Origin of the sequence: Ornithinibacillus bavariensis (assembly GCF_018333235.1) — a bacterium.
In the GTDB taxonomy this organism is placed as follows: domain Bacteria; phylum Bacillota; class Bacilli; order Bacillales; family Amphibacillaceae; genus Ornithinibacillus; species Ornithinibacillus bavariensis.
Genome location: NZ_BORP01000005.1, coordinates 115,343 through 173,013 on the forward strand (window position 1 = coordinate 115,343; position 57,671 = coordinate 173,013).

Genomic DNA, 57,671 nt, shown 5'->3' on the forward strand with positions numbered 1-57,671 from the left:
ATCGAATGAAATCTTTCCTTGTTCAACCAAGATTGCTATTGCCATGCTTGTAAACATTTTATTCATCGAAGCTAAGTTAAATCTTGTATCAATTGAATTTAAATTTCCCTTTTCTTTATTTGCAAATCCGCATGCCTGTTTATATAAAATTTTCTCCCGATCTCCGAATAATACTGCACCTGAAAATCTATTTTTTGATACTAAATTTTCTACTATATTACCTAATGCAGCAATGATAGTTTGTTTGCTCTCTGTGCTTGTCTTCAATTGAATTCTTCCCCCCTGTTTTTTAAGTTCAGTTTTATCTTTTTTATAATCTAGGATCAACAGGGTCCGATTCCAACGCTAACGTCCCAAGCACACATTCATGGATTCTCTCAATCGATTCCCCATGAACAAAACGCTTTATCCCCTCAATGCCCAATGAAAATTCTTTTAATGCCAGCTTTTGTTTCTTATCAACGTTTCTTTTCTTTAATCTTTCAAGGTTTTTGGGCAATAAATAATCCATACCATAAATGATATGTAGATATCTCCGTCCCCGAACCTTTATTGCCGGCTGAATTAGCTTCCCGTTCGATTTTGCAATGAAAAATTCTGGCTTAATAACTATTCCTTCATGACCATCAGCTGTCATGGACTCCCACCATTTTATGACTTCTTCCTCACTCTCCAAATCATCAATTACCATATACTCGGTTTCAACAAAAACATCCACCATCTTTGCGAATTCCCGGTTCATCTCCATATGCCAGGTATGGGGCTTATCGAAAAATGTCTTGTCTCTATGAGCTAACACATGAAATGGAGCAATTTGAATCTGATTAATTCCTTCTATATTCCAGCAATACTTTTGAAATATCTCTTTAAATTCTAGTGCATTTTCAAGTTTAGCATCATACTCTGAAAGCCATTGCTTTAATTCTACGTTTATCTTTACAGCTTCTTGAAGTTTATTAGTAATAATGGATCTGTCCAAAATGGCATTTTCAGAGACATGTACATATTGATTACGAATAAGTTCTTTTGCCTTTAAGTTCCACGGCATTATTTCTGCATCCAACAGCACATAATCTGTATCAAATTTAGTAAAATAATTATAAGATAGAAGTCCTTCATTGATTCGAAGTAATATTTCCTTTTCTAGCCCGATATCAAAGAATCTTCTACCAGTTCTTGTATAGATAACCCCTAAAGTTTCATGTCCGATATACTTTTGACCAGCACTTTTATCCTTAAATAACAGGAGAATTCCCCTACTACCCATATGCTTCTTCTCTGCTACCATACGCTGTATTCCCTTATCCCGATAATAGGCTATTGCCTCCTTTGGGTGTTCCAAGTAATTATCTAAGATAGAAGGCTTAGGTGTTGGACTCATAGTAGGCGGAATATAGATAAGCTCTTCTATTGGAACAGTAAAATGAGAAACCGTGTCAATTGAAGGGATAACATGTTCTTTTGGTATATGAACCTCACCTAGGTGCTCAGTTGATACGGTGTAGCCATTTAAGAATTTTGCAATGTTCGGAGGATCTAGTCTTTTTTGCTCCCATTCTTTTAATGGATTATTATCCCCCTTAGAATAGTCCATTACTGCTTTTACGGATACAAATTCCTTTTCTGGGTACCTATAAGCGGTCAGCTCTCCACCGAAAACAACCCCTTGATCAATATTGATTGTATTATTATTTATTATAGGTTTTGGTCTAGGATCATGCCCCCATAAGATTAATGCACTTGTATGATGATGAACTGTCCAGTCCTTCCTCACTGGCTTTCCATTGTTATCTAATCCTTCCGAATCCCCAAAACGGCAATAATCACTAACCTCATAGGATTGTTTACCAACAAATTCGTCTTTTATACCTGCATGTGTACATACAACAGTTGGCACGGAATTTTTTGCTAAGATATAATGGGAAGGCGCTTCAAATAATAATTGTTTTATTGCATGCTTTAATTTTATCGTTTGCTCCTCACCATAGTGCCTTTCATATTGCACAAATTCTTCTTGAACTAGTTCATCACCATGGTTAAGGGTGACATTCCGTCCATCTAACCATCTCGCTATTTTCCATCCATGATTACTATCAATCATATAAGCATGACCTTCGTTTACATGACGTAAGAAAAATTGCATCGTTTTTAGTGACTCTGGTCCTCGACTCATAATATCCCCAAGGGATAGAAACTTTCTTCCTTCTGGATGAATGTATAAGTCCTCCGCATTTCTTTCATAGCCTAGCTTATTTAATAGTTGAATCAATTCATTATAGCAACCATGAATATCACCAATAACATCAATGCCATTACTAGCATCCAGTTCAAGAGGGTTTTTGTTCCTTCTAATTAATCTAATGTCCTGCAAATTTTGGATAAAATAAGTCGCTAAGTAGCCTTCCTTTTTAATCAAGCTTCTTTCTCTCTTAAACACTTGATATTGTTGTTTCACCCTGCGTTTTCCTCTTGGTTTTTCCCGCATCTCATCCCGTTCTAATAAAACGCTTAGGTCCAAATCAAATACAATGGAAACGATTGGTACATGGTGATTTCTAGCTAATGCAATATATCGTTTTCTATCATCTGTATATAAATGGGTGGCATCGATAAATGTTAATTTATTTAACTTACATCTTTTTTCAATGAGTGTATCCATAAGGGAAAAGGCTTCAGCAGAGATTTGTTGGTACTCCTCAAAGATTCGATCTGCCTCATCCTTTGGTCGATGGTTCCAGTCTAGAAATTCAACGTCACTTACTAATATTCGAAAGTAATCCGAGCTTACTACCTCAGAAGGTTGAATTTGCCCACTATCTATCATTTTTTTCAGGAATGTTGTTTTTCCACTATTAGAAGGACCAATCAATAATACAATTCCAGAAAAAGGCAAGAAAACATTCACTATTGTCCCTCCTTTCTTATAAATAAGCACATTTGAGTTGGGAATCCATATTTAACATGTTCATCCCCTATACCATCAAATGCTACCTCATAATTACTAGTTTTTTGACTATAACACCATTCGAAAAATTCCTGTCTTGTCCATTCAAATCGATGGTCCGGATGTCGATATGCTTCATCCATTTCATACACCTGGTTATATTCCTTGTTTGGCGTTGTGATGATGAGCAATTTTGGCTGATATTCACTTAGAATTGTTTGCATTACTTTCGGTAAACGAAATTCATCAATATGTTCAATAACTTCGCATAAAATCATGATATCCTTGGATTTCAGTCTTTCATCATAGTAAAATAAAGAACCTATAATTGGGGTTGGCACTATAAAATTATCGCTTTGCTTTATTGCATCGAACCGCTTCAATGCTTTAAGCATGGCTGATTCGGATGGTTCTACAGCTAATATCTCCCGCACACCATTTATAAGCCCCAGCTGTAAAGCTAGATTACCTTCACCTGAGCCAAAATCAACAATTGTTTCTTTCATTCTTGATCTACTAATGTAATCGATGATTTTTTTATATCGAAGCTCATTTAAGCGTAATTCTTTTTGCTGTTCTTTGAACAGATTATTGTTATTCTCTTCCAACTCGCTATACAGTTCCTTAAAACGAAGTGCCCTACGCAAAATGAAATCTCTTAAAGGATGTGTATGTAACCACCCTTCCCCATATCGTTCAACTTTTTCGGTTTCTTTTTCGTCGATGTAATAATGCTTATAATTATCCAGGACCGGAATTAATACAAAAAGCTGCCTTAAACCATTTTGTAATGTTGTTGATCCCTTTAATGAAATATAGCGAGCAGAGCTTCTTTCTTTTAATTTAACCTGATAATCAGTCTCTCCATAGCTTATTTTCACTTCGTAGCCTAGCGGTTGAAAAATGTCTATGATTTCATGATCTAGTAAATCCGTAGCAAGAGGACCAAAACTAAACTCAAATAAAAAGGGGTGTTCAACCCAGGACGCGTACGATTCCTTTGGTTTTCCATTAAGTGCTGTACCTAATGCAGACCGTAGTAAAGAACAAAAAATACTACTAACTACAAACTCTCTATCATTAATATAAGAAGTGATATCGTAGTTTTTAGCCCTGTTCCGAGAGAGTTCAATTGGATCAGGTGTTACAAAAAAGGTTACTTCCATTATTTCATCTGAAAATTTATTATAGAACATCCGAATGAAGTGACCGTTTTGACTTCTTTCATATATATTATTGGGATTTTTAGCAAGTAGATAGGAAATCACTTCAACATTTTCACCTGTAGCTTGAATGGTTAATTGCACCGTAACACCTCTTTCATAATTTTAATTTATTGATAATTTTATACAATCATACCATACGGAGTTGATCGAGATACGTTAGGGATTAGGGAAATCTAATTCCCTAATCCCATCCACAATTCCATAAGTGATTCTAGTTCATTCGTTAAGTCTTGCTTTCGATTATATAGTCTATGAAGCTCCTCGTATTCTATATGTTCATCTGCCATCACTTCGTCTACCTCTTTTATTTCACCCTCTAGACTATGAATCTTTGCTAAAAGCTCCGGTTCATTATCTTCTTTTTTTGAGTATTTAGGAGTAACTTTTTGTTGCTTTACCTTTTCCCTTTTTGTGACTTCTTCCTCCTCAATGCTTGATTTCTGTTTCTCTCTCCGATAATCATCATAATTCCCTAGATAACTTTTTAGTGAATAATTCTCTATGACTATTATTCTTTCTCCCATTCTGTTGATGAAGTATCTATCATGGGAGATAAAGAAAATGGTACCTTTAAAATCCTCTAATGCCGCTTCAAGCGTTTCGATGGAATCAATATCCAGATGGTTAGTCGGCTCATCCAATATTAATAGGTTAATATCCTGATATAACAGTATAGCAAGCCTCAACCTAATTCGTTCCCCACCAGATAACTGTTTTACCTTTTTAAAGACACTTGCTTTATAGAACATAAATTTTGCAAGGTATTCCCTCGCCTTTCCCTCGAGTATAGAGATATTTTCTCTAAAGCACTCAAGTACCGTATGTTCTTCATTATTAAACGTGATATTCTGAGGTAGGTATGCTGCCTTTACACTTGCACCTAATTCCAGCTGCCCACTATCTGGCTGTTCTTCCCCGAGTAGCATTTTTAGAAAAGTTGTCTTTCCACTGCCGTTAGGACCAATCAACCCTACCCTTTCACCGTAATAGACCATTAAATTAGCATCTTTCAAAATCGGCCTATCGCCAAAGCTTTTAGATAGATTAAAAGCCTTTATTGTTTCATTTCCAGACCTCTCCGTGTCTTTAAAATGCAATTTCATCGTTCTTTTTTCCGATACTGGGTTATTGATTCGTTCCATTTTATCGAGCCTTTTTTGCATACTCGCTGCTCTTCTAAAGAACTTATTATTATCCGCTCTCATTGCCCAATCTCTTAAACTAAGAATTGCCTTTTCCATATTGTTTATCTTTTTCTGTTGCTCCCTATATTGCTCATACAGAATACGCATATTTTCTTCTTTTTGACTAACAAAAGCAGAGTAGTTACCATGATAAGAAGTTGATTCCATATTCTCAAATTCAACAATTTTGGTTACGACATTATCGAGGAAATACCTATCATGTGAAACAATAATGACTATCCCTTTATAGCTCTTCAGGAAGCCCTCCAGCCATTCAACAGAATCCATATCCAAATGGTTAGTCGGCTCATCTAGCAGTAGAATATCTGGGTGATGAATTAATAATTTTCCAAGAATCACCGTAGTTTTTTCACCACCACTTAACAAATCGAAGTCCTTTTCTAAGAACGCTTCAGAAAAATTAAGCCCTGTGCAAACCTTGCTCATTTTTTCCTCTCGTTCATAGCCACCCTTAACTTCGAATGAATGAACGAAATCACTATATTTTTTCAGGGCCTTTTCTAACTCCGAACCTTCTAGGGTTTTCATTTTTTCCTCTAACTCACGCATTTGTCCTTCGATTGTATCAACTTCCTCAAATGCCATATTTAAAATATCAATTACCTTCAAGCCTTTTGGGTACTGTGGTGATTGTTCCAAATATGCCTTAGTCGCTCCCCCTGGAATATGAATTAATCCCTCATCATAGCCGAAGCTTGAGGTTTGCGGGTAACCGGGATAATAGTCCATTGGGAGGATACCAGCAATAACCTTCAAAATCGTACTCTTACCACTCCCATTGGCTCCAACAATACCAATCTTCTCCCCTTCAAAGGCTTCAAAGGTAATATTTTTCACCACAAGTGTTGCATCCATATATTTTTTTATTCCATGTACCTTAAGTTCTAACATCATAATTCCTTCCTTCATCCATTTTCTCATGACGCTATTTACGGACTGGGAAAAAGAAGATTTATACAATTATTCCATTAAAAAAGACTGTAAGAAGTTAGTTGCTTCTTACAGTCTCCTATAAACGTTGAATATAATTTGAATAGAGATGATCCTAACAAATATAAAAGTAAATTTTGCTAAAATCTTCTACAACTGGGTATTTCGAAAAGTCAGAAAACCCAATTCATCATTATTTTCATATAGGTAAAGTAAGTAAGCCTTCTAATTGCCAACATTCCATAAAGAGCATGTCAAATAAACCTAATATTAAGGTTATTGAATCTCATTACAAAATCGTATTAATTTATTTACATAAATTAACTTAGCAATTAGTCGGTTCCATGGTACTTACTTTCCCTCCTCAAAATTTTCTTTATTATCTCATTTGTTTAGAACTATGTAAATAGTTTTTTATAAGCACATAAGAACTATTACTATAAAGGAGTTCCATCACTCGTCGTAGAGGTGCTTTCGAAAAGCACACAACGTAAGGATCTTATTAAGAAGCTTGATTTGTATATGTCCTGTTGGGTGGAAGAATACTGGATTGTTAATCCAGATAATATGGAGGTAACAATCTATCATTTTGAAGAAAATAATATTAGTAGTAGTTCTACCTATAAGAACGGTGAGACTGCGAAATCTTTTATATTTGATGGACTAGGTGCTGAAATTAGTAGAGTCTTTAAGAGGTAATGAAACTTTATGAACCATATAAGAAAATGCCCGATTCGTAATTTATTCGGGCATTTTTCTTTGGTTTGTTATAATGTGTAAGATAGGAACTAGAACAAGGAACCTGTCCCCAGTTACCATTTACTTTATATAAGCATTACTAACTAGGATATCTTTTATTTCATCTGTTGGAATAACAAATTCCACAGTTCCCATATAACCTGGTGCTACTTCATAATCATTAAAGGAAACAACCAATTTATGTTCTGCATTAATATAGAAGTTTTGCTCTTTGTTAATTTCAGTAAATCCTTCTCCAAGTTCTTCCTCTGATGCAATGAAATAAGACTTAGCCTCATCTTCCTTCATTTGTTGCTTCATCTGTTTTATGATATTTTCACTAATGACAGCAATATAAGAATCATCCTTGAAGAGGCTTGGAAGTGTTACTAACAATTGATTTTCTTTATCAATTGTATCGTACTTGATAGTTGTTTTGGATGATGCTGCTGTTTCTTGAACATAGCGACCTACAGTGAGTAGTTGGTCCGTATCAGTCTTAACCACGAATCCACTATCAACACGTAAATGTCCATCCACTCCAAACGCTTTTTGTCCTTTCATTTCATCCATGAATTTTGTGTATAGTTCCTGACTTTCCATCAAATACTTTTCATTCAATGTTTGCTCTAATTCCTTATTTTCCAGCTTATCAATTGCAGGAACCTTTATATCAGCCTGATAATTTCCTTCGTCAACAGTAAATTCTGTAAATGTAAGGACATCAACAATACTACCTACTACCGGTATACTCTCCAACGATTTAGCAAATGCAGGACTTATATTGATACTTGATGTAAAAATGACCGCTGCAGCGGCAACTCCAGCAACCCATTTAAATCCAGAGTTCTTAGATTTCCTTTTCTGTAATGCTTTTTTAACAACTTCATCAAGTTCTGTAGGAATTGGAATATCTTCATATTTCTCTTTTAATTGTTTCATTTTATTATTATCCATTATGTCTTACCTCCTCTAAGTGTAGGTCATTCATCTGATCCCTTAGAATTTTTAAGGCTTTATATAATCGAGTTTTAGCGGTATTAATATTTAATTCTAATATTTCCGCTACATCTTCAATCTTTAAATCTTCAAAGTATCGAAGGACAACAACACTTCGATATTGAATCGGCAAGCTATTTAGCGCCTGTTCTAAATCCATATCATGATAATGATCTTCATGACTAGGGGAATGTAATTGAATCGTAGTATCATCAAGAACCGTGACTTTCTTTCTGCGACGAAGAAAATCTAATGAAGTATTGACAACAATTCGATAGAACCAACTTTTAACAGCCTGAATATCCTTTAAAGTACCAGCTGTAATTGCTTTCTGAATTGAATCTTGTACAATATCAAGTGCATCATCACGGTTCTGAACATAGCTGTATGCAAGCCGATAAAAGCTTTCTTTGTTTTGCATTACATACTCAGCAATGATTTTTTCTTGTTTAGGCTGCCTATTAAACACATGACACATCTCCTTGTTTTTCTCGTTAGCTAACGGAGTTTCATAGTATAGACGTACGGGGTGTTAAGAAAAGTTTTAGATATTTATTTTTTTGTAGATTTATCATAATGAAGGGTTAAAAGCGTTCAGAATAGGAGATTTGTCTATAACCCCTTTGAATAATCCCCCTATTTTTCCAGAGGTTAAAACATTAAAAAATCTCAAGCCTATTTGGGCATGAGACAATCATACAATAAAAGTTATATAAAACTAAAATATTATATTTTCTTATAAAACGAAACACTCCATCCTTTATGAAACCTATTATAAACTTCATAGAATCGAAGAAACCCTAAAAATAAGGGTTTCTTTATACAGAAAGGCTCACTACTTCGATTACTAAGGACGAAGTAAGCCTTTGTGACTGTATTTACTTACCATTTTGCATCAACCGGAAGATCTTCCTCATTTATAAATTCCCAGCTCTCCGTATACTTTCCTTTGGCCAGCACCTTCAAATAAATACCTTGTTCCAAATCTGTACTGGAAGTAAACATTACCTTTCTCTTTTGACCATCCTCGGTATACCCTGTCAAATTGTATTTAAACCGACCGTTATCCGGTTTAGAAGGTTCATTTACTTCGACGTAAACATATTCTTTCTCATAAAGAGGGTTAAAGCGATCAAGATCCTCTTTAAACACGAAATACACTCCTGTTAAAATAATGATGACTACAATAGCCCTTAATAGTACCTTTTTCATAAAGCATCCTCTCCTTTTTGACTATAGCATCTGGCTTTTAACTATCTTCCGGTAGTAACGAAGTGTTAATACAGCAAATATAAAATAAATCAAGGCGTACATTCCCATTGCGGTTATTGTCGGTACGGTGATACTAGAAATTACTAGGATAGAAGCGGCCTTAACAGCAAACCACGAATGCAGTAATCCAATCAACAGCGGGATAAAGAAAACAAATGCTTGCTTACGAGCAATACCTTTCATAATCATGTTTACATCAAATCCGAGCTGTCGAAGAGTCTTGAAGCTTTGTTTCTCTTGCTCCGCTTCTGTCATTTGCTTGAAGTATAAGATGCTGCCAGTTGCAATGAGAAAGGCAAGACCGAGAAAAGCTGATATAAAAATAAGTAGACCGAACTTTTGAAGCGAGTTTTGATATTCCGAATAAAAATCAGGCATGAAGCTGTCTTTTGGTACATACTTTTCGTAAATAGACGAAGCCTGCTCACGTTCCTGTTTATTAGGAATCAAAAAGGTGTCAAAACGGATTTCTTCAAAGTACTCTGTTTGCTCTCTAATCTCATCTATCGTAGTTTCCGAAGCCAAGAGCTGTAATCCATAAACATTGTAATTAATAATATTTTCCAAAATCATGCTACTTATCGGGTAAATATCCGGTTTTCCCTGAAGCTCCAACCACATATCTTGATTAGAACTTTCCGTGTTCACATCCATAAAGGCTTCAATATTCGCTCTTGCATTGTAAAAGATAACTTCTCCGTTAGACGGCACTTTTAAAACTTTGCCTGTTTGAATAAGCTGCTCCGCTGGAAGCCATAACAAATCACGGGTTACCCCATCATTTTCAGTCTGAGAGCCATGTATACTGCCTTTTATTCGTAAAGCTTCCACCTGTCCATGTTGGAAATCAATTCCTTCCTGTTCGAGTTCCAATCGGAAAGCCTCCGCTTCCTGCTCCCTATTCTCAATTAAAAAATCATATGGCATTTGGAGACGTGTGTCTTGTTCCACTGTATAGTACAGTGAATAAGCAATGGAAACTAGCGTTATTGCCATTGCTGATAGCACCGTAATTAAGGTAAGTGAGCTGGCGTTTGACCGCATACGGTGCATTAGCGGTGCAAGCGACAGACTGTTGTACAGACCAAGCAGACCATTTTTTCGTTTACGGAACCAATAAATGCCCCAGCTAATTGTAACTCGAAAGACCAAGTAAGTACCTGCTATTGTCGTTGAAAGAACCAACAGCATATTTAAGAATAACTGGTCATTCAACATGTGCCCTGATAATTGATAGCCGAATCCAATAAGGCTTATACCAAGCAATGCCATGACAGTAGCTAAAAAAGGCCGAGGTTTATTGGGATGCTCCTGTTGCTTGTCTGCTTGAAACAAGTCAAGTAGCGTTGTTCGATAAATGGACAACAGTACTTGTATAGAAGTAAAAACAATAATAATTAGAAATACTAGCACCGTCATGAAAATGGCCTTCGCATTGATACTTATTCCCAAGACACCCTCCAATCCAAGCAATTTCATTAAAATTAGAAGAAACAGTCTAGATAATAAAGCCCCACAAACAATTCCAATCAATAGGGCACCCAAGCCTAGCAATGTATTCTCGATAATCAGATATCGAGCAACCCAACCTTTAGAAAGACCAATAAGCTGATACAGCCCAATTTCACGGCTTCTTCGCTTCAGAAAAATACGATTAGCATAAACCGTAAAAATACTGACAATGACAATAAGCAAAATACCTGCCACTTGAAAAGCGGTGAAGAAATCCACGCTCTCACTTGCCATTTCCTGAACTGCATGATCGTGCTGAAGTGATGAAAATATATAATACAAGCTTGTACTAAAAATGAGAGCAAAAAAATATAAGTAATAATGTTTTATATTTTTACGCATGCTACGAAAAGCTAAATCAACGACTGTCAACATTATCCCCTCCCAATACCGCCTGCACATCTAAGATTTCCTTAAAAAAGGCATGTCTTGACTTATCACCGCGGTAGAGTTCGGAATAAAGCCTTCCATCTTTCAAAAACACGACACGGTTACAGTAGCTGGATGCGACCGGGTCATGTGTCACCATGATAATTGTGACATTTCGCTGTTGATTAATTTTCTCCATCGTATCCAACAACGATGAAGCCGATTTAGAATCTAGTGCTCCAGTAGGCTCATCAGCAAATACAATGGAAGGTAAATGGATCAATGCCCTTCCTGCCGCAGTCCGCTGTTTTTGTCCCCCAGAGACTTCATGTGGATATTTATCTGCTAATTCTTTAATACCCAATACTTCCGCAATCTCAGTAAACTCTTTTTCTGCTTGATGCTTGCTCATTTTATGAAGGGATATCGGTAAAAGAATGTTCTCCTTGATTGTCAATGTATCTAGAAGATTGTAATCCTGAAAGATAAAGCCCAAATTCTTTCTACGAAATGCAGAAAGTGCGGAATCTTTCAAAGAAGAGATGTCCACATTTTCAACTAAAATGGCACCGTCCGTACATCGGTCGATAGTAGCCAATACATTAAGCAAAGTCGTCTTTCCCGAACCAGAAGGTCCCATAATCCCAACGAATTCTTTACGAGTTACATGCAAATCTATTCCCTTTAGCACATGTTGCGAACTGCTTCTGGAGCCATATGTTTTGTGAACATTCCGTGCAAGCAACACTGTTTCATTGACATTTAAATCGTTCATCATTAAACCTCCTTGTTCATCAATAACCCCATTTTACGCTAGTTCATACCTCTTGTCGTAAGTTTCATATGATAAAATTGCCACTTTAAATGACAATTTTGTCATGTTAGTCGTAATCAATAGGCAACAAAAAACAGACAGGAGAAAGTCCTGACTGTTGCATATGTTCGTTTCATTATAAATGTTGTGAGGAACTGTATCGTTTCTCACAGAGTTTTTGGAAATTACTGCTTACCTTAGAGCTTAATTTCATTTAATTACGGTCAAAAAAGTAGAGGAATCCAGGGCATAAATCGATTAGCATGCATTAAAATTGAAAAACCGAAGTGATTTCTAGCCCTCCTTTTAGTTCTAATAAAGTATATTGTTCACTATTTGGATTTCACCAAATGCTCATGGAACACTATAGGTTATTGCTTCTTCGGATGGTTTCAAATGTATTGGGGTCAGAAAAGGTTATTTGCATTACCGTTCCCCCACTTTTGCTGGATTTTGCTTTTAATGTAATTCCCAGCTTATCGGCAACCGTTTTTGCAAGATATAAGCCAAGACCAGTTGCAGCGTTTTGTATTCGACCATTTTCTCCCGTAAAGCCCTTGTCAAAAATACGGGGCAGATCATGCGGCTGTATGCCAGGTCCCTCATCCTGAAGATCCAATGTTACGTTGCCTCTTTCACTCACATTTGTCTTAATCACAATAGTCCCACCCACTGGACTATACTTAATTGCGTTAGTCAACAGTTGACGGAGGATGAAGCGGCACCATTTCACATCCGTAACAACTGTCACATTAGTACCTTCAATGTTGACCGCAAGATTTTTCTCCAAACACCAAGAAGCCAAATCTTGCACTTCTTCTGTAGCAAGTCGTTGTAAGGAAGCTTCCTCTAGCCGATAATCTGATTCCAATGTAGGCAATCGTGTCATATACAATTGCCGGTCAAGCAATAAGTGAATTTTTAGCCATTCTACTTCAATTTGACGAATGGCAGAGTCACTGCGGCGGGCGTCCAGGACTAGTTTCATTGCTGTGAGCGGGGTTTTTACTTCATGGATCCACGAAGCCATATAATCATCTTCAATCAGTCTTGCCTCATTAAATTTAGAAACCTGACGTTTGTATTGTAAATCCACAGCACGTAAAAATTCGTAAGTGATTTCATCCAATCTGTTCTCAGGTTCGGGCAGGTTTTCTATCCAATCTAAAGGGAGGTCTTTACTTAATAAATCAAGTGATGTGGTGAATTTCATTTCTTTCTTGTAACGCCATAAAAAAAATAAGCAAAACGTGATTAAAAATAACGCATTTAAATATAGAATAGAACTTGCCTCCACCGTGATTCCTTTATCAAGCATAATCAATATATTGGTCACACCGAGCAAGGCTACAAAAAGAAAAATCCAACTCTTTCTTAGTACGATGTATCGGATAAACATGGGAGTCCTCCTATAAAGAAATAGCCATATAACCTAATCCTTTTTTGGTAACAATAGCCTCGGACAATCCAATTTCCTCCAGCTTTTGTCGCAATCGAGTAATGTTAGCAGTAAGTGTATTGTCATTTACGAACTGTTCATCTTCCCAAAGCTTTCGCATCAAATCATGGCGTGAAATAATTTTATTGTTAGATTCAACGAGGAGTGTCAGCATAAAAAATTCGTTCTTTGTCAGATCCACTTCTTTACCTTCCCTACGGATTACTCCTCGTTTGATATCAATCAAAGCTCCATTCCATTCAACAATATTTGGCTTGTCTTTTCCATAAGCATAAGTCCGTCGAAGAATGGCCTGAATTTTACTATAAAGAACCTCCGTATGAAACGGCTTTTGAACATAATCGTCTGCTCCCATGTTCATCGCCATCACCATATCCATTGGATGATCTCGCGATGATAAAAAGATAATTGGAACTTCAGATACAGCCCGAATCTCCCGGCACCAATAAAAACCATCATACTTAGGAAGAACCACATCCATGATTACAAGCTGGGGCTGTTGTTCTGTAAACGAGCGCATGACTTCATCAAAATTATCAGGTCTTGTAACCTTAAATGACCAGGATTCCAAACCTGTCTTCAAAGCGGCAAACAAAGCGTCGTCATCTTCAACGACAAATATATTCATCTCCATTTGAGTTAACCTCCTGATAAAAATCTACAAGGTGAATTATTTCACATTATATCAAACTATCGAATCAAATTCATATTGTCAGTAAATGGTCAAATAGAGGCATACCACTTATTAAGCACGTTTTCTTTCGAGCACCCGACAGCCAAAAATAATAGGACAGAGGGGTTACTCTCCCTGTCCTATTATTTTTGTTGATTTTCCTAGAAACGCTTATTTTGTGTCGTCTTTCAATGCCCCCTCACCATAAACCATGACCTCAACTATTTTTCCCGTCTTTTCATTCAGGATTTCTTGAATGTATTTTTATCCCTATCTTCTAAAATGCTTGTGAAAGTGTTATCTAATGATTTCTAAATCGTTACACGTTGTAGCAACGAATAGCACTCCAAATGGCTCGAGTGGTGAACGCAGATATAGATAAATGCAGTAGTGTTTATCTTAGTTTATTTTATAAGATTTTTTTTACATAGACTTGTAGTAATTTTACATACCGGACCATGAGTGCATAAAAAATGTGCATCATCATTGTTCCGAAATACTTTATACAACCATGCGACATACACCTTTATATCTTAATAACAAACCTGTTCAAGAAACCTATACATCAAAAGCACCTGTTTCGCTTAACATCATTATGTTTTTAATTCAATATTTTGTCTGACAGTTGCATCCTTTATAAAAAGGGATGTATCATATCGTCTGCATTGATGATGGTTAGAATAGTGATTAACGCAAGAAATACAACAGGCGTCATCGTATTGCCGATTGAATCTTTGACTCTAATATGCGCAAGGACTGCCACCAGCATCGTAATTCCGAGCCAAATACCACCCCATGCAATCACTCCTTCAATCCAATACCCTGTAATAAGCACAGCAGCTCCAACTAACTGTACCATTCCTGTGACTACACGAAACCAGTCAGGTAGCTTTAGATTATTGAAAATGCCAACCCAGTATTTAACCCCTATTACTTTTGAAAAGCCTGAAAAAACATAGTATAACACCAGCAAACTTTGAAGAACAATTGAAAATATGATCATGTGCAATTCCTCCCTTTTATTTGTATCAATATTTTATTACTGACTAAATGGTAAGTTATAATTTTACATGTGTCAAGTGTAATTTTACAAAAGTTAAATTATACTTGACTTTTTTTCAGTAAGTGATAAGCTGGTGTTATTAGATTTTGCATGGAGGGTATCTTGATGGGTAAAATACGTAATGCAGAACGGACACAAAAGAATATTCTAGAAGCTGCGAGAAATGAGTTTTTCAATAAGGGATTTAAGGGAGCACGTATCGAATCGATAGCAGAGAATGCGGGTGTGAAAAAACAGTTAATTTATCATTACTACAAGGGTAAAAAGGAATTATATGAAGCCGTTTTGGCAAATTTGGCAACAAGTGGTCCGGAATGGGCAACCCGAGTTCCAGATAATCCGCAACATATTGCCGAGCATCGATACAATGTAAATAGTAAGGAGAGAGCGGACTTTATTAAGTTTACAGCTTGGCAGGCGCTTGAGTCACAAGCAGATCAAACTTCTTGGAATAAAAGCGGGGAACTTGCACTTCAATCCTATGTAGCGTACTGGAAAGAACAAAAGGATAAAGGAGTTTTGCCACCTGACCTCGAACCAGAACTTTTGGCACTGGCAATCACCGCTTTAACAACGTATCCCATTATCTTCAGTGATATTGCTAAGATATTTACCGGAAGCGATGAATCCGATCCTGAATTTCAAAGAAGATGGTCAGAATTTCTTACCAATCTTAGTGGACATATTATTAAAAATTAGAAAAGCTCACATTCACTCATACCTTTGCGAAAGTGTTAGTTTTTATTAAACTGAGTTCGTCAAAATATAACTACATTGAATACATTACCTCGCTATAGCTGTGTATTAATTTTTTCATAATGTAGTTCCCTTACCTCACGATTATGGAAGGCAATATTTATACTAACGACAATCGGTTCTGTTTAAATTTTATAATCAAAAAAACCTTCCATTTAAGGAAGGTTTTTCACACTTACATCTCATTAATTTTTTCTAACTAGCAACGCAACACACTCCACATGCATCGTATGCGGAAATAAGTCCACTGGCTGAACCTCAACAAGCTCATAACCAAATGGCTCAAGCTCCTTAATATCCACTGCAAATGTATCTGGATTACAGGATACATAAACAATACGTTCAGGCTTCGCACGCCCAATTCTTCGCATTACCTTTCCACCTGCACCAGAACGTGGCGGATCAAGAAGTAATAGCTCAGGTATTCCAAAGCTCTCTAACACTTCATCAATTCCTCGTCTTGCATCTTTTGCTAGGAAATACGTGTTATTAAGTCCATTATCCTTGGCATTTCGTTTTGCAGATTCAATCGACGTCTCCACGATTTCAATTCCTGCTAGCTTATCTACTTGACTAGCAAAAGGAAGAGAGAAGGTACCTACACCACAGAATAAATCAATCATTTTCTCATTTATCTTTGGCTTGCCCATTTCAAGAGCTAATTCTACTAGCTTCTGAGCTTGCGTAGGATTCGTTTGGAAGAATGTATCAAACCAAATACGATAACGGTATCCGAGCATTTCATCATAAATAAAATCACGACCTGCTAGTACATGAGTCTCCTCAGCCTGTGTACGGTCAGCCCAGTCTCTGTTCTCTAACCATAGTAAGCTTTTCACCTTAGGGAATTTCTCTGTTATCCGTGCTACCAAATCTTTTGTCGCAGTCTCTAACTCCCCATTAGGTGCTTCCGTAGCGAAAAGCCCTAGCATAATCTCTCCTGTTGCAAATGATTGGCGAACCATTAAATGACGAAGTAAGCCTTCATGATTATCCTTATCATAGCCAGATAACTCATGGGCCTTTGCCCAATCAGCAACCTCCATCGTTCCTTCTACCATTTCTTCACCCGCTATTAAACAAGTTTCTAGGGAAATGATTTTCCGGAAGTTTCCTAGTTCATGTAAACCAAGGGAGCCGTCCTTGGCAAAGGTAAACTCCATTTTATTTCGATAATGCCATGGGTTGTCCATTCCAATTGTGTCATGTACTAAATTTGGATCAAATCCTTGTTCTTCTAATACCTTCTTTACATGGTCCGTCTTTTCGTTTAGTTGGCCAGTATACTTCCAGTGCTGCCATACACAACCACCACAACGGTCAAAATGTGGGCATGGTGGGTCTACTCGTTCCACATGCGCCTCTACAATTTCTTCTGGCATTACTCGGGTTCTTTTCCTTTCAGGTTGTCCAACCGTTACACGGACCTTTTCTCCAGGTAACGTTTGGGGAATGGTTAATTTCAGCTTTCTAGGATTGACCTCCCCAATATCACGCCAAACAACGGCACGTCCAGATCCTTTTTTATCTAAATCACGAATTTCTGCGATATATGTTTCACTTTGTGTTGTTGTCAAGATTGATTCCTCCTCTCATAGGTTCTCTCTATATGAAGCTTATAACATACAATCTTAACATATTTGGTTCCTTGCATACTTCCTTATTATAGCGGAACATAGGATGATTGGGAACAACCTTTGTTACTTCCCTTTAAGGACTAGGTTAATATGCAGGGCTACTTTTGATAAGCAACTACTCCATCGCCACAATTAAATCGGAAAGATTATTACATTTCTAGAGTCAAAAGTGAAATAATATATTTGTAGGATACTATCGTTTTAGGAACGGAGGTATTACTTATGGAAAACGAAAAAGCAGATAGATTACGTATAATGCTTCAGGAATCCTTACAACCCGTGATTGACCGTTTAGAGCGATTGGAAAAAGAAATTCATGAATTAAAGGAACAGAAAAAAAGTAATAAATAAATGTTAAAAGCCGACGAATTAACGATTCATCGGCTTTTGTTATCGGTTATTTAATTTTGCTTTGCCTCACTATTCCTATTACAATCGGAATTCCCGCCCCTATTATTAATAAAGGCAGAGACCATACTCCAAAACCATTGCCCCACTCAAGTGCTATAGAAATAGATTCAAATGTAATAAAAGAAAAAACAATTAAACAGATATTCTTTAATTGATTCATCATTTTTCGGCTATTTAAGTAGAATTGTTCCGCATTTTCCTCAGTTAATCTCTTCGGATAATTATGAATTTCAGGATATTTTTCAAGGGCCTGCATCATAATTAGTAAGAATGCCCCGATTATCGGTAGTATTAGCAATTCCAATTTAGAACCCCAACGATCCACTTCACCGAGTGCATTATAATGGGCAGGTACTTCTTGAGGAAGCTTGCTCCAAATAACAATTAATAAGATAATGGAGCCAATATAGCAAGAATAGCCTACTATATCCCAAAACCATTCGGATTTTGTTTTTGTAATTGTTAATTTTGGTCTATCTGTCACTTTGCCAAGTTCCCCTTTATTATCTATACTATTTTCGTTCTATAGTTCATTAGTTTATTTACGAAATACCCTCGTAAAAGGTTTCAGGAATAGGCTAATTTACTATGAAAAGTCGGGAATTCCTAATCTATCTTGCGTTTAAAATACCGAGATATTCTTTCCATGGTCCAACATCGATTTTATATCGGGTTGCCATGACCCTTACAATCTGTGCAATATGGGTTAAATCATGAACAACCCAAGTAGAAATTAATTCTCTTACTTTAACCTCTCCAAATGCAGGATGAAAACCTCTTAATTCAAATTGTTCTTCCTTCGTGAATAGTTCCCTAAGTTTATTGATATTTTGTTGTCTCAGATCTTGAAACTCTAATAACTTTTCTTGAATGGACGAAGAGGTCTCGTTTAAATGTGAGAAACGATCAAAAGCGGGAAAAGGAATCTCTTTTCCTTCATGAAGAATATGTTCCAATCGCTGAATCCAGTTAGTCTTTTCAGCTTCAATTAGATGCCCTACCACTTCGTAAGCATTCCAGGTTCCGTCTCCTTCATTACAAAACAACCAGCTATCTGTCAAACCAGATAATAAATTTGCCAATGTCTGTGGTGTTCTTTCTAAAATTTCAATAGAACCATGTAAGGTGAACTCCATGTTATTTCCCCTTCCAAATATTTTATCTACTAATTATATGTTATTTCTCTGATAGGTAATTACTATTTCCATAATAGAGGTTTAATATATGTAAGGTGATAATGTATTGCATATTGCAGGAATGTATTACTATTCCTTATTTTTGGCTGCCATGTACTCTAAAAATGTATTTACCCTTTCCTTCTTATTTTTAGAACTAACCATATATACTTTTCTACTTGGAATATTCTCTTTAGGATTAAACTTCACCCGGGATATAAGACCATCCTTTTCATAGTCCCTAATAATACTCTCTAGCATGAATCCAATTCCTTCTCCATTTAGTATTAATCTTAATGCAATACCAGCATGATCAACCCTATAACGCATTGTTTCATGTTTTCCAACTTCTTCCTCAAACCACTCGGAGAAATCTGTACCCCAGTTATAATGGATGAACGGAATATCCTTTAAATCTTTAGATTCCAGTAGCCCTAAACTTCCTACAAAATGTGTTTCCCCAACTAAACATATAGATTCCTCTCTTATCATCTCCACATTAAATATAGGAGGATGAAGTGGATTATATACAAATCCCACATCAATTAACCCATATCTAATTTTTTCGATTATATCTTCCGAATGGCCTGTAATAAGACGTAATGAAGTATGCGGATTACTAGCTTGATATTGGTTTATTTGTTCAAAAATTGATGTTTCCCAAAGCGAGTTCATCCCACCTATTACCAAACTATGCGTAAATTTCGATTGAATTCGAGTAGTCTTAACACCCTCATTCATAATTTCTAATGTTTTTATTACATAAGTTAAGAAATTTTTCCCTGCGTCTGTTATTTCAACATTTCTAGTCTTTCGTAAAAAAAGTGTCTCACCAATTTCCTCCTCCAACGATTTAATTCTTGTCGTAACAGTAGATTGAACAACATTCATCTCTTCTGCTGTCCGTGTGAAATTTTTACTATTAGCAAGCGAAACAAATGTCTTCAACTGTTCAAAATCCATTTAACCACCTCATTAATTCAATTAATAAATTAAAGTAATGTAAATAATTCATTTTTAAAATTAGTTTCTCTTCATTACTATGAATTATAGGAGGGATTGGATGACCAAGCAAACTTATATTCTCGCTTTCTTAATATTTATTTTATCAACAGGTGGTTTCACTGCAATGCCTTTGTTCCCCTTACTAACAGATGTTCATAATATTTCACTAACACAGGCAAGTGGAATAACAGCTACCTATATATTGATGCAAAAAGTAACACCTATAGTTTTAGGTCCTATTGGTGATTATTTTGGTTATAAACGGATGTCCGTGTCAGGAGAATGGATAAGAGGAATTGGTTTTATTGGAGTAGGTTGTGTTTCCAACTATTATTTGCTATTGCTTTTCGCTTTATTGGCCGGATTAGGAGGTGGGTTTGCAAGTCCCTCCCTACAATCTCTAATCATGAAAAGTTCAACATACAATGCTAGGGCAAAAGTATCTTCGTTAAGGGCTACTGCCACAAGCGCTGGATTACTATTGGGTCCCATTATTGCGGGAATAGTTATTTGGACAGGAAACTTTCAATTTATTTTTGTTTTCGCTGGAAGTCTTTATTTAGTTGGAGCATTTTTATTAATTGTATTTGTTACATCTACGGAGCGGGATTTTCCAAAGAAAAAAATGTCTATTCAATCTATATTAGAAGCATTACGTAATAAAGGCTATATAAAATTAATAATTCTTATGCTTATGTTTTACATTTTAGTTGCACAGTTATTTGTCACACTACCGGAATATGCCAAACAGTTTACTGAACACATTCAGGCACTTTTTCTTATCAATGGAACAACCGGACTATTATTACAATATCCTGTAGGCGTTTTAATTAGTAAATATAACAAATCAAAGGTATTTATGTTTTTCGGTATAACATCTATTTTTTTATCCTTCGTAACTTTAGCTCTTTGGAATAACTTTTTAATGTTATTCGTTGCTGTATTCCTTTTTACAGTTGGTGAGATTCTTATATTACCTATAGTCGAAACGTCAATTGCAAACTTTTCAGATAGGTCAAGAAACATGGGGCTTTACTTCGGTATGAGTAATCTATCAGACGGAATCGGAAGACCATTTGGTAGTTTATTAGGAGGATGGCTAGTATTCAACTTACATTTTACGACAGTCTGGGTAGTTTTTTCAGGATTAACATTCCTGATGCTTTTGTTTTATATTTTATTTTTTAGAAGGTTTCTATAAGATACATGATCTAGACTCTTTCTGCTTTTTTCTTATAACATTTCTGAATCTATCCATAAACCCATATTAAGTAAATTGACCAAACTAAAAAACTGCACCAAAAATTTATTACTAACATTTTGGTGCAGTTAAAGACTTTGTTGTCGATTATTAAAAACGATATCAATTTAACAATATTTGAAACAATTAACTACAGCCTTATATAAGCAAGATGCTTCAGGGATTGAAATACCCCAAATCCTTTAAAAATCCTCTACCGGTTCTAAAGGCAGCCCTAGTTCTTTCGCCACATATTGCATAAACTCCCTACAGAAATAATAGCAATTCCATCTTGCAATTTTGTTCAATTCCCATTCCATTGTATTAACATCATACAGTATAGGACCTTGCTCTGTTTGCCTAATAAAAATAATGGCATGTTTACCAAATAGATTACAAGATTTCGCGTAAATATCATGTGATTTTGATACGTTGTTAGGATTAAGTGAGTATTTTATAATCGTCTCTTTTCCATACTCTTTACTGTTCATCTCAACAAAGCTAAATGTCGCTTGATCCAGTAACATATTAACAAGCCCAATATAATCCTTACGATTATAAGCATCTATAAATGCCTGAACAGATTCTGCATGAACATTAATAACATGTTCTTTCTTAAGCTCTGTGCCACTCTCTCTTGCCTCGTAAAGTCCCTTTCTAGCACGGTTTAGCAACCCATTTACAGCTCCTTCCGTACTTGCCAATAATTCTGCAACCTCTTTGGCTGTGAAGCGAAATGATTCCATAAGGATAAAGACAACTGCTTGTCGTGGGGTTAGATGATTTAATAAGGAATAAATTGCTTCATTTATTTCCAATGGATCTGCATATTCCTCACTCCATATTTCATCATTTAATTCCTCGTGCTTAAAACGCCCAGTTCTCCTACATTGATCCAGCCAATGGTTAGTAGCTACTCGAAATAGATATGCTTTTGTATTTAATTGTTGCTGGCGGTGAGATAGTGCTGATAGGGATGCAAATGCTTTTAATACCGTATCCTGAAGCAAATCCTCTGCATCCCATGGTGATCCAGTTAGCCGTAAACAATAGTTCCACAACTGTTTTCTATATGGCTGAACCAACTTCCAATACTTTCCCCATACATCAAGTGACTCTTCCCCAATTACTTGTAAATCCGTCATTACATCCACCTCCTACTTATATAACGAATGATAATGGCAAAATCATACGCAATCTGTACTTTTTTTAAAACACTCTATATCTTGCATTTTCCCAATTACAGTATTTATAAGTCAATAGAATGTCCTCTTTTCGTTTAAATAACACTAATTGAAACCTTTTCAATGCCTAAACGTATCTATTTATAGTACTAAATTGAACGATATAACAATCTACTAAAACATGAAAGAATAGAAGGTGTAAGTACATTGCAAGTAAATAATGCTAATAAAATTTCGCATCAACAAGATTTACAGAACAAACATTTATCTCCTATTGGATTAGGAAGCAGACTCAACCATATTGATAGTTTAAGAGGCTTTGCACTGCTAGGTATCCTGCTAGTTAATATGATTGCATTTCAATATGGCGTGGCTGGAATAGAAACAATCAAGACTGAATTATCGTCATTTGAAAGAGTGATTTATGACATTATCGAATGGTTATTCCAAGGTAGTTTTTATCCGGTCTTTTCCATTCTATTTGGGTTTGGTGCAGTTATCATGTGGGAAAGGGCCGAGGCGACTGGGCGCCCATTTAAACGAATCTTTTTCAGGAGAACCCTAATATTACTAGCAATTGGATATATACATTTACACTTTATCTGGGATGGAGATATTCTACTAACCTATGCGATAGCTGGTTTAGTTTTCACATTCTTCATTAAGAGACAGGCAATAACTGTTTTAATCTGGGCACTAGTCCTAGCATTTCTTATTAATGCACCTGGGCTAATACCAGCTGGAGATGAAGGAAACGAAATTAATCTATCATTATATAGTGAGTATGAGAAAGCTGTCTTAAGCGACGGATCCTATGCAGAAATCACAGCACATCGTTTTACGTCTAATCCATACGAAAAGGTTGATCTAGGATTTGAAATGGGATCACTTGAGCATCAGTTTTTTGCTAGCTTTCTTTCCATCCTTGATACGATCATGGTAACAACACAAGCCTTTATGTTGTTCCTCATAGGTGCTTTTATTGCCAAGAAAAAATGGCTGCACCATCTCACGGAAAACCGTCAGCTACTAAAACGTATCACGCTTATTTTCGTATTAGTTGGTTTAACGTTAAAGGGTAGCATGATTGTGACAGATAACTTAATGTTGGATTATTTCGGATATCTCCTTGGTGGGCCACTTGCAGCGATTGGGTATATCACGGGGTTCTCGTTACTATTTGCTAAGTATAAATCTAGCACCTTCATTCAAGGCTTCAATTCCATTGGAAGAATGGCATTAACCAACTATTTAACACATTCAATCGTGATGACAACGATCTTTTATGGATATGGTCTTGGCTTATTTGGGAAGCTTGGCATTTTAGTTGGAACATTAATGGCAATTGCTCTTATTGTAATTCAAATGTTCTTCAGTAGATGGTGGCTTTCACGTTTCCGTTTTGGTCCAATGGAATGGCTATGGCGTTCAGGAACGTATTTGAAGTTTCAGCCGATGAGGAAGAAAGCCTAATAGAAAAGAATTAAAGGTGGGTGCTAAGGAACAATTTCTTCAGTACAAAATAATAATCATTAATTTTAAGTCTACCGATATAAGGTATATGCTTCATATCGGTAGACTTAACCGTTTCTTGACCAATAATTACTTAGCTTTTCTCAGACAAGGATTTTTCGTATTCCTTTCTCACTCTGTGTAAGAGTTCGGCGTCTTTTAAGAGACGATAACCGGTTGATGCGAGAGCCTTTGCTCCCTTAATTAAAGCCTCGTCTCCAAGTGGTGACTTCGCCGCTTCTCTGAATTCGTTCGTATGTGCAATAAGATCATCTGGTCCAATTTTAATATGTGGGTGAGCAGTAGGAACCTCATAGCTTATATTCCCTGCATCGGTAGAACCTTTGCCACTTCGTTTTTCCGTATGAACAATTTCTCCAACCGCTTCTAATTCTTCTTTTATTACTGCATCTAATACGGAATTTAGGACGAAATCCTTCACCTCGTTTTGGAATCGCTCAATTTCTACTCTAGCTCCAGTTGCAAGTGCAGCCCCCTCTGCAATTGAGCGCACCTTTTCAGCTACTTCCTCTGTTTTACTCCAAGATTCAGCTCTTATGTAAAATCGAGCAGATGCATAGTCAGGAATGATGTTTGGAGCATCTCCACCATTGGTAATTATTCCATGGATACGTACATCTGTTGGAAGCTGCTGACGAAGTGCATTTATTCCATTAAACAATAGAATTACTGCGTCTAGTGCATTAATTCCTTGTTCCGGTGAACCTGAGGCATGTGCAGCTCTTCCAAAGAAATGAAAATCTAGTGGATCGACTGCTAGTGATTCAGTTGTTAAGGCTGTTTTTCCAGACGGGTGTATCATAAGCGCCACATCGATATCCTTTAAGTAGCCATGTTTAACAAAGCTTCCCTTAGCACTTCCATTCGGTCCTCCTTCTTCAGCTGGTGTTCCTAAGACAACGACACGTCCGCCTACTTCAGGAAGTGCTTTAGAAAGTGCAATTCCAGCAGCAACACTAGTTGTTCCAATAATGTTATGACCACATGCATGACCTAGACCTGGGAGTGCATCGTACTCAGCGAGGTATGCGACGGATGGACCAGGGATGCCACTATCCTTTACCGCATAAAAGGATGTCTCATGCCCTGCAACTGCCGTTTCAACCACAAAGCCTTCACTTTCTAAAAGTGCTACATGCTGTTCACAGGCAAAAAACTCTTGATTCCCTATTTCAGGTCTAGCGTGTATCGCCTGGCTAGTTTCAATATACTTCTGTCTGTTCGAATCAATCGATTCAACGATTAAATTAACACTACTTACACGTTTGCTCATCTTAACTACTCCTCCTTATAACCCTTCAAAAATTTTTAATAATTCTTCCTTGGTAATATCAATAACAATTGAGCCACCATTTGTGTCTATTTCTACGGCCTTTTCCACATCTTCCTCATGATATAATTCAACAATGCGCTGGAAAGTCTCATTGTCTTTATCCTCAGCTCGAGCAGCAAAAATGTTTACATATGGTATTGCATTTTCAGATGTACCATCTTCTAGAAAAATTGGATCTTTTACCGGATCAAAACCAGCTTGACCCGCTACCCCATTATTAATTACAGAAGCTGTAACATCAGGAAGAACCCTTGGTGTTTGTTGGGCTACGATTGGAAAAATATCTAAGTTCTTAGGATTCTCCACAATTTTTGATGGATCTCCAAACAGTCCAAAGTCAGCTGATAATTTAATTAATCCTGCAGATTCAAGTAGCTTCAATGCCCGTGCTTGGTTGGATGGGTCATCTGGAATTGCTATGCGTGCACCTTCTTCAATTTCGTTAATATCTTTAATTTTCTCTGAATAAATTCCCATTGGTGCAATAATAGTTGGACCAATCGGTAATAAGTCTACATTGTTTTCTTTATTAAATTGACTTAAGAATGCAATATGCTGGAAGGAATTAATATCAATATCTCCATCCGCCAATGCTTGGTTTGGAAGTGTGTAATCTGAGAACTCCACAAGCTCAATCTCAATCCCTTCTGCCTTTGCCTTCTTCTGAATCAGTGGCCATACTTCCCCATCTGTTCCTGTAACACCAATCTTAACAACTTTTGTTTTCTCGCCTTTTCCAGATGTATCACTACTACAAGCAGCTAGTGATACTACTGTGATAATCGCTAGTAAAAAAATGATTAATTTTTTCATCTTTTGTTCTCCTCGCTTTCTACCTGTTCCCTAACGTCTCATAATCTTTCTAGAAATAGTGTTACCAAGCCATTGTGCCAGCTGTACCAGTATGATTAGGATAATAACCGTAACAAGCATGACACTTCCATCAAAGCGCTGATAGCCATAGGTCATTGCAACATGGCCAAGACCTCCACCGCCAACTGTTCCCGCCATAGCTGAGAAGTCTATTAAACTAACTGTCACAAATGTTAAACCTAGAATTAGTGGGCCAAGTGCCTCTGGTATCAACACGGTATAAATAATTTGGAATGGACTTGCTCCCATCGCTTTGGCGGCTTCCACAACACCAGGGTCAATACTTACCAAGTTATTCTCTACAATCCGAGCAATCCCAAAAGAGGCGGCTATTGTCATCGGGAAAATCGCAGCCCAGGTTCCAATTGTTGTACCTACTACCAATCTAGTTAATGGGCTAATCGCGACTAAAAATATAATGAATGGAATTGGTCGAATGATATTTATGAAAATGTTCATGATTTGAAATACAAGCTGATTTTCTAAAATGTTCCCTTTTCGTGTTACGTATAGTAATAATCCAAAACCTATTCCTAGAATGGAGCCAAAGATTAGTGTCAAGATAACCATAAAGATTGTTTCACCTGTTGATTCCAAAATCCTTGGCCAAAATGTTGTCCAATCAACCCGCATCAAGTTCTACCTCCTCTACATCTACGATAGATTGCAGTTCTATCATTGCTGATTCAATCGCATCCGCATTGCCTTCAAAAGAAATTAGCAAATTACCAAATAACCTTTCCTGTAATTCACGTATGTAGCCATGTACAATATTGAAGTCGACACTGTATTTTTGCGTTATTTGTGAAAGGACGGGGGCATTTGTAATCTCTCCCTTGAAAGTGACACGATAAAGCCTCTTGCCACCCTTTTCCCTCCATTCCCTTAGTAATTTAGCAGAAGGTAAATCATTCTCTACGGATTTGATGAACCGCTTCGTTGTTGGGTGTTTGGGATTTGTAAATGTATCAAAGACAGAACCGACTTCAATGACTTCCCCTTCTTCCATGACGGCGACCCGGTCACAAATAGATTGAATAACATGCATTTCATGTGTAATTAATAAAACCGTTATTCCAAGTTCATGATTTACCTTTTTTAAAAGACGAAGAATATCACTTGTTGTATCCGGATCCAGTGCTGATGTTGCTTCATCACATATTAATATATCTGGTGACGTAGCAAGTGCCCGAGCAATCCCCACACGTTGCTTTTGACCACCAGAGAGCTGCTCTGGATAATCATTTGCTTTATCGGTAAGCCCAACAAAACTCAGTAGCTCCGAAACTCGCTCATTTATTTCTTTTTTAGGGATTCCGGCTAGCTTCAACGGATAAGCCACATTTCCCGCTACAGTACGTGAGGAAAACAAATTGAAGTTCTGAAAGATCATTCCTATTTTTCGCCGTAGCTTTCGTAGTTCTTTCTTAGGTAGTGTAGCAAGATCTACACCTTGGATCTGAATAGCCCCAGATGTTGGTTGCTCAAGCAGATTGACTAGCCGAAGTAATGTACTCTTTCCGGCACCACTAAAGCCAATAATGCCAAATATTTCTCCCTGCTCAATTGCAAGCGACACTCCTTTTACCGCATTCACCTCCCGCTTTCCGAGCCGGAATGTCTTAGAAGCGTTTTTAAATTCGATCATAGTCTGCTCCTCCTCGCAAATAGTTAATTCTCTGCAGCCAATAGTCGCAACCATCTAACTTCCCAGTATTCGAACGAAAAAAGCCTTCTAATTTCTCATCAAAAATAGAGAAATTAGAAGGCTTTATAAATTAAAACCATCTCCGTTCTCATCTTTCAAATGCAATATGGGTTGCATTTGTAGGATTTGGCACAGTGTTCATTTTCATGAATCTGTTGCCGAGACTTCATTGGGCCTATTCCCTCAATCTCTCTTGATAAGAAGTGATGTTACTATTTAATTGTTTGCAAGAATTATATATCACTATATTCCCAATTTGAAATACTGTCAATACCTTTTATTATTTTCTATACAATTAATTTTATTTTCATGATTATGACAGATTGAATTAATGTTATTCGAGCTTTATGTTAAAATTAATAAATAAACCCTACCAACCTTCCACTATAGTAGAAGGTTGGTAGGTAAATTTAAGATAAACAACTAGACCTTAAAAGGTTTAAACATCATGGAGGAATGATTTAACAAATGAAAAAACGAACTAAAATTCTATTATTCAACGCCACTTTCATTATTCTAGTAGGATGTGCAAATAATCCAACTAAAAACGAAACCGTTCATACAGAGGAAAGTATTCCATCAAGTACGGTAGGGGAAGCATACGGTAATGATTCTTCTGACACCTCCAATGTAGCGTCGATTGGTACAGATAGCAATACTTCTGAAAATGGGGACGTAAGTGGAGGTCATACGGAAGAAAACAACCCACTATCCGAATACTCTAATGAACAAATCGAATATGCAAGAGTTTGGTTACAGCTTGGTCCAAATCAAGAAATAGACAATTTATATGTCCAACATATACCAGCTGGAACACCTCTCAATCCTGATGATGAGACTAGTGCTAATTATCCTGTGGATGTTATTCAGTTGGCTGGTTCTCGATTAGTCGATGGTTCTGTAACGTATAGTGGGAATGGCGATGGAACGATCAATATTTACAATGTACCAATTCGCTGGGATGGCCAATATCCTGCTGGTGAAGACTTCTACACAGATATTATTAACAATACAAAGCTTGTTTATATTGATCCAGCTGAAGATGATAACATCGTTGAGCTAATAAGAAAGCAAATTATTAATTAAACCAAATATAAGCATACATAGATCAAATAGGTGATAAGGAGGAAGCGAATATGAGTAATAAAAAGATGTTGTCACTAGAACAGCAGGAAGGATTATTTAGAGTATTGAATGCTCGTTTTGAGAAACATAGGAATCGCCATGAAGATATAGAGTGGGAAAAAGTCCAAGCAAAGCTAGAAGCGAATCCTAGTAAAATGTGGTCCCTATTTGAAATGGAAAGAACTGGCGGTGAACCTGATGTTGTTGGTTATGATCAGGATAAGGACGAATACATTTTTTATGATTGTTCTGCTGAAAGTCCTAAAGGTCGCAGAAGTATTTGCTACGACAGAGAAGCACTGGAGGCTAGAAAAAAACATAAACCGGAAAACAGCGCTATGGACATGGCAACAGAAATGGGAATTGAACTCTTAACGGAAGACCAATATAGAAAGCTACAGAAACTTGGAAACTTCGATATGAAAACATCTAGCTGGATAAAAACACCTGCTGAAATTAGAAAGCTTGGCGGCGCACTTTTTTGTGATTATCGCTATGAACATGTCTTTGTCTATCACAATGGTGCGGATTCATACTATGGTGCTAGAGGGTTCCGTGGTTCATTAACCGTATAATTTAATAGATAGTCATATAAAGAAGAAACACTACAGGTGAGCTTAATTTCATTGTTTAGCTATCAAAGTTTTAGAGAAAGAATGAAATTCACAGTTGTATAAAGGGGGATGATTTAAGTTTAGCAATAGCTAAATAAATCATCCCCCTTGTACTTAATTGGAGTCAATATAATTAAGAATTATCGGCTGATTCTCCTCCATTGTCGCTTTGTATAAACTAATATTTCCAACAGTAGGTTTTGAAGCATCAGAGTGAACCTCAAAGTTTTCTTTTAATGCGATTGTCCATACTGCTTCATTATCTTTCTTTAGAACGATTGCTAGTGTACCAAATTGCTCCAAATTCTCCCATGAGAACAATTCAGATTCATTACCTACCGTAACATTTATTCCATCTGGACCACTTGTCACTGTGACATTATCTCCTTGCCAAACACCGTGTATCTCTGCTCCTACGTAATAATAGGATAATCCGCCCTTACGATCGCCATACGTCCCTACAAATTGTTGAATGTCACCATTTTTATCCTTATAGGTTAGAACTGCTATATCCTTAGCCAGCCACTTTACTTTATTGTTTCCATTTATCTTATTTTCCAAGACTTCTTTAGGACGAGCGAGAATACCATAATACGGGCGATAATAGATTGCTTCCCCACTTTGGACATTTTCCTTTACCGAGAATATTTTACTCAAGCTTGGTGATATGCTTGTTATATTTCTAATTTGTTGATTGCTATTTTCAAGTAGGACAATATTCGTAAGAAAGAAGATAACTCCAATACTAGCAATAATAACTTGATGGCTATTTTTCAGTTTAAGTAAAACTAGCAGCGCTACCGCTAAAAAAACGACAAATAAAAGATTAATCATATAAAATATACGGTTATCAATATACTCCACTTGATAGCGCACATGTAAAAAGAGGAATCCCATTTGTAAGCAAAAAAATCCGATTGCAATTAGAAAAAGCGTCCAGCCGACTATTTTTTTCCATTTTGCCCTATCCTTCATCCGGTTCTACCTCCTGCAAAAACTCCCATGTTAGACCATTATCCTTTGAAATAAATTTTCCTTTTACTAATCCACCTTCATAATCACCATTTGGCCCTTGATTTACTAGAACAGCCAGGTGGTCTTCCTCAATAAATGGAGCTTCCGCTTGAACAAACACTTTTCCGTACGGAGCGGGAATACTTAAACGAGCATGCCTCCAAACCTTTCCTCCATCCTGTGTCACATAGACATCTGGTGCTTCTGGATTAATGGTTCCATAGGATAGAAACCCTGTCTTCTCATCCACAAAGCTACCGAATGCAATCATCCTAGTAGTTGGAGGATCTTCAGTTTTCGTCCAGGTTTTACCACTATCGAAGGTTAGGAATACTGTTGAATACTCTTGAGACATTGTACGATCACCTGATACGATTACATATCCAAAGCTATCATTTAGAAACGCAATCTTTCGAAAACGAAGCTCTGGAAATTCCTCAGCTATTACACTATCTTGCCATGTATTCCCCTGATCAGTAGTATATTTCATGTTTAGCCCAACTTGCTTATATAGAAATGCTAAACGCTCTTCCGATAAAACATAGCTACCTTCAATCAATTCCTGTTTGTTCCCTTGATACTCTCCATTGAACAATAAATTTTTATCCACTGGGACTTTTATCCAATCCTTCCCCTTATTGTATGTAATAGTTAGTTCATCATTTTGTAAACTATAACTAATTGGGTCATCATTAACAGGTTGTAATGGCGTATTTTCTATCTCATTAGGTGTCTCTTCTTGGAGGTTATTTCGTAGATTTAGTTGTGGAAGCGTGTAGTTGTGTTCTAGATTCTGATAATAATATGTTCCTACGATGATTGCAGTTACCATAAGAACTGATAGTATTAAAAGGTAATTTCTCATGAATGGAACTCCTTTTTATTTCTATTTTCCTATATTTTGCTGGCTCTCTACAAATCTATAAAGTAACCATACTGGATTTATCTATCGATGATCCTAAGTGTCTTGCTCCCATCCATGTCAGATAACTATAGGATACTTTTTATTAACATTAATGTTATCACAAGCAGAAATAAGTTTACACACTTAATAAGAGAAATTCACAATGCTACAGCCCTTCAAAACAAATAGAAAAAGGGATTCAATTGAATCCCTTTTTCTAATACCTTTTTCAATTTTATACTAGCATTGAATTAAGAAATTTCCCCTGTTTCATGATTATTTTTAATCATAAAATTAGTAAGCATCTCACGAACTTCATCCGTTGACTCTGTCGCCATTAAATCATTTCGTAATTCACTTGCCCCTCTAAATCCCCGGACATATATCTTAAAGAAGCGACGTAGAGGTCTAAATGGACGTGGTTCATATTCTTTGGAATATTTATCATGTAAATCAAGCTGCAATCTTAAGAGATCTAGTAATTCCTCACTACTATGTTCTTTCTTCTCTTTTTCAAAGGCAAACGGATTTTTAAATACACCACGCCCAATCATAACACCATCTACACCATATTGATCAACAAGTTTTAGGCCAGTTTGACGGTCAGGAATATCGCCATTGATTGTCAAAAGTGTATCAGGTGCCACCTCATCCCGAAGCTTCTTAATCTCTGGAATGAGCTCCCAATGAGCATCAACATTACTCATTTCCTTTTTTGTACGCAAATGTATGGAAAGATTTACGATGTCTTGCTTCAATACATGTGTTAACCAGTCACGCCATTCGTCTACTTCCGTATAACCAAGTCTTGTCTTAACACTAACAGGCAATCCTCCCGCTTTTGCTGCTTGGATTAATTCTGCGGCAACCTCTGGACGCCGTATAAGACCACATCCCTTTCCTTTTGGTGCCACGTTTGGTGCAGGGCAGCCCATATTGATATCCAAACCCTTAAACCCTAATTCTGCCATCCCAATACTCATTTGGCGAAAATATTCGGGCTTGTCTCCCCAAATATGGGCAACAATCGGTTGTTCATCCTCTGTAAATGTTAAGCGCCCACGTACACTTTGCTGGCCATCTGGGTGACAATAGCTCTCCGTGTTTGTAAACTCTGTAAAAAACACATCTGGTCTCGCTGCTTCGCTAATTACATGACGAAAAACAACATCCGTCACATCTTCCATTGGTGCAAGTATAAAAAACGGTCGTGGTAAATCACGCCAAAAATTATCTGTCATAATTAAATTCCAATCCTCTCATTATGGGAATTATTACTTTTCCCAAAAATAAAAAAGCAAAGATATCTCTGCCTCTTACACTTATACCATGCTTAAGCACTTTTTATCAACTATCGTAAATTTGGAACATTTTACTTTTTAATAGAAAGAATGAAATGTTCCAAAGAAAATTGATAGTTAATGAAGGTAGATTGGAAAGAAAGGTTATATGGAAATGGTGATTATCTTAAATCTTGTCTCGCCTATTTCGTTACGATAATTAAGTCCATCTCATGCTATGGCTTATAGCTTTGGTTTTCCATACGTTGTTTTATGAAATATTTAAGGAGAGTATTCAGAATTTATAGTGGATAAACAAATATAAGAACTGATATTAATTACAAATGGAGAAGAACATTGTTAAACTATTGGCGCGATTGTGGAGTAAACGTAAATAACTATATTAAACAAATACTATCGCTATGCCTTCATGATTTGAAAGCAAAGAACTTTTTGAATAAGCCGCATTTCTCTACGGAAGAATGCGGCTTCGTGGCATCAATAATTAACATTTTTTTTACTCAGTACCGATTAGTAAATAGAATCACATAATTCCACTTGAACATCTTCAGGTGCATTTTCTAATCGATGATAAAATTCTAAACTCCAATTTTCACGTGCACGCTGTAAACCTTTGTCAGCTATCCATTGATGTAACTTCTCATAACTATTCATGATTGAGTAAATTGGTCCATTGTGCATGGTAGTAGCGTATCTTTGTGGTGGAACAGTAAGGGTAACCATATCATTAGGGATATCGCTATATTCAGATACTTGTACACAAACCCAGTAGCCATCTTGATCATCAGTTGATGCATCAACTACAAAAGCACCTACTTGCCTACCTGAATGTAATACGTTTTTAATTTCCGTAGTTCTTTCCTTAAGTAAAGCTGCTGCTTTTGAGATTTCTTCTTGATATTTATTTCCTTCACAAACGACACGAAATCCTACTAATCGGATTTCTCCTAATTCCTTAATTGCCTTTTCGTCAATACTATTCTTTGACATATAATAGACATCCCTTCTTCTTAATTTCTGTTATTTTTACTATTAAGCATACGTGCAACAGTTAATAAATCGAATTGTACAATACTACTTCAAGATCATCAGGGACGTTTTCATTGATTTCGAATTGTTGATAGAATTCAAGATTCCAACAATCATTGGCACTTTTTATTCTTTTACGAATCAACCATTCCTGCAACCTTTCGTGACTTTTCCTTATTAAGTGTTTATGTCCTTGGTGTAATGTAATTGCGTATTTTTGTGGAGGTACTGTTAATGAGACCATATCTTTAGGAATATCTTCGTATTTAGATACTTGAACACTAACCCAATAACCGTCTTTTTCCGATGGAAACTCCTCTACTATAAAAGCACCTATTTGCTTTCCAGAATTCAATACATGCTTAATCTCATCAGTTCTTCTATGTAGCAAATTGGCTGCTTTCGGTATTTCTTCTTGATATTTATCTCCTTCACATAAAACACGAAAACCTACTAATCGTATTTCTTCTAAATCCTTAATAAAATAGTTATGTTCGGTTTTCCTGTTTTCGCTTTTACCTAATAGAACCTTTAATGAACGTGGTTTTGGTTGGGGTTTAAAATCTTCAATAGGTAAGAGATTTTCAAGAGGTATCGCTTCACTCATACCATTTGCTCCTTTCTATTATAGGTATATAGCAACGAACTGTAATCTCTTTGTTTATGGAAGTGTGATATAGTGCAAACCACTGTCTTGAATCATCAATGATATATTTTTCTTCTGATACAATCCAACGATGGATGATTTCCAAAACTCCCATTAATGATCCGTAGGACTTCGTTTCAATTGTAGCGAATAATCCACCGCCCAACATCTTTTTATCAATAGTAGAATCGCTAATGCTATCAAGCCTTGACAAGGTGGTTATACCATATTCACACCAGTTTTCACGATCGTTTTCGTTTCCATAATTGTAGGATAAATATAACTGACAATTAGCAAAGTCAATTGGTAAATCTGTTTCTAACCATTTTGATAGAGTATTATCAGCATCCGCTTGGGCACTTTCCCCATAACTTTTACTATAAGCAACCCAAAATGGCTCTACCTCTTCTACTTTAGCCATCTCTGGTTTCAGCTGACGTTCTATTGGCAGATATAATTTCATACGTACAAGCTTTTTGTTAAAAGTAATGTACTCTTCTAGATAGGTGTGCGCCCCTTCTGTAAACTGACTTTTCGGTAGCCATTCAGAATACAGTCGATTCCATAATGAAATTATATTTTGTTCACATTCTGCTGATATTGATCCAACCGCATACAGCCCACCTTGAATATTTTTTATTTCCATTCCTTCTATTGAATCATAAATAGATTCTTCCACAGGAACCAGCATTTCATAGGCGAAAACCTCGGTGGAATATTCTGAATTCCCATGGTACTCCGAGTCTATATTCCGTCCAAAATATCTAATTTTCTTATTGTTCATATGCGATTTTTGTATTAAACTTTGAACAATATTAAATGCATCCTTTTCAATTCCTTCGATACAATTGGCTTTATGTTTATAGCTGAATACAGTCATATCCTTTAGACGGAGTACCTTGACATCCGGATATCTATCAAACAAATCGCGCCCCTCGAGGTAATTTACCTTTTCGAATAGATTAATATATTCAAAGCAATAATATATATCCGATTCTTTATATACCTTTGGCGTAACACCTACTATTTTTTTGAATGACTTCGAAAAAGATGCTTGTGATTCAAAACCACATGCCAAAGCAATATCTAGGACTGTATTGTTTGAGTTTTTCAGATGTTCTGAAGCAATGCTAATTATTCTTTTACGCATGTAGTCTTTGACTGGATGTCCAGTAAGAGAATAAAACATCCGATATAAATGTGGAAGTGACATTGAGGCTACCTTTGCTACTTCTTCTAATTCCACTTTGTCCTCCATATGTTCTTCTATAAAATCAATTGCTGCCTGAACACTTTCTATGTAATTCATTATTCACCACCTTTCTAGAAAAAACATACGTTGGATAGATGATTAAGGAATTATTTCCTTACTGTTACTATAACAAACAATTAAATTATACTTTTGTCCATTTTTATCAAATTATAGTACACTCGTTCACGAATTTTAACAAAGATATCTAAATATTATTTTCCTCAGAGATTAACTCAGAAGAATTGTAAAATAATAAATCACAGTAAAGTAACCACCTTAAAAATATCCTCTGTTCCGATCATCGAACAAAGAAGGTACTCTCCTTAGTAAGAAAAGTACCTTCTAGTTAAAGAGATAATAGATAATGCCTTATTTTAAAATATCCACCTTTTCCATAAAGTAACTAACCATTACAAATCATTACAACATTTTTATCAGGATCACTAATATTAAAGAAAGCAAAATCATCAAATTCAATAATATCGGATTCTATTTGATAGCCTAACCCTATTATATATTCAAAGGACTTTTGAATGTCATCCGTATAAAAGTTAAACAGTGGATGTGGTGACGGACTTATTTTTTTAGTTGCGTCTAAAGGACCTGCATCCAAAGTAAGTCCAGTGTATTGATTCATTTGTAAATTATGAACTGGTCTTGAAACTTTTGTTAAGTCTATCTCTTGATTGAGCAATCGACTGTACCATTTGACAGACCTTTCTAAATCACTTACATGGACAAAAACTGTGTTCATCTTATTTCTAATTGGGCTATTCATCTTTTATCTCTCCTTGTATAGTTTATTAATCCCTTTTACGGAATCTATACTTATACAACGAATGAATTAATGAAAACCTTACATATGTTATTAAAAAATATGATAAAAATATTCTGCATTTAAATTTACCTTTAACTCTTTAGCAACCAATCTCATAATATCCCAAGAAAAACAGTAAAATTTCCAATATGTTATTTTATCATCTGCTGTCTCTATGTAATGAACGTTATTCAAGTAAAGCTGATTATCGTGTTTCATTTCTAATTCAATAACTACTGGGCGACCCCATAGCATTTTGTATTCAGATACAATAATATGTTGATTTTTTACAATCTCGTGCCAATCCTTTAGAGAGTTTTTCTTCGTTTCATCAGATCCCAATTCAATGCCAGAGTGAGTAATGTCAGTAACTATATTTTCATCTAATATAGATGAAATTAATTTTGGATCTTTTCTTCTAAACCCTTCCAGTAAAATTTCTATTGCTTTATTAAACGCAATATCCTTTGTGTTCGTTTTAACCTTTTGTGTTTCATTTTTCTCTCCTTTCCGCAGTTTTTCTCTTGCTCTACTTAAATTTGTGTGTATTGCTCCTTCAGTCGTTCCAATAATCTCTGCAACTTCTTTTCCTTTATATTTAAAAGCATCTGATAATATCAGTACAACATACTGCATAGGAGTAAGATTTGACACCAAGAAATCAATGTTTTCGAACAGTTGGAACTCACCTTCATAAGGCACATTCTTTAAAGATTCTTCATTACCTGAGAAACTTATGATTCTTTCTCTTCTTCTTTGATCTATATATAGGTTTGTTGCAATTTTAAATAAATATGATTTCGTTTTTACTGGCTGATATAATTTTGCTATTACTGAAAAGGACTTCAACAATGTATCTTGAACTAAATCTTCTGCATCCCAAGGATTACGCGTTAAACTATAACAATATCTCCACAAATCTGACCGATATGGTTCAATTTTTTCTTTAAAGTCCTTTTCTAAATTTCTTAAATTATCACTTAGATTATTTAGGTTATCGATTCTCAAATTTCTCACCTGCTTAGATATTAATTTTGTATCTCCATCTTTGAAAAAACTGCCCTGTTCGATTACGTACATGGTTTCACAACTCTTTTATATTAACATAAGAGTCTAAGTAAACTGATACTGATATAAAATCCAACCCGAATAGCTTACTATCAAAGATAAATACTTACTTTCAGATAATACTACTTATAGTTCCTTTCAAAAAAAATTGATAAGAAAAAAGAACCGAGGAAGCATACCTGTGATACGTCCACGGTTCTTGATTGATTTCAGTAATGAAACAACTATTGAAAAGATATTGATTTATATTGTTAAAGCATAATTGAAAGAAAAACGATAAAGGTTACACTGTATCGGACTATTAATTAAGGTCATATTAAAACTAACAATAGATTTACAAAGGATTCTCTTTCGCTTATCTGTCCTTGTTCTTTGTTGATAGGACAAAAGCTATCAATGCAAAGCCACTAAAAATCGATGTTGGGATTCCATATCCTAATAGATATTCAGAGGTATAACCAGAGGTTAAAACAAAAATAAACATGCCCAAACTAATAAGTAATATTATTAAAACAAACATAGAGATTCTATTAAGCATACTATTCCTCCATATCTTCTTATTTAGTAACACTGAATCATGATTAATTAATTAAAGTTTGGTTGACAAATAGAACACTTATTAGGAGTAAAATAATCATGTTTTAGAGTTGTTCTAAATAGTTTAAAAAAGCTATTCATTCGTTATCTCAAAAAACTCCCCATTAATTGTTAGATAAGCATCTTCATTTTCCGTTAAATCCACTGCAGAATCCTTAGATATAAATACAACCGTTACTGACTTATCTTCATTTATTTCAACCGGAAAACTTAACCTCTTGCTCGTCTCCCAACCTTCTGGGGCTTGTATCGTAGTATATTCCATCACTTCCACTTCAACATCTTGATAGACTGGCAATTCAACTAATTCAAGTGTCATAGAATCTTTTGGATGGATATTTAACACGAAATAGGATGTATCTCCTTCTTTATAAGTACCTGTTGAATACGAAAGTTGATCGAAGTCGATGTTATTGTTGCATCCTGCCAACATAGTTAACAACAAAACGAGAAAAATACTTTTACTCATTACCTTTCCCACCACGTCTTCACAACCTTTAATTTCTTACCTTTTTTGGCTAACAGAATATTTCGATTTATCTTCATAAGTAACTGTTACTTTACGTATAAATTCACATTCTATTTCTATTAATAGTTAGCTGCTTCTAATCGTTGTTTAATCTTTTCCGATATTTCAGGGTTATCTTTACCATGAAACGTATCATATAAGTCACGCATTGAACCCCTAAAGTGCTCAAGATCCTCATAATATAACTAATTTTGTTTAGCCGATTCTTGTAGATTTCTACATCCTCATCGGAAACTTTCTCCTCTTGTAATGCCTTATCAATAGACCTCGAAATACATTTCTCCCACTTCTGAAATAGGAAGCCTAAAATGGTCAAATTGACTTTGCTTATTAATTGTTTCAATTCTAAAGGATCCTATTAAATCCAAGCCATGCTCTGTTTGAAGCGCCTCCTGCATAATCGAAAGCATATCTCTAACCGAATAACGTGTATCCTGAATTAACAGTAAATAATCATAACCCACCTCAACCTTCATTCTCTTCGCTTCTTTATAAAAATGGGAACTAGTAAAAACCAACACAATCACTAACACACTTAACAACTTAATTATTATGTTTTTTTTCACATTATTATCCCCCACTCTATATAAAAAAATATTTCTTTGAAATTTTCTTGTTCTTTGTCCTAACTCCCCCGTTAACACAACATCTTAATAATTAAATATTAACATAATATTCAAAACAAACATAAAAATAAAGACCATCACACTTGATGATCCTTTATTTCACTATCACACCTGATAGCTTAATAGTAACAGTAATTAATCAGCATTAATAGAATGTTTCCCGTTTTTCTTATACCAGTTCAACGCTTTTACTTCTATTTCTCTAACAAGATGTTCCTTAGTTGCTTCCTAAAATAGCATGTATAATTTAGTTATGTTAGTTTTGAAATTAGGAGGGATTAATGATGATTCAAAGCTCTATAGATAATAAAATCACTGACAAAAATAAACTTAAGATTTTGACATGGAATATTAGACATGGAGGAACAAAGTATACACTAGACAAAATTATTCAATCACTTATCTTTCACAATGCAGATGTAGTAGTATTAACAGAATTTAGAAATAACGATAATGACTTTAATATTGTATGGAGAAAGTACAAAATTATAAAAAGCGTTATCTAACTAGGAATCGGTAAGAACTTCAACAATCTTTCTAGCGTAATGTTACAAAATTTAATAAATTTGTTAGAAAAAATAATATATTTGTTATAATATGAATAGTCAGGAAATATTAGAGAGCGAGGGATAGTGTGTCTGGAATAGGTGTTCTATTAAAATACTATCGGACTCAAAAGAAAAAGACACAAACTGACTTATGTATGGGAATATGTACGCCTTCTTATTTAAGCAGGATAGAGAATAACCTAATTGAAGCTGATGATGAAATTTATAGTCTATTGTTTGAAAGGCTAGACTTATCATATGAAAAAATAATACAGGATAATTGTAATTTGGATCAACGATTAGAAGAATGGTATAAAGACATGTTCTTCCAAAAAGAGTCCAAGGAAAATATTGAGGAACTTAAAGGATTATGTATGATTTCTAGTCCGGATATTCTTATTAAATTCGAAATTACTTATTGTAGATATCTAATATTGACTCAGGATATTGAATTATCACTTAATAAGATTAATAGTCTTAGAAAGTTAAGCATACCCGCAGAAAACAACAGAAATTACTTCTTATATGTTAATGTGCTTTTATTATACCACTTTAGAGTAAAAGAGTATTCAGAAGCGTTGAGAATTGGAATAAAAGCTTCCAACACAGATGGTTTTGAATCTTTAGGAAAAGACTATGAGGTAGGTGCTTTTTATTATAATTTAGCTCTTAATTATAAAAATCTATACATATACGATAAAAGTAGATATTACGCAGAAAAAGCTTTAAGGCTGTTCCTTGATAACTATTATCTAGAATTAGCGATTGATTGTCAAATTCTATTGGGAATTAGTTTTAATAATACTGGGAATTGGAGCGATTCCTTGCGTTCCTATTTAAAAGCAAAACGGTTACTAAACTATTTACCCGAAAAATATCATGACACTTATCTTGGAATGATAGAAAACAATATTGGTTATTGCTATCAAAGAATCGGTGAATACGAAAAGGCAATAAATTATTATTCGAAAAGCTTAATATATAAAAAGGATAATGAACAACTACTTACATTGATTAATTTAGTACATTGTCATCATCTTTTAGGGAATTCTAGTAAATCTAAAAAATTATTGATAAAGTCATTAGGTTTAAGAACTGCTAGTAGACCTGTTAATCTCTCATTACAATTAGATTTTATGAGTTTGATTATACTAGAAGATATTCTTTCTCTAGAAGAAATAATAGAATTGGAACAAATATTTGAAGAGTTAGTTAAAAGAAATTTCCAAGATGCTATTATTCATTACGGTGAGACGTTAGCTAAATTGTTTGAAAAATATCACCACTATAAAAAAGCTGCTAAGGTTTATAAATCCATATTATATACTAATAAGGGGAACTTATCTGGTAACAATCCACGTATTCAGAGAAAAACCAAATATTTCTAAATATATGGTTGAATAATATAGAGGGGAGGGACATTAATGAAAAAAATATTATTAACGTTAGCATTGATGTTAGGGATATACTTTCTTCTGAGTCCGAATCCTTATATAGAAGCATCCATCTTTGAAGAAGATCCAGGTCCAATGGATATTGACTATGATAAAGGAGAATAACTAATAAAACCCTTAAGTCTATTAGATTATTTAATAGCCTCAGGGGTTTTATTAGTTTAGTAACCTAAAACAGAGGTGACTTTTACGTTGTTCAGATCGAAATGTTTACCAGTCCAAACCAACATTTCTGTAGCATTATCTAGGTACTGTGCTGCCGTTCTACTATAACTTAGTCTTGCTTGTGTTGCATAAGAGAAAGATGTCATATTTCGGAATATATCAAAAGCAGCTACACTTTGAGATACAAACATTACCCATCCCGGAGGTCCAGAAAATCCTGCAGCAAACGTTATCATTAAAGTTAATAGTTGCCACCAAGAACCTACCTCAGCATAAGTTTCCGCCATCATATGTCGGATAATATATTCTTTATAGTTATCAATATTTCGTTGGAATTGTGTGAGGCCATCTGCGTTTTTTCGGTTACCAATAGAATTTCCGGTAACCTGTAGGTATCTCTGAGGAGCATAACTTAAAGCCTGAACGGTAAAATTACCATTAAAATTATTCGTATTATAATAATTATCGTATGCACCGTTAGCAGCAGTCAAATGGTTGTCTTCTTCAAGTTGCGCCATTACTTCCTTTGCCATCTTAACTAAATTATCTAGATGTTCTTGGGTGTAACCTTCAGTTTCTTTATAATCTACTTCTTGTAATTGACTTACTTGTTGGCTCAGGTACTTCGATAACGAATCTTCCTGATTCGCGCTTAATGTAATAATGGGTTGGTCCATGCTTAAATTCTCTATTAATTGTGTTGATGGTTTATCCAGTTCGATTTTATTCTTCTTTTCCAGTGCTTTTCCAGTCGATAAATCGTTAATAAATTCTTCGTGCTTGATGGTACTCTTTAAGAAATTCCCATCTAAATCATAGTGGTCTTCGATCATATAAAGTATAGTTTGAACTTGATTACCATTACGAATCGTTTCGGTAGTTGAGTTTACTTTATTATACCCAACTTTTTCCCATAAGCCTTCTTTATTTTTTTCAAGAGTTTCCGTTACGAATGCTTCTGTAATTTTATATTCTTTTAATTCGTCTTTTACAGATGTGGAATCTGCTAAACTGACAGCGGGTCCAATCATAGTGACTAATAGCGTTAATATGACACTTAACTGTAAAGTTTTACTTAGTATTTTCTTCATCCTTTGCAACTCCTTTTTAAATTATAGAAACAGTAAATTTCCGTTATGAAATTCTTTACTCACCCCTTTCCTGAAGTTTTGAAATTTCCTGTCCCTAATTTTATTATACATATTTTTCGCAATGTTCAGATTTAACAAATCGGTACAATTTGACTAGATAATAACGCGACTTTAGGTCAATTTGCGCAACTTTTAAAATGATTAGATATGTTATACTAGATTCCTAGTTTATATTAAAATGATTAGTAATAAAGAGGAGGTAGGGAAGTGATTTATGAAAACAAAATCATTTAAGTATAGGAGTTTGATTTATATTTTAGCTTCTATCACTTTATTTCTCTTGATTCTTTGTCTTGTAGCATATGGGAAGTATACTGATAAAAAAGAAGAATTTGATAAAGTAAGTTTATATTTATATGAATTAGAAGTTGAAACCCCTTTGGAAGCTATTCTAAATTACATTGGAACAGGACCAATCGAACTAGTTGATTGGGATAAACAGGGATTACATGAAGAACTCACTTTTCTTTTTAACAATCTTGATAAAGGGTTATTTAATGTCGATTATCTTGGAACAGAAGTAATTCCTGAAGAAACACTTACACAACTTTGGAACTTACAAAAAATAATACAGATCATCGTTAACGATACTTCAGAAGATAGTATAAACAATGAAACGAAAGAGAGGATTATAAAACTCACCAATGCTATTAATTCCTGTGAAATGATAGGGATTAACAGGAGTTGGAATCAAGTACATTCAGAGTTAGAATGTTTATTGAACAATTATTAAAAAGCAAAGATACCTTGCGAATCGACGCAGGGTATCTTTAATATAAAAGAAAGATAACTTTATAAAATTCATACAGTATTCGGCCTATAGATATGAGGGCTGCCCCTTCCTTCATTATAGAGAAGAATTCATACACTACATACCTTTTCATCCTTGACTAAAAATATAGCCCCTACTTTTGCCTAACTGTAGCAACAATTCTATGCTACAGTTAGGCAAAAGATGATAGGACTTTTTATATTTCAATGTGCGACAATGCATATTAAAACAAGGAATGATCTTCTATTTTTATTAGCACTTTTTATATATGATTTTCATGGTCTTTAGATTCATCTAAAAACTCTTCTAAATTTGGAGATTGATTATATTTAATTGCAGCTTGCTTATCTTTTTTAATAATGGACGTTGTTAGATCAATATGATTTATGCTTGCAATGGCCACAGCGTAATGGATAACATCAACTAGCTCATTTTCTAAAGAAGTATTTCCTGTATTTTCCTTTCGCCCTTCTAACTGGTTTAGTACCTCTGCTACCTCACCAATCTCTTCTACTAATTTCATAAACAAAGCAGACGAAGTGCGTCCATTTTGTATTTTAGAGCTAGGTAGCTCTGTAACTCATATAATGTTAATTGCTTCGTATTTTCTTTGTATTTTCCCATTTTAATACTCCCCCTACAAAATTAAGCATCATCCCTAATGAAGCTGATATTATTTAAACGCTTCTGCCTATCAATCGAATAAATTGTACAAAAAAGGCGGTTAATCCTTCTTGGATTAACACTCCTGATAGTTTAAGTGAGAGTAATCACAAATTTATTATTTAAAAGCCACAGCTTTAATTTATTTTATCCAGACAACTCCCATTGCCCAACCCATATTATAGAATTGGCATCCGGGCAACAACTTTCCATATAAATCGTAATAATCTTGTTCAGATAGATACTTATCTGAGGCTAAATGCTCAAGCCATGATTTAGAAGTGTTGTGTTTAAAAACTCTAATCGCATTTTTCATTCCAAATTTCAAACAATGGGGTAAAAAATCTTGGATTGCTCCTAATACATAAACATAGGTAGGCGGAGTCTCGACCTCAGATACATTATCAAGAATAACTATTCTTCCTTCCTCATTCAACAGTTCCTTCATTTGCTGTATCACGCTGGGTATATCATTCAAATGATGAAATGTTGTTCGACTTACAATAAAATCAAACTTCTCATTAAAATTAAGTTGTTCTGCATTCATATTTAAATAAACCGTATTTGTTAGTTGACGCTTCGATTTGGCAAGATTAAGCATCTCATTAGAAATATCAATCCCTATAACTTCATCATAATAACTTGCTAACTTCTCCACTAACAAACCCGAACCACAACCGATATCTAATGCCCTGCCTTTCTCTGGAAACATATTAGACAAAGAGAATGAATAATCATTTAAAAGAGCGTTCACGAAGTCGTATTCTTCTGCAACTTTATCAAACTGTGATTCTGCTGTATTCAAAAAAATCCCCACTTCCTAATTTCCTTATATATTAAATATATACTAAGAGTTCACTCTATAACTAATTGAAATAACTTACTTATTCCTTTCCCACTTTTCCGGCTCTAAAATGCACGTTTTCCCCCCCTCTTTTTCCAACTGTTTTTTCACCTTTTTTCTATGTTGCGTAATGGAAAGAAGAAAAAACCGAGTAAAGACAAGGGATGAACATAAAAAAGACCCGGAAATCGGAAATGTTTATTTTCACGAAAACCGGATCTGAATCGGAAAATGTTTATTTTAATAAGGGATTGTTTATTTTAAATAGACAACCTTCTCTCCAACCAAACCACACTCTCAATATGCATGCTCTGTGGGAACATATCTACTGGCTGGACTTCTTTTGTTTCATATCCACCGTCTTCTAAAATACGTAAGTCACGTGCTAATGTTGATGGATTACAAGATACATACACAATCCGCTTCGGACCCATTTCAATCATGGCATTAAGCAATCCTTCATCACAGCCCCTGCGTGGAGGATCTACTACAATGACGTCCGGCCTTAATCCCTCTTCCTTCCATCTTGGCATAACTTCTTCAGCAGTTCCTACTGCAAATTCGACATTAGTCATTCCATTTAGCTTCGCATTCACCTTTGCATCCGCAATCGCCTCCGGAACAACCTCGACACCATAAACCTTTTTAGCTTTCTGTGCTAAGAAAAGAGATATCGTTCCAATTCCACAATATGCATCAATGACCGTATCTTCCTCATTAATTGCAGCATATTCCAATGCTTTCTCATAAAGTCGTTTCGTTTGTGTCGGATTCACCTGGTAGAAGGATTTAGCCGAGATAGCAAAGCGAACCTGCCCAATTGAATCATAAATATATTCTTGTCCCCAAAGCACCTTTGTCTGATCCCCTAATATCACGTTGGTACGTGCAGGATTAATATTATGGATGATGGACTTTACGTTCGGATATGTCTCGGTCAACTCACGAATAAACTCATCTACATGAGGTAAGTTCTTAGTACGCGTAATTAATACAATCATCGTTTCCTTTGTTTCTTGACCAGTTCGGACCATAATATGACGCAAGACGCCAGTATGACTTTTCTCGTCATAGGCTTCAATCCCTACCCGATTGGCAATTCGTCTTACAGCTTCTACCATCCGATCATTCAAGTCCTCCTGAACGACACATGTGTCCATATCATCAATGATTTGATGGCTTCGCATTTGATAGAATCCCGTAATCAGCTCTCCATCCTTCTCTCCAACTGGAATGGAAACCTTATTTCGGTATCGCCACGGATCCTCCATCCCAATCGTTGGGTGTACCGGAACATGGTCCAAATGTGCAATTTTATGCATCACATTTTTAACCTGTTGCTGTTTCATCGCTAGCTGGAGATTGTAGCTCATATGCTGAATTTGGCAGCCTCCACATTTGTAGAAGACATCACAAGGAGGCTCGACCCTCTCTGGACTCGGATTTTTCACCTCAAGAAGCTTCCCAAAGCCGAAGTTTTTATTTACTTTTACTACCTTAACGGTTGCTTCCTCACCAGGAAGTCCATACGGTACAAATAATGGATAGCCATCTATTTTTCCAACGCCGTTCCCTTCATGGGTTAGATCCTCGAAACGAAGGGTGATGGTATCATTCTTTTTCACTGGTATAGCTTGTTTTGCCATTTATGTATCTTCCTTCACGATCTTATTTACTGCTCTTTATCTTATCATACCTTTTGGAAAAAATTATATGATATGAAAGGAGACTACCGATTAATTAGTAGTCTCCCTATTCAAATAGGACTCGGGCACAAAAAACTCAATATGCTGCTGTAAATTGCGAAATTCTCCTGGTAAAAGTCCACCATATTCTCCGTCTATATTAAGCTGCATCTTGTCCTCTGGGGTTACGATAATATGCTTTGCTTTCGTATAGATAACATGCTTATCGTCTAAATGAGCTCCTCTTAAGGCTAAGGTGACGATACGAATAAACTCTGCTAGATTCGTTTTCCGTAATATTAACAAATCAAAATACCCATCATCCAAACAAGCATCCGGAGCTAATTTCTCGAATCCACCAACAGAATTTGTATTGGATATTAAAAATAACATAATATCTTCTTCTAGAACGGTTCCATCATACTCTATTTTGACATGAGCTGGCTTTAATGATGGTAGCATTTCAATTCCTTTTACATAATAGGCAAGCTGACCAAGCATCGTTTTTAGCTTACTTGGAACATCATAGGTTAGTTCCGTAAGCTTCCCACCGCCAGCAATATTAATAAAATAATGTTCATTTACTTTCCCTATATCTAGAAGCATCGAATGATCTTCTAAAATAACATCTACTGCCTTCTGAATATCCCGAGGAATCGTTAATGCCCTAGCAAAGTCATTCGTAGTTCCTACTGGAATGACTCCTAGTCTTGGCCGATAATCCTGCTCAGCTATGCCGTTTATTACCTCATTGATTGTTCCATCTCCACCAGCAGCGATAACAACATCATATCTCCGCTCTACTGCTATTCGTGCAGCCTCGGTTGCATCGCCTTCACCAGTAGTAGCATGTGCCGATGTTTCATATCCAGCTTTTTCCAATTTTTCAAGTACTGCTGGTAATTCCTTTTTAAATGCCTCTCGGCCAGAAGTAGGATTATAAATTATACGGGCCCTTTTCATCTTACTTGTCCCCTCTCCAATGCTACATTATGCTAGAAACATATATAATAGTCTTTCTTTTAAATAAGTAGATAATTTTTCATGCATTATTATCATAGCCATATTTTTGGGTTTTGAAAAGCATTACGAAAAAAATTAACTTTAATTGCTTTTACTATCACTTTTTCTAGTATTTCTTAGAAAAGGTCTGTAAATTTATCCCCAGTATCCTTTTACCAGCTTTCTGAAAAACTATGAAAATAGAAAAAAAACAGGCTGTCGAGATTAATCGACAGCCTGTAGTGACGGTACACTACTTTTCAGTGTGCTTAATTTTATTTGTTTGTAAGCTTAAAGTTCTCAACTAATTGGTGCAGTTCTTCTGCAACCGTAGTTAATGAAGCAGCAGAACCTGCAATTTCTTCCATCGATGCAAGCTGTTGTTGTGTAGACGCTGAAACATTTTGTGTTTCGTCTGAAATTGTGTTCCCTATTAACGCTACCTCTTGGAATGTATTGTTAAATTGCTCTGTAGCCGAGGAAATTTCTTTTATTTCCGTAGTAATGCGCATAATCTGATTACTAATAGTGTCTACATAACCAGTTATATTTTTAAACGACAGACCGGCATTATTGGCAATATCTATTCCTTTTTCTACTTCTGCAGTTGCTGTTTCCATTGATTTAACTGTATTGATTGTTTCTGTTTGGATTGTTCCTATTACATCTTTTATTTGTTCAGCCGAGTGTGAAGATTGTTCAGCGAGCTTACGAACCTCATCTGCTACGACAGCAAAGCCTTTGCCGTGTTCTCCAGCTCTTGCTGCTTCTATCGCTGCATTTAATGCTAGTAAATTCGTTTGTTCAGAGATATCGGTAATAACATCAACAATATTACTAATTTGTTCAGATAGCTTACCGAGCCCTTCAATATTACTAGAAAGCTCATGAGTATTTTGCTTAATATATTCCATCTGCGTAATTGTTGTACCCAGAGCGTTGTTTCCTTCAGTTACTGCTGACTTTGCATTCGTAGCTGTACTAGAAACTTCATCAGAGCTTAATGCAATTTGATTTATCGACTCTGCCATTTCTTGTGCTAATTTAGAGCTTTGTGAAATACTACTATTTTGATTATCCATGCTCATTGCAACTTCTTGAACCGATGTAGAGATTTGTTCGGTTGCTGAAGTATTTTGATCTGTACTTGCATTTAATTCTTCCGCAGCTCCCGCTAGGCTTATCGATTTATCTCGAACCTGAAGAATAACTTGATTTAGGTTTTCACGCATCGTATTAAATGCCTGAGCCAATGTTCCTAATTCATCATTTCGTTTTAAGTCGATAGCAACACTTAGATCACCTTGACTCATCGTATTACTTGCATCCATCAATTCCTTGATTGGCTTTGAAATAGAACGAGTAATGAACACGATTAATATCCCACCAAGTAATAAAGATGCCACAATGACAATTAAAGTAGTATTCAGTATCGGTCTTACTCCTTGTTTGATTTCATCATCATACATCGTACCAACAATTTTCCAACCAGTTAATTCACTTGTATCAAATGCTGATTGCATTTGTTCGCCTTCTATTTGATAGCTGAGTTCCCCTTCGGTTGTCTTATATAGTTCTTCTAAAAATGATTCTGTTGCTTCTGTTCCTGCTTCATTAGTAGGATGGCTAATATATTTCTTTGTTCCGTCTAATAAGAACATATATCCCCCCTCACCAATAGTTACAGAGTTAATAATTTCAGTTAGGTTTCCTAATTCTAAATTCACCCCAACTACACCCTTATTATCTGCAGTCACCTTAGCAATTGTAACAACAATCTCACCAGAGGATGACGAAACATATGGATCCGTTACTACCACATTTCCTCTATCGGCAATTGCCTGCTCGTACCACGGGCGTTTTCTTGGATCATAATCTGGTGGATTCACAAAAGATGAAGGAGCATTCATAAATTCCCCTGTTTCTGTACCAACATAAATTTGTTCGTATACAGCATCTTTGGACTTCTGTATTTCGTCTAATATGTCCCTTGTTCTATCATCATGATCATCTTTTATATCGGTAGTATTAATTGTGTTAGCTAAATAATTAACAATATCCATCTGATTTAGAACAAATTGATCTACCGTTTGTCTCATGATACTGACATTCTTTTGTGCAGAATCTATCATACTTTTTTCCATATTTGAACTGGAGCTCTGATAAGAAATCGCTCCAATTGCGATAGTTGGAATTAATAAGACGATCAAGAAAGAAACGACAAGCCTATTTCTTAAACTTATTGATTTAGTCCTTTTTTTCTCTTTGTTTGTTTTACCCTTCAACACAACATTTCCTCCTAACATTATGTAAATATTTTCACAAAGTCTATATCGGACTAAACTCCTAATTTGTTTATCTTTTTTAAGATAATAAAACTACTATGAAAAATTCGATAATTACATCAACTTTTTATAAAAGAGAAGTTGTATAATAAAAAAGCCTGCAGAATGTGTATTCTGCAGGCTTTGATTTTTAATGGCTATCGTTTATCCATTTCCTCTATCAAAATCTTGTTAACCATTGGTGGGTTAGCTTGTCCTTTGGTTGCTTTCATTACTTGTCCTACAAGGAAACCAAGTGCACGGTCTTTACCATTTTTATAATCAATAATAGATTGTTCATTTTCATTTAAAATTCCTGTAATCACTTCACGTAATTGACCTTCATCTGAAATCTGAACTAGACCTTTTGCTTTAACGATTTCTTCTGGATCGCCACCCTTTTCAACTAATTCAGCAAAGACTTTCTTCGCTATCTTAGATGAAATAGTACCTTCCTCAATAAGTTTAATCATTTTTCCTAAACCTTCTGGAGTTAATGCAAGGTCATGAAGTTCTTTTAAATGCTTGTTCATGTATCCAGATACTTCACCCATTAACCAGTTAGATGCAAGCTTAATGTCAGCACCATTTTTGACGGTTTCTTCAAAGAAATCAGCCATTTCCTTTGAGCTTGTTAGGTTTGTTGCATCATACTCCGATAATCCCAATTCCTCGATATAGCGCTGTTTACGGGCATCCGGTAGTTCTGGAATTTCCTTACGAATTCTTTCCTTCCAGGCATCATCGATATAAAGCGGAACTAAGTCTGGTTCTGGGAAGTAACGGTAATCATCTGATCCTTCTTTAACACGCATCAGAATTGTTTCTTTTGTTTTCTCATCAAAACGACGTGTTTCCTGTAGGATTTCACCACCAGATAATAAAACTTTCTCTTGACGTTTTTCTTCAAACTCAAGACCCTTTTGAACAAAAGCAAAGGAGTTTAAGTTCTTTAATTCTGTTTTCGTTCCAAATTCCTTTTGTCCATATGGACGAAGAGAAATGTTCGCATCACAGCGAAGTGACCCTTCCTGCATTTTCACATCGGAAACACCAGTGTATTGAATAATTGTTTTTAACTTCTCTAAATAAGCATATGCCTCTTCAGGTGTACGCATATCTGGTTCAGATACGATTTCAATTAACGGTGTTCCTTGACGGTTAAAATCAACATAAGAATATCCATCTTCACCATGTGTTAATTTACCTGCATCCTCTTCTAGGTGAACTCTAGTAATACCGATTTTTTTCTTTTTACCGCCTACTTCAATTTCAATCCAGCCATGTTCGCCAATTGGTTGATCAAATTGTGAGATTTGATATGCCTTTGGATTGTCTGGGTAGAAGTAGTTTTTTCGGTCAAATTTCGTATCTGTTGCGATTTCGCAATTTAATGCCATAGCCGCCTTCATTGCAAAGTTTACAGCTTCTTCGTTTAGAACTGGTAGTACACCTGGATATCCTAAGTCAATTGGGTTCACGTTTGTATTTGGTTCAGCACCAAAGGCATTTGGGCTTGGACTGAATATTTTTGACTTCGTTTTTAATTCCACGTGCACTTCAAGACCAATAATCGTTTCAAAATTCATTAGTTTGCACCTCCGATTTGAGGTCGTTTTGTATGATGATCAGTTGCCTGCTCAAATGCATGTGCTGCACGGTATACCGTAGCTTCATCAAAATGCTTTCCAATAATCTGTAATCCAATTGGTAGGCCATCTGGTGAGAAGCCACATGGAATGGAAATACCTGGAACTCCAGCAAGGTTAACTGGAATCGTTAAAATATCATTTGCATACATGGTTAATGGATCATCGATTTTTTCTCCTACCTTAAAAGCAGGAGTTGGTGTAGTTGGCCCAATTACCACATCATATGTTTCAAAAATTTTATCGAAATCATTTTTGATTAAGGTACGAACCTTCTGCGCTTTCTTATAGTAAGCATCATAATAACCTGAGCTTAATGCAAAGGTACCTAGCATAATACGACGCTTAACCTCTTCACCAAAGCCTTCACTACGAGACTTTTTAAACATATCAATCATATTCTCTGCTTTTTCTGAGCGAACTCCATACCGAACACCATCAAATCGTGCAAGATTTGCAGAAGCCTCAGATGAAGAAATTAAATAATATGCTGCCACAGCATATTTAGAATGAGGTAGAGAGACCTCTTCCCATGTTGCACCAAGTGATTCATAAACCCTTAGCGCCTCTAATACTGCCTCTTTCACCTCAGGATTTACACCCTCTGCCAAATATTCTTTCGGTACAGCAATCTTCAATCCTTTTACATCACCAGTTAAAGACTCAGTATACGTAGGAATATCAATATTAGCACTTGTGGCATCCATCTTGTCATGACCAGCAATAACTTCTAATACTCTTGCATTATCTTCTACTGTACGGGTTAACGGACCAATTTGATCAAGTGATGATGCAAATGCAACTAATCCAAAACGAGATACAAGACCATATGTAGGCTTTAATCCAACCACTCCACAAAATGCAGCTGGTTGACGAATAGAACCACCTGTATCAGAGCCAAGAGAAAATAACACTTCCCCTGCAGCTACTGCTGCTGCTGAGCCACCACTAGATCCTCCTGGAACATAATCCGTATTCCAAGGGTTACGTGTTGGTGTGAAGCTTGAGTTTTCATTAGAAGAACCCATCGCAAACTCATCCATATTTAATTTTCCAATGGTTATCGATTTCTCAGCATTCAATTTTTCAACAACAGTTGCATCATAAAGGGGATCATTAAAGTTTCGTAAGAACTGACTGGCACATGTTGTACGTAATCCCTTCGTTACGATATTATCTTTAATTCCAGCAGGGATACCGAATAATTTTGCTATAGTATCCTCAAGTGAATCCAATTCCTTCGCTTTCGAACGAGCATTTTCTTCATCTAATGTTAAGAATGCATGCACCTTATCGTCTACTTCTTTGATTCGTTTATAAGAAGTGTCCACAAGATCACTAACGGTAATCTCTTTATTATGTAATTTCGCTTCTAATTCTTTTATACTATGATCAAACAATGACATTGTGTTCCCTCCTTATTCCAGAATTGATGGTACTCGGAATTGTCCATCCTTGTGATCAGGAGCATTTTTTAATGCCTCTTCTCGTGTAATCCAATGTCTAGGCTCGTCCTTACGCATCACATTTTTAAGGTCTAATACGTGAGTTGTAGGCTCAATCCCATCTGTATCGATTTCGTTTAATTGCTCTGCAAACGAAATAATCGCACTTAGATGGTCTGTAAACATTTCAGCTTCTTCTTCTGTTATTTCAAGGCGAGCAAGATTCGCAACATGCTTCACTTGTTCCTTTGTAATACTAGCCATTTTTTTGCACCTCCACCAATATATTGTATACTATCCAATTGATATAAAAAATCATCTACAATACTATTGATAATAGCAGAATTCCCTAGGCTTAGGCAAATTTTAGGGGAATACGTACATACGAAAAGAGGACACTTCTAGTACCGAAGTGTCCAGCCTGTTTGTAACTCATTTCATTTTGATTGTGCTCTTGCCTGATCAAATTCTGTCTTCATTTCAATTGTTGGTCTACCTAGTAAACTGACGAATACCGTAAATAATAGGTTTAGGATAAAGCCTGGGACAATTTCATATAAATCAAATATTCCACCCTTTAAGAAACCTCCCCATATTACTACGGTTAACGCACCTGCAATGATACCTGCTAATGCACCATTTCTTGTGATGCCTTTCCAAAACAATGACAACAAAATAGTCGGCCCAAATGCTGCACCAAAGCCAGCCCACGCATAGCCAACAAGTTCGAGAACAGAGCTTTCTGGATTCAATGCTATGATAGTCGCTATTAGTGCGATAACTACGGTTGCTATTCTACCTACCCAAACTAGTTCTTTATCAGATGCCTTTCTTCTAAAGATAGCTTTATAAAAATCCTCTGCAACAGCTGATGAAGATACTAGTAATTGAGAATCAATGGTGCTCATAATAGCAGACAAAATAGCTGCAAGTAGGATTCCTGCTATAACTGGGTGGAATAAAATTTGCGAGAAGGCGATAAAGATTGTTTCTTCATTATCCAATACTTGAATACCACCTTGTTCGATAACCTTAATACCGATATCACTTAATACACCTACATCCTGTGTACTGATAAATGCAATCCCTGCAAACCCAGTAAAAATTGCACCATATAGTCCTAGAATCATCCACGTTGTACCAATAACTTTTGCTTTTGGTACATCTTTATGGGACCGTAATGCCATAAAACGCACTAAAATATGTGGCTGGCCGAAATACCCAAGCCCCCAAGCTGCACCAGAAATGATAGCTATCCCACCAGCAAATGTGCCAAATCCTGCCATAATATCTAAAGCTGACGGATTTAACTTTCCTACCGCTTGAATAGTCGCATCCCAGCTACCGACATGGTTAATTGCCACAATTGGGACAACAATTAATGCAAACAGCATTAACAGCCCCTGGAAGAAGTCCGTCCAAACAACAGCCAAAAAGCCCCCTAAGAAAGTATATGAGACCACAACAAGTGCACCAATCCATAGTGCCAAATGATAGGGTAATCCAAAAGATGCCTCGAACAATGTTGCTCCAGCAACCATGCCAGAGGATGTGTAAAAGGTAAAAAACAAAAGGATGACTAGTGCAGAGCTAACACGAAGAATATGTGTATTATCTTTAAAACGATTTTCCAAAAAGTCCGGAATTGTAATCGAATTATTGGAAACCTCTGTATATACTCGAAGTCTTTTCGCGACAAATTGCCAGTTTAAATAAGCACCAACAGCAAGACCAATGGCCATCCACCCACCATAGGCACCACCAAAGCCAGAAACATAAATAGCTCCCGGCAGACCTAAAAGCAGCCAGCCACTCATATCTGAGGCCCCTGCACTAAGCGCCGCTAGGCTTGGACTTAAGGAGCGCCCACCTAATACATAGTCTGATAGATTATTGGTTCGATAATACATGATAATACCAATAATCAGCATTCCAATTAAATATACAATAAAGGTTATTAAAATCGTGATATCCACTTATTTCCTCCCCCTATTAGCTGTTATTAACGAATAGATAGATAAAATAATCAACAGTGGCATAGGGACAAACATCCAAAACCATGTTGCACCTGTTAATGCATACTCCTCCAATGCAATACCCTCCTCATTTTGTTTTTTCCTTCCTTATGAAAAGTGTATGCGAGTGGTCTTTTGCTTTACTACTATTTTTAGTGCAAAACCTCTTTTAAATAAAAAAAGACCTGAAATAGCTTCTAGACTACTTCAGGTAAAAATCTATCATATAGTAATAGGGTAAAAACAAAGATTACTGACAAGCTTAAAAAATTGATTGCTTAGAAATTAAAGGTTAACGCTAAAAGATGTTGCCTTTTGGAAAATAGGTGGATGTGCTTCGCCACCATGAACTAAATCGCTTTGCTGATTCTCTTGTAAGAACAAGAATCCTCCCATTAAAATCACTCCTAATGCTACTGATGCAATCATTTTTTTCATGAACTATCCTCCTTTACAAATTAACTACTTCCTCAAATGTGAGGTTAGCTAGTTTATAGTATTTTACAGAGTCCTTATACCTTCCAACATCTTCAAAATGCTTTGCTAACATTTTTGAAAATAGAATTAAATTAGCATGGTCCTTATGTTTTTTGAGATAAGGGATAAGATCCTCTGTTACTAACGTTGTAAATTTCTCATAGTCACCATTTATTGCATGAATATAAGAGTGAATAATATAGTAATATAAATCGTAGAACACACTATTTCTAGCCTGACTTAGGATGACTTTTGCTTGTTCAATTATCTCTAATGCTTTATCAAAGTTTTGTAGCTTATAATATTCCTTAATAAGGTTTGTAATTGCTATTAATCTTTCATTTATGCCGACTGAATCATCGTCTATTGCTTGAAGATAGTATTTAATTGCTTGCTTTGATTCACCCATAACAGCATATAAATAACCTAAGTTTTGATTTGTTAGCTGAATTACATTATTATTCTTGTTCAATTCACCTAAATGTCTTGCAAGATTATAATGTTTAATTGCTTTTTGATACATTTTAATTCTCCGATAAGAAATACCTAAAATAATATGGCATTGTGCACAGCGGAGAAAATTATATTCTTTTTGAAATATCTCAATCGCTTTATCCGCATATTCGATGGCTTCTAATGTATGTAATAACGTACTGTGTGTGACAGAGATTACATAATATAAATCAGCAATTTCACTGTCTGGTAAATTTAAATAGCTTATCTTTCCCTCTGCTAAATTATACATTCTCAATGATTGATTGTACTCATTGCTAGTGGTAGCATAATTCCCTTTAAATTTGTACCAGTAGTACATTTGTAAGTTATCAAAGTTACCAGAAAGTTCATTTAGGCTGTTAATCTGTTCTAATGCATTATCAAATTCTCCTAAGATTAAAAAATACCGAATCTTATGAATTTCAAATAACATAAGACTATCAGATCGAACAACAGCAAGTAACTCATTTAATTCATTATACTTATCAATCATTTCATTTTTATCACTAGCATCGAAAAGCATATTAAACCACTCTTCACATTTCTCTTTAATGGTTATCGTTTGATCTCCATCAAGATCAATGCCAAGGCGTGTACAAAGCATACTAACGACTTCTGGGCTTGCCTCTGCTCGGAGGTTTTCTATCTTTGACAAATAGGACATAGAAACAATTCCTTCTGCTAGTTCTTCCTGTGTCATACCTTTTTTGACACGTTGCAATTTGATAAAGGAGCCTATTTCCATGTTACTTTCCTCCTAATTTTTGTCTCTATTTCTATTTGTTATCTATATAATAACATAATTCAAACTAATTGATATTGGGAAAGTTGGGGGTAAAAAGTACTAATAAAGCCCAAAAAACTTTCCTACTTTCCTAAAATGAGGAAAGTAGGAAAGTTTTTAGACAAAAAGATAAAAATTCATGTCGAAAAGTGTAAAAAATAGTCGAAAATCTAAATCATTTTACTTTTTATTTCCTAACTTTCTTGAAGGCGTAAAAAGACCTCTTTCGATTAAAATTGAAAGAGGTCTTTTTGATTATAGCATTTCGGAAGTTGTTTTACCTTGCATATGCTGAATCAAATAGTCAGGTCCTCCAGCTTTTGAATCTGTTCCTGACATATTGAAGCCACCAAATGGTTGGTAACCAACAATAGCAGCGGTACATCCACGGTTGAAGTACAGATTACCAACATGGAAGTCTCTACGTGCTTGTTCTAAGTGCTCACGATTATTCGTAATAACGGCACCAGTTAATCCATATTCTGTATTATTAGCAATTTCAATTGCTTCATCAAAATCTTTTGCCTTTGCTAATGCAACAACAGGACCGAAGATTTCTTCTTGCATTATACGTGCATTCGGATCTAGGTCAGCAAATACAGTTGGATTTACAAACC

Annotated in this window: 56 protein-coding genes and 1 riboswitch (2 of these 57 running past the window's edge); of the genes, 11 read left to right on the top strand and 45 right to left on the bottom strand. The window is 35.7% G+C overall.

Translation table 11 applies throughout. The features are described 5' to 3' along the window. The 4 genes from KI338_RS12865 to abc-f all read right to left on the bottom strand — a co-directional run. On the bottom strand, positions 1-267 hold the 5' portion of the coding sequence (locus KI338_RS12865) for a serine hydrolase domain-containing protein (protein WP_212921418.1). The gene continues 774 nt to the left of window position 1, outside the view; 267 of the gene's 1,041 nt are visible here — the first part of the coding sequence; it begins with the start codon at positions 265-267; its stop codon lies off the left edge, out of view. A 43-nt stretch (positions 268-310) separates the two neighbouring features. Further along, positions 311-2,905 (bottom strand): polynucleotide kinase-phosphatase, encoded by a 2,595-nt coding sequence (locus tag KI338_RS12870; RefSeq protein ID WP_212921419.1) that lies wholly within the window; start codon positions 2,903-2,905, stop codon positions 311-313. Then, complete coding sequence (locus tag KI338_RS12875; protein WP_212921420.1) at positions 2,905-4,251, bottom strand: methyltransferase domain-containing protein; 1,347 nt, start codon at positions 4,249-4,251, stop codon at positions 2,905-2,907. Before KI338_RS12875 ends, KI338_RS12870 begins: the two co-directional genes overlap by 1 nt. Positions 4,252-4,343: 92 nt before the next feature. Next, entirely contained in the window at positions 4,344-6,284 is a 1,941-nt protein-coding gene (abc-f, locus tag KI338_RS12880) for a ribosomal protection-like ABC-F family protein (protein WP_244853595.1), read from the bottom strand. A 489-nt stretch (positions 6,285-6,773) separates the two neighbouring features. Between abc-f and KI338_RS12885 the strand changes: the two genes are divergently transcribed. Next, the gene (locus tag KI338_RS12885) at positions 6,774-7,004 is read left to right on the top strand and encodes a Uma2 family endonuclease (RefSeq protein WP_212921421.1); all 231 of its coding nucleotides are present in this window, start codon (positions 6,774-6,776) and stop codon (positions 7,002-7,004) included. A 120-nt stretch (positions 7,005-7,124) separates the two neighbouring features. Here KI338_RS12885 and rsiV read toward each other — a convergent pair whose 3' ends face one another. From rsiV to KI338_RS12925, 8 genes are all read right to left on the bottom strand, one after another. Beyond that, the gene (gene rsiV / locus KI338_RS12890) at positions 7,125-8,000 is read right to left on the bottom strand and encodes an anti-sigma-V factor RsiV (RefSeq protein ID WP_212921422.1); all 876 of its coding nucleotides are present in this window, start codon (positions 7,998-8,000) and stop codon (positions 7,125-7,127) included. Continuing rightward, the gene (sigV, locus tag KI338_RS12895; protein ID WP_488168370.1) at positions 7,993-8,511 is read right to left on the bottom strand and encodes an RNA polymerase sigma factor SigV; all 519 of its coding nucleotides are present in this window, start codon (positions 8,509-8,511) and stop codon (positions 7,993-7,995) included. The genes rsiV and sigV overlap by 8 nt, the downstream gene beginning before the upstream one ends. A 413-nt stretch (positions 8,512-8,924) precedes the next feature. Beyond that, complete coding sequence (locus KI338_RS12900; RefSeq protein ID WP_212921424.1) at positions 8,925-9,254, bottom strand: YxeA family protein; 330 nt, start codon at positions 9,252-9,254, stop codon at positions 8,925-8,927. Between the two features lie 21 nt (positions 9,255-9,275). Next, positions 9,276-11,201: an ABC transporter permease gene (locus tag KI338_RS12905; protein WP_244853597.1), complete on the bottom strand. Its 1,926-nt coding sequence runs from the start codon at positions 11,199-11,201 to the stop codon at positions 9,276-9,278. Then, complete coding sequence (locus KI338_RS12910; protein ID WP_373306345.1) at positions 11,185-11,973, bottom strand: ABC transporter ATP-binding protein; 789 nt, start codon at positions 11,971-11,973, stop codon at positions 11,185-11,187. The genes KI338_RS12905 and KI338_RS12910 overlap by 17 nt, the downstream gene beginning before the upstream one ends. 400 nt (positions 11,974-12,373) lie before the next feature. Then, the gene (locus KI338_RS12915; protein WP_212921425.1) at positions 12,374-13,408 is read right to left on the bottom strand and encodes a sensor histidine kinase; all 1,035 of its coding nucleotides are present in this window, start codon (positions 13,406-13,408) and stop codon (positions 12,374-12,376) included. Positions 13,409-13,418: 10 nt separating this feature from the next. Beyond that, positions 13,419-14,102: a response regulator transcription factor gene (locus tag KI338_RS12920; protein WP_280530751.1), complete on the bottom strand. Its 684-nt coding sequence runs from the start codon at positions 14,100-14,102 to the stop codon at positions 13,419-13,421. Between the two features lie 673 nt (positions 14,103-14,775). Continuing rightward, the gene (locus KI338_RS12925; protein WP_212921426.1) at positions 14,776-15,144 is read right to left on the bottom strand and encodes a DoxX family protein; all 369 of its coding nucleotides are present in this window, start codon (positions 15,142-15,144) and stop codon (positions 14,776-14,778) included. A gap of 165 nt (positions 15,145-15,309) precedes the next feature. Here KI338_RS12925 and KI338_RS12930 point away from each other — a divergent pair, with 165 nt between their 5' ends. Beyond that, positions 15,310-15,903 carry a TetR/AcrR family transcriptional regulator gene (locus KI338_RS12930; protein ID WP_212921427.1) on the top strand — a complete coding sequence of 198 codons (594 nt, stop codon included), beginning with the start codon at positions 15,310-15,312 and terminating at the stop codon, positions 15,901-15,903. Between the two features lie 242 nt (positions 15,904-16,145). Here the strand turns inward: KI338_RS12930 and rlmD (KI338_RS12935) are convergent, their stop codons facing one another. Then, the gene (gene rlmD, locus KI338_RS12935) at positions 16,146-17,537 is read right to left on the bottom strand and encodes a 23S rRNA (uracil(1939)-C(5))-methyltransferase RlmD (protein ID WP_212921428.1); all 1,392 of its coding nucleotides are present in this window, start codon (positions 17,535-17,537) and stop codon (positions 16,146-16,148) included. A gap of 282 nt (positions 17,538-17,819) precedes the next feature. Between rlmD (KI338_RS12935) and KI338_RS17860 the strand changes: the two genes are divergently transcribed. Then, complete coding sequence (locus tag KI338_RS17860) at positions 17,820-17,948, top strand: hypothetical protein (protein WP_280530752.1); 129 nt, start codon at positions 17,820-17,822, stop codon at positions 17,946-17,948. A 46-nt stretch (positions 17,949-17,994) separates the two neighbouring features. Here KI338_RS17860 and KI338_RS12940 read toward each other — a convergent pair whose 3' ends face one another. The 3 genes from KI338_RS12940 to KI338_RS12950 all read right to left on the bottom strand — a co-directional run bounded on the left by KI338_RS12940 (position 17,995) and on the right by KI338_RS12950 (position 20,146). Beyond that, the gene (locus KI338_RS12940; RefSeq protein WP_244853599.1) at positions 17,995-18,492 is read right to left on the bottom strand and encodes a DUF1648 domain-containing protein; all 498 of its coding nucleotides are present in this window, start codon (positions 18,490-18,492) and stop codon (positions 17,995-17,997) included. Positions 18,493-18,619: 127 nt separating this feature from the next. Next, positions 18,620-19,144 carry a DinB family protein gene (locus KI338_RS12945; RefSeq protein ID WP_212921429.1) on the bottom strand — a complete coding sequence of 175 codons (525 nt, stop codon included), beginning with the start codon at positions 19,142-19,144 and terminating at the stop codon, positions 18,620-18,622. 129 nt (positions 19,145-19,273) lie between these two features. Continuing rightward, positions 19,274-20,146, bottom strand: coding sequence for a LysR family transcriptional regulator (locus tag KI338_RS12950; protein WP_212921430.1), 873 nt, complete (start codon positions 20,144-20,146; stop codon positions 19,274-19,276). Positions 20,147-20,246: 100 nt separating this feature from the next. Between KI338_RS12950 and KI338_RS12955 the strand changes: the two genes are divergently transcribed. Further along, on the top strand, positions 20,247-21,389 hold the full coding sequence (locus KI338_RS12955; protein WP_212921431.1) for an MFS transporter: 1,143 nt from the start codon (positions 20,247-20,249) through the stop codon (positions 21,387-21,389). A 242-nt stretch (positions 21,390-21,631) separates the two neighbouring features. On the opposite strand, the gene KI338_RS12960 is transcribed toward KI338_RS12955, so the two are convergent. Next, positions 21,632-22,573, bottom strand: a complete 942-nt coding sequence (locus tag KI338_RS12960) for an RNA polymerase sigma factor (protein WP_212921432.1) — start codon at positions 22,571-22,573, stop codon at positions 21,632-21,634. Positions 22,574-22,819: 246 nt separating this feature from the next. On the opposite strand from KI338_RS12960, the gene KI338_RS12965 reads away from it, so the two are divergent. Beyond that, entirely contained in the window at positions 22,820-24,085 is a 1,266-nt protein-coding gene (locus KI338_RS12965; RefSeq protein ID WP_212921433.1) for a DUF418 domain-containing protein, read from the top strand. Positions 24,086-24,218: 133 nt separating this feature from the next. Here KI338_RS12965 and KI338_RS12970 read toward each other — a convergent pair whose 3' ends face one another. The 4 genes from KI338_RS12970 to KI338_RS12985 are packed head-to-tail and all read right to left on the bottom strand — an operon-like array spanning position 24,219 to position 27,999. Beyond that, on the bottom strand, positions 24,219-25,418 hold the full coding sequence (locus KI338_RS12970) for a M20 family metallopeptidase (protein WP_212921434.1): 1,200 nt from the start codon (positions 25,416-25,418) through the stop codon (positions 24,219-24,221). Between the two features lie 15 nt (positions 25,419-25,433). Further along, a complete protein-coding gene (locus KI338_RS12975) occupies positions 25,434-26,291 on the bottom strand; it encodes a MetQ/NlpA family ABC transporter substrate-binding protein (protein ID WP_212921435.1) in 858 nt (285 codons plus the stop codon). A 30-nt stretch (positions 26,292-26,321) separates the two neighbouring features. After that, on the bottom strand, positions 26,322-26,984 hold the full coding sequence (locus KI338_RS12980; protein WP_212921588.1) for a methionine ABC transporter permease: 663 nt from the start codon (positions 26,982-26,984) through the stop codon (positions 26,322-26,324). After that, on the bottom strand, positions 26,974-27,999 hold the full coding sequence (locus KI338_RS12985; RefSeq protein ID WP_212921436.1) for a methionine ABC transporter ATP-binding protein: 1,026 nt from the start codon (positions 27,997-27,999) through the stop codon (positions 26,974-26,976). Before KI338_RS12985 ends, KI338_RS12980 begins: the two co-directional genes overlap by 11 nt. 145 nt (positions 28,000-28,144) lie before the next feature. Further along, a riboswitch (SAM riboswitch) is annotated at positions 28,145-28,262 on the bottom strand. Positions 28,263-28,527: 265 nt separating this feature from the next. On the opposite strand from KI338_RS12985, the gene KI338_RS12990 reads away from it, so the two are divergent. Next, the gene (locus KI338_RS12990; RefSeq protein ID WP_212921437.1) at positions 28,528-29,145 is read left to right on the top strand and encodes a YdeJ family lipoprotein; all 618 of its coding nucleotides are present in this window, start codon (positions 28,528-28,530) and stop codon (positions 29,143-29,145) included. Positions 29,146-29,195: 50 nt separating this feature from the next. Then, positions 29,196-29,759, top strand: coding sequence for a DUF4256 domain-containing protein (locus tag KI338_RS12995; RefSeq protein WP_212921438.1), 564 nt, complete (start codon positions 29,196-29,198; stop codon positions 29,757-29,759). 153 nt (positions 29,760-29,912) lie between these two features. Here KI338_RS12995 and KI338_RS13000 read toward each other — a convergent pair whose 3' ends face one another. From KI338_RS13000 to KI338_RS13050, 11 genes are all read right to left on the bottom strand, one after another. Further along, positions 29,913-30,773, bottom strand: a complete 861-nt coding sequence (locus KI338_RS13000; RefSeq protein WP_212921439.1) for a hypothetical protein — start codon at positions 30,771-30,773, stop codon at positions 29,913-29,915. Beyond that, entirely contained in the window at positions 30,763-31,677 is a 915-nt protein-coding gene (locus KI338_RS13005; RefSeq protein WP_212921440.1) for a WD40/YVTN/BNR-like repeat-containing protein, read from the bottom strand. Before KI338_RS13005 ends, KI338_RS13000 begins: the two co-directional genes overlap by 11 nt. Positions 31,678-31,967: 290 nt before the next feature. Further along, complete coding sequence (locus KI338_RS13010; protein WP_212921441.1) at positions 31,968-32,957, bottom strand: tRNA dihydrouridine synthase; 990 nt, start codon at positions 32,955-32,957, stop codon at positions 31,968-31,970. 570 nt (positions 32,958-33,527) lie between these two features. Continuing rightward, positions 33,528-34,007: a GyrI-like domain-containing protein gene (locus KI338_RS13015; protein ID WP_212921442.1), complete on the bottom strand. Its 480-nt coding sequence runs from the start codon at positions 34,005-34,007 to the stop codon at positions 33,528-33,530. Between the two features lie 61 nt (positions 34,008-34,068). Further along, positions 34,069-34,653 (bottom strand): GyrI-like domain-containing protein, encoded by a 585-nt coding sequence (locus KI338_RS13020; protein ID WP_212921443.1) that lies wholly within the window; start codon positions 34,651-34,653, stop codon positions 34,069-34,071. Continuing rightward, positions 34,646-36,001: an AraC family transcriptional regulator gene (locus tag KI338_RS13025; RefSeq protein WP_212921444.1), complete on the bottom strand. Its 1,356-nt coding sequence runs from the start codon at positions 35,999-36,001 to the stop codon at positions 34,646-34,648. The genes KI338_RS13020 and KI338_RS13025 overlap by 8 nt, the downstream gene beginning before the upstream one ends. 346 nt (positions 36,002-36,347) lie before the next feature. Beyond that, complete coding sequence (locus KI338_RS13030; RefSeq protein WP_212921445.1) at positions 36,348-36,722, bottom strand: VOC family protein; 375 nt, start codon at positions 36,720-36,722, stop codon at positions 36,348-36,350. 90 nt (positions 36,723-36,812) lie between these two features. Further along, entirely contained in the window at positions 36,813-37,841 is a 1,029-nt protein-coding gene (locus KI338_RS13035; RefSeq protein WP_212921446.1) for an RNA polymerase sigma factor, read from the bottom strand. Between the two features lie 343 nt (positions 37,842-38,184). Then, positions 38,185-38,367, bottom strand: coding sequence for a hypothetical protein (locus tag KI338_RS13040; RefSeq protein WP_212921447.1), 183 nt, complete (start codon positions 38,365-38,367; stop codon positions 38,185-38,187). Positions 38,368-38,499: 132 nt separating this feature from the next. Beyond that, complete coding sequence (locus tag KI338_RS13045) at positions 38,500-38,895, bottom strand: hypothetical protein (protein WP_212921448.1); 396 nt, start codon at positions 38,893-38,895, stop codon at positions 38,500-38,502. A 317-nt stretch (positions 38,896-39,212) separates the two neighbouring features. Beyond that, positions 39,213-39,521, bottom strand: a complete 309-nt coding sequence (locus KI338_RS13050; RefSeq protein ID WP_212921449.1) for a hypothetical protein — start codon at positions 39,519-39,521, stop codon at positions 39,213-39,215. Positions 39,522-39,862: 341 nt separating this feature from the next. On the opposite strand from KI338_RS13050, the gene KI338_RS13055 reads away from it, so the two are divergent. From KI338_RS13055 to KI338_RS17865, 3 genes are all read left to right on the top strand, one after another. Continuing rightward, positions 39,863-40,087 carry an endonuclease/exonuclease/phosphatase family protein gene (locus tag KI338_RS13055; RefSeq protein ID WP_212921450.1) on the top strand — a complete coding sequence of 75 codons (225 nt, stop codon included), beginning with the start codon at positions 39,863-39,865 and terminating at the stop codon, positions 40,085-40,087. Between the two features lie 128 nt (positions 40,088-40,215). Beyond that, on the top strand, positions 40,216-41,517 hold the full coding sequence (locus KI338_RS13060) for a helix-turn-helix transcriptional regulator (RefSeq protein WP_212921451.1): 1,302 nt from the start codon (positions 40,216-40,218) through the stop codon (positions 41,515-41,517). A 36-nt stretch (positions 41,518-41,553) separates the two neighbouring features. Then, the gene (locus KI338_RS17865; protein ID WP_280530753.1) at positions 41,554-41,688 is read left to right on the top strand and encodes a hypothetical protein; all 135 of its coding nucleotides are present in this window, start codon (positions 41,554-41,556) and stop codon (positions 41,686-41,688) included. Between the two features lie 56 nt (positions 41,689-41,744). Here KI338_RS17865 and KI338_RS13065 read toward each other — a convergent pair whose 3' ends face one another. Then, positions 41,745-42,839 (bottom strand): hypothetical protein, encoded by a 1,095-nt coding sequence (locus KI338_RS13065; RefSeq protein ID WP_212921452.1) that lies wholly within the window; start codon positions 42,837-42,839, stop codon positions 41,745-41,747. A 274-nt stretch (positions 42,840-43,113) separates the two neighbouring features. Between KI338_RS13065 and KI338_RS13070 the strand changes: the two genes are divergently transcribed. Beyond that, entirely contained in the window at positions 43,114-43,632 is a 519-nt protein-coding gene (locus tag KI338_RS13070) for a hypothetical protein (RefSeq protein ID WP_212921453.1), read from the top strand. 301 nt (positions 43,633-43,933) lie between these two features. On the opposite strand, the gene KI338_RS13075 is transcribed toward KI338_RS13070, so the two are convergent. The 12 genes from KI338_RS13075 to pruA form a co-directional block, all read right to left on the bottom strand. Then, positions 43,934-44,194 carry a MazG nucleotide pyrophosphohydrolase domain-containing protein gene (locus KI338_RS13075; protein ID WP_244853619.1) on the bottom strand — a complete coding sequence of 87 codons (261 nt, stop codon included), beginning with the start codon at positions 44,192-44,194 and terminating at the stop codon, positions 43,934-43,936. Between the two features lie 282 nt (positions 44,195-44,476). Then, on the bottom strand, positions 44,477-45,139 hold the full coding sequence (locus tag KI338_RS13080) for a class I SAM-dependent methyltransferase (RefSeq protein ID WP_212921589.1): 663 nt from the start codon (positions 45,137-45,139) through the stop codon (positions 44,477-44,479). A 299-nt stretch (positions 45,140-45,438) separates the two neighbouring features. Continuing rightward, entirely contained in the window at positions 45,439-46,824 is a 1,386-nt protein-coding gene (gene rlmD / locus KI338_RS13085) for a 23S rRNA (uracil(1939)-C(5))-methyltransferase RlmD (RefSeq protein WP_212921455.1), read from the bottom strand. 90 nt (positions 46,825-46,914) lie between these two features. Next, complete coding sequence (locus tag KI338_RS13090; protein WP_212921456.1) at positions 46,915-47,826, bottom strand: diacylglycerol kinase; 912 nt, start codon at positions 47,824-47,826, stop codon at positions 46,915-46,917. A gap of 314 nt (positions 47,827-48,140) precedes the next feature. Next, entirely contained in the window at positions 48,141-50,153 is a 2,013-nt protein-coding gene (locus tag KI338_RS13095) for a methyl-accepting chemotaxis protein (RefSeq protein WP_244853602.1), read from the bottom strand. A 194-nt stretch (positions 50,154-50,347) separates the two neighbouring features. Continuing rightward, on the bottom strand, positions 50,348-51,778 hold the full coding sequence (gatB, locus tag KI338_RS13100) for an Asp-tRNA(Asn)/Glu-tRNA(Gln) amidotransferase subunit GatB (RefSeq protein WP_212921458.1): 1,431 nt from the start codon (positions 51,776-51,778) through the stop codon (positions 50,348-50,350). After that, entirely contained in the window at positions 51,778-53,244 is a 1,467-nt protein-coding gene (gatA, locus tag KI338_RS13105) for an Asp-tRNA(Asn)/Glu-tRNA(Gln) amidotransferase subunit GatA (protein WP_212921459.1), read from the bottom strand. Before gatA ends, gatB begins: the two co-directional genes overlap by 1 nt. 12 nt (positions 53,245-53,256) lie before the next feature. Then, positions 53,257-53,547: an Asp-tRNA(Asn)/Glu-tRNA(Gln) amidotransferase subunit GatC gene (gene gatC / locus KI338_RS13110; RefSeq protein WP_212921460.1), complete on the bottom strand. Its 291-nt coding sequence runs from the start codon at positions 53,545-53,547 to the stop codon at positions 53,257-53,259. A 173-nt stretch (positions 53,548-53,720) separates the two neighbouring features. After that, positions 53,721-55,259: a sodium/proline symporter PutP gene (gene putP / locus KI338_RS13115; protein ID WP_212921461.1), complete on the bottom strand. Its 1,539-nt coding sequence runs from the start codon at positions 55,257-55,259 to the stop codon at positions 53,721-53,723. Positions 55,260-55,583: 324 nt separating this feature from the next. Beyond that, on the bottom strand, positions 55,584-55,736 hold the full coding sequence (locus KI338_RS13120; protein ID WP_212921462.1) for a hypothetical protein: 153 nt from the start codon (positions 55,734-55,736) through the stop codon (positions 55,584-55,586). Positions 55,737-55,749: 13 nt separating this feature from the next. Beyond that, positions 55,750-57,015 (bottom strand): helix-turn-helix domain-containing protein, encoded by a 1,266-nt coding sequence (locus KI338_RS13125; RefSeq protein WP_212921463.1) that lies wholly within the window; start codon positions 57,013-57,015, stop codon positions 55,750-55,752. Between the two features lie 294 nt (positions 57,016-57,309). Then, positions 57,310-57,671: the end of an L-glutamate gamma-semialdehyde dehydrogenase gene (gene pruA, locus KI338_RS13130; protein ID WP_212921464.1), read on the bottom strand. It continues 1,186 nt past the right edge of the window; only the last 362 of its 1,548 coding nucleotides appear in the window; its start codon lies off the right edge, out of view; it ends in the stop codon at positions 57,310-57,312.

What these genes read in the sequence shown, in the direction of transcription:
- KI338_RS13020 (WP_212921443.1), bottom strand. Translation starts at nt 34,653, where the DNA reads ATGAGTGAAGCGATACCTCTTGAAAATCTCTTACCTATTGAAGATTTT.
- gatC (WP_212921460.1), bottom strand. Translation starts at nt 53,547, where the DNA reads ATGGCTAGTATTACAAAGGAACAAGTGAAGCATGTTGCGAATCTTGCT.
- KI338_RS13120 (WP_212921462.1), bottom strand. Translation starts at nt 55,736, where the DNA reads ATGAAAAAAATGATTGCATCAGTAGCATTAGGAGTGATTTTAATGGGA.
- KI338_RS13030 (WP_212921445.1), bottom strand. Translation starts at nt 36,722, where the DNA reads ATGAATAGCCCAATTAGAAATAAGATGAACACAGTTTTTGTCCATGTA.
- abc-f (WP_244853595.1), bottom strand. Translation starts at nt 6,284, where the DNA reads ATGAAGGAAGGAATTATGATGTTAGAACTTAAGGTACATGGAATAAAA.
- KI338_RS13040 (WP_212921447.1), bottom strand. Translation starts at nt 38,367, where the DNA reads ATGCTTAATAGAATCTCTATGTTTGTTTTAATAATATTACTTATTAGT.
- KI338_RS12950 (WP_212921430.1), bottom strand. Translation starts at nt 20,146, where the DNA reads ATGGATTTTGAACAGTTGAAGACATTTGTTTCGCTTGCTAATAGTAAA.
- KI338_RS13010 (WP_212921441.1), bottom strand. Translation starts at nt 32,957, where the DNA reads ATGACAGATAATTTTTGGCGTGATTTACCACGACCGTTTTTTATACTT.
- KI338_RS12960 (WP_212921432.1), bottom strand. Translation starts at nt 22,573, where the DNA reads ATGACGGATTTACAAGTAATTGGGGAAGAGTCACTTGATGTATGGGGA.
- gatB (WP_212921458.1), bottom strand. Translation starts at nt 51,778, where the DNA reads ATGAATTTTGAAACGATTATTGGTCTTGAAGTGCACGTGGAATTAAAA.
- KI338_RS12910 (WP_373306345.1), bottom strand. Translation starts at nt 11,973, where the DNA reads ATGATGAACGATTTAAATGTCAATGAAACAGTGTTGCTTGCACGGAAT.
- KI338_RS13015 (WP_212921442.1), bottom strand. Translation starts at nt 34,007, where the DNA reads ATGTCAAAGAATAGTATTGACGAAAAGGCAATTAAGGAATTAGGAGAA.
- KI338_RS13055 (WP_212921450.1), top strand. Translation starts at nt 39,863, where the DNA reads ATGATGATTCAAAGCTCTATAGATAATAAAATCACTGACAAAAATAAA.
- KI338_RS12985 (WP_212921436.1), bottom strand. Translation starts at nt 27,999, where the DNA reads ATGATCGAATTTAAAAACGCTTCTAAGACATTCCGGCTCGGAAAGCGG.
- KI338_RS13005 (WP_212921440.1), bottom strand. Translation starts at nt 31,677, where the DNA reads ATGAGAAATTACCTTTTAATACTATCAGTTCTTATGGTAACTGCAATC.
- KI338_RS13070 (WP_212921453.1), top strand. Translation starts at nt 43,114, where the DNA reads ATGAAAACAAAATCATTTAAGTATAGGAGTTTGATTTATATTTTAGCT.
- KI338_RS13065 (WP_212921452.1), bottom strand. Translation starts at nt 42,839, where the DNA reads ATGAAGAAAATACTAAGTAAAACTTTACAGTTAAGTGTCATATTAACG.
- KI338_RS12920 (WP_280530751.1), bottom strand. Translation starts at nt 14,102, where the DNA reads ATGGAGATGAATATATTTGTCGTTGAAGATGACGACGCTTTGTTTGCC.
- KI338_RS12975 (WP_212921435.1), bottom strand. Translation starts at nt 26,291, where the DNA reads ATGAAAAAATTAATCATTTTTTTACTAGCGATTATCACAGTAGTATCA.
- rsiV (WP_212921422.1), bottom strand. Translation starts at nt 8,000, where the DNA reads ATGGATAATAATAAAATGAAACAATTAAAAGAGAAATATGAAGATATT.
- KI338_RS12925 (WP_212921426.1), bottom strand. Translation starts at nt 15,144, where the DNA reads ATGATCATATTTTCAATTGTTCTTCAAAGTTTGCTGGTGTTATACTAT.
- KI338_RS12900 (WP_212921424.1), bottom strand. Translation starts at nt 9,254, where the DNA reads ATGAAAAAGGTACTATTAAGGGCTATTGTAGTCATCATTATTTTAACA.
- KI338_RS17865 (WP_280530753.1), top strand. Translation starts at nt 41,554, where the DNA reads ATGAAAAAAATATTATTAACGTTAGCATTGATGTTAGGGATATACTTT.
- KI338_RS12980 (WP_212921588.1), bottom strand. Translation starts at nt 26,984, where the DNA reads ATGCGGGTTGATTGGACAACATTTTGGCCAAGGATTTTGGAATCAACA.
- KI338_RS13035 (WP_212921446.1), bottom strand. Translation starts at nt 37,841, where the DNA reads ATGTACGTAATCGAACAGGGCAGTTTTTTCAAAGATGGAGATACAAAA.
- gatA (WP_212921459.1), bottom strand. Translation starts at nt 53,244, where the DNA reads ATGTCATTGTTTGATCATAGTATAAAAGAATTAGAAGCGAAATTACAT.
- KI338_RS13090 (WP_212921456.1), bottom strand. Translation starts at nt 47,826, where the DNA reads ATGAAAAGGGCCCGTATAATTTATAATCCTACTTCTGGCCGAGAGGCA.
- KI338_RS13075 (WP_244853619.1), bottom strand. Translation starts at nt 44,194, where the DNA reads ATGAAATTAGTAGAAGAGATTGGTGAGGTAGCAGAGGTACTAAACCAG.
- KI338_RS17860 (WP_280530752.1), top strand. Translation starts at nt 17,820, where the DNA reads ATGGAAAACGAAAAAGCAGATAGATTACGTATAATGCTTCAGGAATCC.
- KI338_RS13125 (WP_212921463.1), bottom strand. Translation starts at nt 57,015, where the DNA reads ATGGAAATAGGCTCCTTTATCAAATTGCAACGTGTCAAAAAAGGTATG.
- rlmD (WP_212921455.1), bottom strand. Translation starts at nt 46,824, where the DNA reads ATGGCAAAACAAGCTATACCAGTGAAAAAGAATGATACCATCACCCTT.
- KI338_RS12915 (WP_212921425.1), bottom strand. Translation starts at nt 13,408, where the DNA reads ATGTTTATCCGATACATCGTACTAAGAAAGAGTTGGATTTTTCTTTTT.
- KI338_RS12955 (WP_212921431.1), top strand. Translation starts at nt 20,247, where the DNA reads ATGACCAAGCAAACTTATATTCTCGCTTTCTTAATATTTATTTTATCA.
- KI338_RS12905 (WP_244853597.1), bottom strand. Translation starts at nt 11,201, where the DNA reads ATGTTGACAGTCGTTGATTTAGCTTTTCGTAGCATGCGTAAAAATATA.
- KI338_RS12990 (WP_212921437.1), top strand. Translation starts at nt 28,528, where the DNA reads ATGAAAAAACGAACTAAAATTCTATTATTCAACGCCACTTTCATTATT.
- KI338_RS13000 (WP_212921439.1), bottom strand. Translation starts at nt 30,773, where the DNA reads ATGAAGGATAGGGCAAAATGGAAAAAAATAGTCGGCTGGACGCTTTTT.
- KI338_RS12930 (WP_212921427.1), top strand. Translation starts at nt 15,310, where the DNA reads ATGGGTAAAATACGTAATGCAGAACGGACACAAAAGAATATTCTAGAA.
- KI338_RS13045 (WP_212921448.1), bottom strand. Translation starts at nt 38,895, where the DNA reads ATGAGTAAAAGTATTTTTCTCGTTTTGTTGTTAACTATGTTGGCAGGA.
- KI338_RS12995 (WP_212921438.1), top strand. Translation starts at nt 29,196, where the DNA reads ATGAGTAATAAAAAGATGTTGTCACTAGAACAGCAGGAAGGATTATTT.
- KI338_RS12970 (WP_212921434.1), bottom strand. Translation starts at nt 25,418, where the DNA reads ATGAGCAAACGTGTAAGTAGTGTTAATTTAATCGTTGAATCGATTGAT.
- KI338_RS12945 (WP_212921429.1), bottom strand. Translation starts at nt 19,144, where the DNA reads ATGGAGTTCACCTTACATGGTTCTATTGAAATTTTAGAAAGAACACCA.
- KI338_RS13025 (WP_212921444.1), bottom strand. Translation starts at nt 36,001, where the DNA reads ATGAATTACATAGAAAGTGTTCAGGCAGCAATTGATTTTATAGAAGAA.